Here is a 57,671-nt window from a genome sequence, read left to right on the forward strand (position 1 = left end):
TGAAACAACCACAAACCAGCATCGTACTTATCGACGATCATGAAATGGTCCGCCGGGGGTTGCGAGCTCTGCTTCATCTCGAAGCGGATCTGTCGATCGTGGGCGAGGCGGCAACCGTAGCCAGCGGGGTAGATCTCGTCGAACGATTGACGCCTCAGATGGTCTTGCTTGACGTCAAACTGCCCGATGCCACGGTCACTGAGGCCATCCGCCGCTTGTTGGGCGTTTCCCCAAAACTGCGAATTCTTATCCTCACAAGTTACGCGGAAGATACGACGGTCATGGCGGCCGTCCAGAACGGTGCCCATGGCTATGTGCTAAAAGACGTTCGCATGGATGATCTGATTCGAGCTATTCGGACCGTCGCTTCGGGTCAGGGCTATCTTGATCCTCGAGTGACCCAGCAGGCACTGCATTGGATTCGGACCAGCTCACACTTGGGAGTTACGCCTCACGGGGTCTCCCGTCTCTCTCCGCAAGAGCGCTTAATCCTCCCGCTTCTCGCGGAAGGGAAAACCAACAAAGAAATTGCCGTTCAGCTACGTTTGAGCGACAAGACCGTCAAGAACTACCTGGCAAACATTTTTGACAAACTCCATGTAAAACGACGGACCGAAGCGGTGGCTTGGTTCATGAAAGAATCCCATATACCTGGTGTGGGGCAAAGCCCGAAACTCTGATTGGCCTGCCCCCACACCGATTCTCGGCCTCACCTCTGCTTGCCCGTGTATCCCCCATCCCCTCTGGTTTTGCGGGACTTCCGAGTTCTATACTATCCTCAGATATCTACACTCATCGAGTGATGACTACGCTTGCACCCTAGTATTGGCTGGGCGACACAGAGGCTTCAGTTCATGAATTCACCGCTGGAGACCGACGATTCAACCTGCAGCGCACCGGGCCCACCACGCAACCAAGGACTGGAGCCCCAGCAGACGCCTGTTCAGACGAAGCAAGGCCGTTCCCCCGTGCAACTCTCTACAGTCGGAGCTGTCCATGTGGGGACCTGGGAGTGGAATAGTAGGACAAATCGAGTGAACTGGTCGTCGGAAACCGCACAGATCTTCGACCTTGTTCCTGACAGTCGTGATGGTTCGTACGAAGAGTTCTTTGCTCACGTCCATCCGGATGACGGCCATTATCTCAAAACGTCCACTGCGCAGGCTCTTGAGACTCGTTCCTCATATGAAATCGACTATCGAATTATCACGCCGTCTGGAGTCGTCCGGTGGGTGGCATGCTTCGGTCGCACCATGGTCGATGAGACCGAATCAGTGTCGGGCATGATGGGCACTGTTGAAGATATCACCGCCCGTAAAGAATTTGAGCTCACTCAGCACGCTTTTAGAGAGACCATGGAAGCACTAGTTCGAGAACGAACAGCAGTGTTGGAACAGACTATCCTAGACCTCAAGAACCAAATTGGGCAAAACCGGCAGATTGAAGCTGCACTCAAGTCAAGTGAACAGCGCTACCAATTGCTCTACGAACACAACCCTTTCATATATTTCACACTATTGCCTGACGGAACTGTGGTGTCCGTCAATCGTTTCGGGGCTGATCAACTTGGATACCGAGCAGAAGATCTCGTCGGCCAATCCATTGTGAAGGTATTTGATTCAAGAGAGCACCATACAGTGTTGCAGCAGTTGGCCACTTGCGCCACTCACCCCTACACAGCCTTTCAATGGGAGGCTCAAAAAACCAGACGAGACGGAACTCGGCTATGGGTTAAAGAGCATGCTCAGGCGATTCATGATCACACAGACCAAATTCTTATCCTTGTGACCTGTGAGGATATCACGGGGCGCAAGCGCACAGAAAAGCAGCTCCACGAGACTTCTCGCCTCCTCTCAACCCTCGTCGAAGAGTCCGCGCTACCGATTGTCAGCCTCGATCGCGAGGCGCGCGTGGTCAGCTGGAATCACGCTGCGACTCGTCTGTTCGGGTGGTCTCGGGAGGAAGTATTGGGCCGCGAACTCCCTTATATTCAGGCCGGCGGCGAGCCGGCAGCCGATGCCCTATGGCAAGCAGGACTGCGCAGAGAGTTGACCGGCCCAGTAGAACTACAGCGCCAGCGCAAAGATGGCAAGGTGTTGAACCTGCTCCTCTGGCCAGTGTTCGTCTATGACGAATTCGAAGAGGTTTCGCTGGCAGTCGGTCTCTATGTAGATCAGTCGGACCTCAAACGAGCCGAGGCGGCCAAGGTCCAAAGCGAAGCGCAGTTGGCCCGTCTTATCGAACATTTCCCCGGAGTGATTGCTCGTGTCGACCATGCGCTTCGGTGTACGTACGCCTCCCCTGGATATGAATGGTGGTTTGGCAAGAATCCGGAATCCATCATCAGCCTGACCATTGAGGAGGTCATCGGCAAAGAGGCTTTTCTCCGAACCCTCCCGTTGATCATGAGGGCGCTTGCTGGTGAACGTGTGGTCTTTGAAAATCACATGCCGACCAAGTCCGGCGAGACCTGGCATGGGCTCATCACCCTTGAGCCGGAGTTCGATGATTCCGGAGCATGCAAGGGGTTCTCTGTGTTCGCGATCGATAACACAGAACGTCGCCTGGCTGAAGAGCAGGTCCGGGAAAATGAAGCGAGATGGCGAGCCTTCTATGAACATGCCGGAGTCGGCATCGCCCAACTCAGCCAGGACGGACATTTTCTTCGCGTCAATCCTCATCTCTGCGAACTGCTGGGCTATTCCGCTGGAGCCTTGCTCCAACGGAATTTTCAAGAACTCACACATCCGGACGACCTCCCATCGAATCTGCCGGATCTTCATGAACTACAGATGAAACATCGCCATCCCTTCTCCGTGGAGACACGGTGTCGACGGAGTGACCGAACATGGGTGTGGGTTGATTTGAGGGTATCGTTGGTCCAGGGGATCTCCGGTGACCAAGACTATTTCATAGCGGTCATTCAGAACATCACTGACCGCAAATATTCCTATTCGCTCCTCCAAGCCGCGATCAACTCGGTCGCGGACGGCCTGCTCATCGTTGACCGACATGGCAAGGTCACCAGTATGAACCAACGATTCTTGCATTTCTGGAACATCCCCCAGACACTCGCAGACGGTGGAGACGACGAGGCACTGCTCAGCTTCGTTCTGGACCAGCTCCAAGAACCGGACGCATTTTTACGCAAGGTCCGTGAGCTGTATGCTCATCCAGCGCAGGAAAGTTTCGACGTGGTTGCCTTCAAAGATGGACGAGTGTTTGAGCGATACTCTCGACCACAGGTCCTGGATAACGAAATCGTCGGACGCGTCTGGAGCTTTCGTGATATCACTGAGCACAAGCTCGCCGAGCAGGCATTACGGGAGAGCGAACTGCGGCTGCAGCGTTTCGTGGCCGAAGCCCCCGTTGGGCTCTGCATCCTCGACGAGAATTGGCGCGCCATCATCGCCAACCGCGCGTTGTGCGAGCTGACGGGCTATGAGCAACATGAAATCGTCGGGAGCACCTACGCACTGTACACCCACCCCGAAGATCTTTCAGCACACATTCAATTGACGGATGAATTCTATCGGGGAATCAGATCTGCCTATACCCATGAAAAGCGCTACATCAGAAAGTCGGGTGAAATCATTTGGGTTTCTGTGAAGGCTACGCGTATCGAATTATCGGGCCACCAAGGTCCACTACTCCTTGCTGCAGTGCAGGATATTACCGAGCGTAAACTGGCACTAGCAGAGCGAGAGCAGCTCAGCCGTGACCTACACGACAACCTCCTGCAAACCCTGTACGCGGTCGGACTACAACTCGAAGCCGGCAAGCTGGCAATGGAGCGATCTCCACGCCGGTCAAAAACACATCTCTCTCACGCTATCCGCCAGCTCAATGGTCTCATGGTCGATGTCAGACGGTTTATTGCCCTCTTGACGGAGCGCACTCCCGTGCAGCTGGACTTTGGGCAGGCACTTCGAGCACTGGTGGACTCCACGGCAGACACCGCCTGTCTCGCCGCAGAGCTGGACATTAAGAGCCCTGTGCTTTCTTTCATTACGCCTCAACTCGGGGAGCAGCTGTTGAATATTGCACGCGAGGCTTTGAGCAACAGTGTCCGCCATGCTCGCGCCTCCCGTCGCTGGGTGCATCTGAGTCTAACCCAAAACTCAATCCGGCTACTCATCGGCGACAATGGTATCGGCTTCTCTCCCACCCGCAAACGCCGCGCTGGCCGAGGACTTGCGAATATGGCGGTTCGCGCTCAACACATGGGTGCGTTGTTCTCTCTCGAAAGCCTACCAGGCCATGGAACAACGATTACCGTCGACGTGCCATTGAAAAAAGACGCGCTGTATGCGTAAGTCACCAGCAATTCGACTCGTGATCGTGGATGATCATGAAGTCGTGCGGATCGGTCTCTGTGCGGTCCTCAACCTGACGCCCGGGCTCAAGGTCATTGGGCAGGGAAAGCGGATGGCGGAGGCGAAGAGGATGTGCTTTCGCCTGAAGCCTGACCTTGTGTTGCTTGATATCCGACTGCCGGATGGAAGCGGTGTCGATGCGGCCAGAGAAATCATCGCCCGGTGTCCCAACACCCGGGTCTTGTTCCTCACGAGTTTCGCCGATGACCATACGGTGCTTGAAGCCGTTCGAGCCGGTGCTCATGGATATCTTCTCAAAGACATCGCCTCCCGGACACTTGTGCGTGCCATTCGAACCGTTGCCGCCGGACAGACGCTTATGGACCCCCGCCTGGCTCGACACACGTTAGACTGGTTCAAGCAGGTCCCCATCGAACCAGGACAATCTAAACGTCCCCTCCTCTCCCCTCAAGAACAACGCCTGCTTCCTTTGGTGGCTAAAGGCCTGACCAACAAAGAGATCGCCCAATTCCTTCGTCTCAGCGAGAAAACGGTCAAAAACTACCTCGCCAATATCTATTCCAAGCTCAATATTGGTCGCCGATCGCAGATCGCCGCGTTCTATGCCGGTAGCTTCAAGGGATCTGGTGCCCGTCTCCCTCCTGGACGCCACTAGACACCTCCTGATGCCAGATTCTTGCAAGACTCCCCTTGGGTAAAGAACTGTGCGCGTTGTTCCGATAAGAAAGGAGTCGTTCTAAGCCGAAATACAGGTTTGTAGCACACGCAGGTCGCCAACACCGCACATCACCACATGGCCATAGGAAACATGCCCGCGCAGTCCTCATCGTCACCTGCAATACTTCTGATTGAGCCGGATCAGGACCTTGCCTTGGCATTCCGAGAGCTGATTGCCGTCGCCTATCATGCATCGGTCACGCTCGATGTCGTGTCTTCTCTCTATGAGGGACTCACCTATCTCCAGACCCATCACGTCTCGTTGATTCTCATGAATCTCTCTCTGCCGGACGATACCGGGCAGGAGGCAGTGGCACGGGTCCGCCGGACTGCCTGTTCCAGCGCAGTCATTGGGTTCCATCGAACTGCCGATGCCACGGTGCTGTCTGACGCCATCCGTGCGGGAGCCCATGAAGTGTTACCCATTGTCCCACCCTCAGCTGAAACCCTCCGCCTGTCGATCACCAATGCCTTGATCAGAGCCACCCGCCCTCTGACGGCCACCGAACCAGCACCCTCGATTCCCGCAAGCCCTACCCTATCTCTACCCCTTGCAAAAATTGCACACGATTTAAACAACAGCCTGACATCCATCAAAGGATACACCGATATTCTCCTCGCGCGATTATCAGCGGAGGATCCGGCACACTACTGCGCTGAACAGATCAAACTGGCATGCGGACGAGCCGAAAATTTGATCAAGCTGTTACCACGTACGACCAGTACGTCCCCCGCTCCGCAGCCTTCACGGCCAATCAACAACGCCCCAGCCGCCTGAGATCTTCATCAATCTCCAGAATTGACAGTCCTTCATCCCCTGACTAGGATACGGGCGGCCATTGAGAGAGCCTATTACACATATCGTTCTTTCTTCTGAAAGGAGCCCGTAATGTCCGACTCTGGTTTACCCGATACCCGGGGAACCCACCGTTCATCCAATCCCACTCACACTGCCAGCAATCAGATCGAAGCCTTCTTCGAATCGGCCGTCTTTGCCAGTCGGTGGATTCAGGCGCCGCTCTACGCAGGACTTATCATAGCCGAACTGCTCTACGCGTATAAGTTTCTGGTCGAACTCTGGCACATGGTGATTCACATCAACACCATGGAAGAAACGGTCTTCATGCTGGGCGTCTTAGGCTTGATTGATGTCACCATGGTTGCCAATCTTCTGACCATGGTCGTGATCGGCGGGTACGCGACGTTCGTCAGCAAGCTGGATCTGGAACACCATCCGGATCGTCCTGAATGGCTGACACACGTCGATCCCGGCACCATCAAGATCAAATTGGCCGCATCCTTGATCGGCATCTCTAGCATTCATCTCTTAAAGGGATTCGTCGACGTCGCGCACGAGGACCCGGAGCATTTGAAGTGGAAAATTTTCATCCACATGACGTTTTTAGCCTCAGCCATTCTCTTGGCCTGGACTGACAAGATCATGCAAAAGGACAAGAAGCATTGAACTGTGGCGTGATACGATTCGGCTGGCTATGGAATATCTCGGTGAGAAACCAGACAGGCTTAGCCTGAACGCTCTCAACTCATTAAATCCTCATCGGTTCTCTCGGGGGTACAATAGAGCAGGGTGAGAGACAGACTGACTCTCGCGATAGCTCCGGGAACACACGGCTAGGAAACCGCGTCTCCTATCGCAGCCTTGATGGCTTCGACAGTGAGGGGCTTTTTGAGATATCCATCGACCACGAAGGGAAGATCGGATGGAATCTCGCCGCTCACGATATCGTGAGAGAGACCGAGAATGCGTAGCTGAGAAAACTGCTCTTTCAGTCGTTGCACCTGAATACGTTCTGCTTCTGAGGTCAACAGATTGAATTCCGCCACCAAAAGAGAGGGCGAATGCTCAAGGACGATCTTGCTAAGATCCGCCACGTTCGTGATGATAGAGACCCGGCACCCAAGCTTTTCTAAGGTTCTTCCGAGAATCGCCTGACTGACTGCTTCGTTCACGTACATGAGAGCATTCCGCTGTTTCACGACTTGTGGTGAGCTCGGACTTACCGCAGTAAAAGGAAGATCGAACCAGAAGCGGCTTCCTCTTCCGAGCTCACTCTCGAATTCGATTGTCCCACCCATCAATTCGACAAGCTGCTTTGCAAGGGCCAATCCAAGTCCCATCCCTCCGTATTTCCTTCGATTGGATCCATCTGCCTGGACGAAGGGCTGAAACAATCGATCTGCATCGGCCTTATCAATACCAACTCCCGTGTCAGTAACAGTAAATCGTACCCAGCTTGCGCCACGAGACGACTGAGGCTCCGTGTCCCCAGATGCTCGTGGAGAGGGACCTACGTGCAGGGAGATCTCACCCCGCTCAGTGAACTTGACGGCATTACTCAGGAGTCCAGAGACCAGACGGCCCAGGCGGGCCCGATCGCCACAGAGATTCAAAGGAACCGTTGGATCGATATCATGCCGAAGTAGGATCGCTTTCTCTTTTACTCGCTCCAGCAATGGCGTCAAGTGGTCTTGCACCACCGCATGAATGGCAAACTCTTCCCGACTCAGTATCACATGTCCCGATTCCAACTTGGAGAAATCCAAAATGTCGTTGATGATATCCAACAAGGCCTTTGCAGACGTCTTGATCGTTTCAGCACAATCGCGCTGTTCCGGTGTCAAATCTGTGTCAAGCAGTAAGTCATCCATCCCGATGATGCCATTCATCGGTGTCCGAATCTCGTGACTCACCGTGGCCAGGAACTCTGATTTCAACCGCGCTCCTTCCAGCGCGGCGTCGCGAGCCTGAACCAGTTTCTCCTGGCTGTCACGCAAGTCACGCATGGCTTGACCAGCCCGCAACATGTAGCGCACCCGGTGGGTCAAGAGGAGCCCATTGATCGGCTTGACGATAAAATCGGTCGCCCCAGCATCGTACGCCTGTGTAATGGATTGATAGTCCTCCAGTCCGGTCATCATGAGTACCGGTGTATGGATTCCCTTGGGCAACCGCCTCACCTCGGCACAGACGGCAAAGCCGTCCATCTCCGGCATCATAATGTCCAGGAGTACCAGATCTGGAGCGTGGCGGACGAAGGCTTCGATTCCCAGACGCCCATTCTCTGCCTCTTCCACCGACCACCCAGACTGCTCAAGCACTTCACGCGCTAGCATTCGGGCAATAGTATCGTCATCGATAACCAAGACCGTCGGACGACGTTCGATACTCATGCTGGAACACTTCCTTTGGTCACTTCCCTTCGAAGCGCAACACAGGCCGCCGTATAATGTTGCCCCAGCCGATCAACCACCTCATCGACATGCGTTAGGTCTTGACGCTCTCCCATCTGCTCTAATTCTCGACAATCAGCGGAAACCGCCGTGGCTCCAAGCTGAGCGCTGCTCGACTTAAGGCGGTGCGCGGCAGCGCGCAGTTCCGTGGCATTTTGCAACCGTGCGGCTGAGCGTATTCGGTCGACAATATCCGGCGACGTTTCAAGATATGACGTTACGACGCGTACGACAAGATCGGGCTGTCCCGGACGTTGAAGTACGCGAATCCCCGCCAGAGCTGTTTGATCGATGACCGCCTCAGCAGGCTGCCCAACCGGATCCGTTTCCGGACGAACATCCTCTGTCAGATCACCCACTAGGTTATTCGCACCGAAACCTGATGGACGCGCGGACCGACCCGAATCCCCTCTCGACCAGTGCGGTACCCAACGAACAAGCATCTGCTCAAGAAGAGCGAGGGTAAAGGGCTTAGTGAGATAATCATCCATGCCGACTGAGAGACAGTGCTCCCGGTCGCCTTGCATCGCGTGCGCCGTCAACGCCACAATCGGCAGTCGTCGTTTGGAAACGCTCCCACTACCTTCGCCCGAACCCACTCGTTCCGTCTCGCATGCCCGAATCAGTTTGGTCGCGGTCATTCCATCCATCTCCGGCATCTGGCAGTCCATAAAGACAAGGGCATAATCCGTCTTGGCTATGGCAGCGACGGCCTCTCGTCCATTCTCTGCCGTATCGACCTGGCAACTAAGCATTTCCAGCATGCCACAAGCTACTTCGCGATTGGTTGGATTATCCTCCACTAGGAGAACACGAAACTCGCCCGCGTTCACTGGGAGCTGATCGCTGACCGTTTCATCACATTTCGCCGGCATGATAAGCGATTCTGCCGACCTCGAGACCGGCATATCAGAGCGTTTGCAATACACCGTGAATCGAAAACAGGTCCCTTCTCCCGGACGACTCTGCAATTCAATCGTCCCACCCATGAGAGTCACCAGTTGCTTGACAATCGCAAGGCCCAACCCTGTTCCTCCGTATTTCCTGGTCGTCGATCCATCCGCTTGAGAAAATGCGTCGAAAATATGTGTCTGGGCATCAGGGGAAATTCCGATACCCGTATCCGTCACTGTGACGGACAACCCGTTTCCCCTGTCGCTTGACTCCTTCAGCTCAGCACTTACAGTGATGGCACCCTGCTCAGTGAACTTGACCGCGTTGCTGACCAGATTGACGATGATCTGTCTCAGTCTTGTCGGGTCCCCGACCAGGGACAACGGAAGTTGGGGATCGATTTGACAGGACAACCGCAGCCCTTTCTGCTCTGCGGTAGGGGCTGAAACGGCCACGGCTTCCTCAATCGTCCGATGAACATCAAAGGGGATCCTCTCTAATTGCAATTTTCCAGCCTCAATTTTTGAAAAATCGAGAATGTCATTAATGATCGACAGGAGTACCGATCCGGACTGATGGATTGATTGGGTCAAATGACGCTCTTTCTCGTTGAGAGGATAGCGAAGCAATAACTCCGTTAGGCCGAGCACGCCGTTCATGGGTGTCCTGATTTCGTGGCTCATATTGGCGAGAAATTGGCTTTTGGCTTGATTCGCGGCTTCCGCTGCATCTTTAGCTTGTCGGAGTGCCTCCTCCGCTAATTTCCGATCAGTCACATCGATATTAATACCGACCATTCTGGCTGATAGATCCCCCACATTTTTGATCGATGTCCCACGGGTAAGAATCCACCGGTAGGAGCCGTCCTTGTGGCGAAGACGATGCTCCAGTTCGAACTGTGCGGTATGGGCAAGTAGATAACTCTCGATAGCGCCCCACGTCTGGTCACGATCGTCAGGGTGTAGCCGACTTTTCCACTCTTCAAATGACCCAGCTAATTCGTGATCCTCGTAGCCGAGTTGCCGCTTCCACTCCGGGGATAGGTAGACGTCATTTGTCGACAGATCCCAGTCCCAAATCCCAATATTCGTGCTGTGGACCGTCGTGGTCAAACGCCCTTCACTTGTACGCAGGGCCTGCTCAACTTTTTTCCGGTCGGCCGCCTCAAGAGCCAATGCGAGGGTGTTCGCCACAGAGACGGCAAAATGCTGCTCTTCCAACGTCCAATGGCGTCTGGGACCGATGTGCTCGTGACAAATCACTCCCACCATCCGACCACCCGAACGGATCGGGACATCAAGCATGGAGGTAATCCCCTGAGAGGTTAAATAGCCATCAGCAAACTCCCTCGTACTGGAGTCCCGCAGAGCATCATCCGCCACAATGAGTTGTTCTAACTCCAACGCTTGGAAATAGCGTGGATACGTGGAGGCTGCCAACACAAGACCCTGTGAATGCTCTTGAGTGGCCGATTGATAGAGTTTGGCACATTGAATAGCTGAATGGTGCTCCGTAAAAAACCAGATACTGACCCGTTCGACACACAAAAAGACCGCCGCAACCCGCGTGATGGTTCGAAACGCTTGCTCAAGATTCCCGTCATAAATTTCAGGACTTTCTGCGAGTTCAGACAATCCGCTCTGAATTCGACGGAGCAGATCCTCTGTCTGTTGACGTTCCCGCTCGACCTGTTTCTGATGCGTGATGTCTCTGAAAACCAGTACCGCTCCGACCACAATCCCTTCCAACGACATGGGCGTCACGACCAGGGAAATAGGGAGCAACCGACCGTCGGCTCTAATCAACAGCCCATCATCCGTGCGGTAAGGTTCACCGGACGCGAGCGGAGGAAATGTGGCATCGGTCACGAGACATTCTTCTTGATATTCTTTGGGACCAGGCGAAATCATTCGATAGACAGGCCGATCAAGCAGTACGTCAGCAGGTTCCCCTAACAACACCTCGGCCTGATGGTTGACCATCTGAATCTTCCATTCTGCGCTCACAACACAGAGTCCGTCGCCCAACGAATGCAGCACGGTTTGGAGTTTCTTCCGTTCTTGTGCCAGCTGGGTATCACTGGTCTGTTTGAGTTGAGCGTAGAGCTCCTGCATTTCTGTTGAAGAAAGAGCCAACGACCGCTCCAAGAGCGCATGGCCTTGGTCTGCTTCGACATAACTCTGATCGATCTTCTTCAGCAGCTCGTCCCACACCACCAGAGATGGGGGATGCGCCTCATCAAGCCCCAGGCGTTTCAGTTGTCGAGCCAGCAAGGGATGCATAGGCAATCAGGCAGTCTCACTCAACGTGGTCAACGTCATCGTCTGATTGTGCAAATCACAGGTCCCTGTGGCGTAGGGAGAAATCTCGCCATAGGAGTAGAACCCGATCTGTTGGGTTCCTTTCGGTAACACATCAAGAGTCGCTTCGATCTCCTCCTCCGTCCTTCCTCCCAACACAAGCCGGCGGCCCACACAGCTAATTGCAATCGCGAGCACAGACGAATCTCCATCAACCGATGGGTGCGTCAAGGTGGCAGCTTCTGAGGCACCTTGAACCAATCGGTCAAAATTCGCCTTCATCAGCTGGGCCAGTGCCCCTTCCTGAATATCGCCGGCGAAGGTCAACGACTGATCCGATTCATTCACGGCCAAAATGGTTCGGACGAGGCGCTTCGGATCTGATTCCTCGGCGCGCAGTGCTAGCGGGAATAATAGGCCGGTCGCTGGCAAACCAGAGGCTCGCTCCCCCAAATATTCTTTGTACAGTTGGAGGGCAGGACGGCCATCGAGCTCAAAGAGCACGTTCCCTTTCGACTTGGTCACACGACGTTCCGGCCCAAAGCGATCCCAGCCTCCTTTTGAGCCATGCCCGATCCGAATTCGATCGCCATAGAACCCGACGGCCGTCACAAAACCCGTTTGTGGTCTTTGATCTTTCAAGACCCAGGTCCGACGAAACCGATCCCCATCGCCGGCTAACCCCCCAGTCACCACAACTGATGATGCAACCTGGGTGTTGAGGCCTCGCACCAACTCACTCCCGTTCACCTGAAGACCATCTGAAAGTACAAAAATACCTTTCAGACGAGCATCATTCAGTTGACGCGCGATATCTTGCCCGGCGGCAAATGACTCGTCGGCGGATAGGACTGGGGCGCTGGCCAGTCGAAGATCGGTCTGTTCGAATCGGGCGATGGCTGCACTCACACTCTCGTCGCAAACCTGCGTTCCAAGAATTTCCCCTGCCGTTGAACAGCCAATGGCAAGAGAGTCTGGGTAGTCGTGAAGCAACTCGGCGATAGGACCATCAGCATCGAGAAGACTTGACGATCCAAACAACAACACGAGTGTTCGAGGTGAATCAATTTTTGGTCGATGGCTGACTGACCAGTGCTTTTTCAGATCAAACCCAAGCGTATGGACTTCCATCACACAGCCTCCTTCGTATCTTGCTCGATGCGGCGATTTGACCTGCCCATGAATCGTGACCTGTCACCGACCCGTCTGTTCCCTGTTCAGCAAACTACGCCGTCAAACAAAGTCTCGACTCGCTCCCGGGCGCCGCATCCACTCCACTGCCTCCAGTGACTCACCTCGTGACAAAGCCTCCCAGAGCTGCCTGACACAACCTGAAAAAGGGAAGGCTTTCACGGCCTGTCCCATCACCAAATTTCCTGATACTGCAGAATTTTCGACAAACCAATGCGGTACCTTTTCGGTCTGACGAGCAGAAAACTTGATGGTGTTCAAAATGAGGATGTCGAAAGATACACTCTGCTTGACCGCCTGGCGGATGCTCTAATGCCTAGGCGGTCAGCTCTAGCTGAGATGGAGGGGAGACCAGCGGTGGTTACACAACTGGGCAGAAACGGTACGCGCTAGCCCCAAGCCGGATCGAGACTCCCGTTTGCGCCTCGCCAATGCGGGGCCCAGGCGAGAGCCACCAGCTTCACGGCGATATTGGCCTTGGTGGGTTTTATAGAGATTGTTTCGAGCTTCTCATTGAGTGGGTCGGTGGCCGTGGCCAATGCATCGCTCTCGGACTTGAACTGCGCTTCGAGCTCGGCCAACTGCTGTTGGAGCACCGTGACATTTTCTTCGGCTGCTCCGAGATCTTGAGATTCTTTCATGACTCGACCGGCGCTCCGAATGGCCGTGGTGGCTCGCCCGATATTGGCCGCGCTGATCGTTTTTCGTCCCATAAACGCCCCAAGGATTGACGCACCGACGGAAATGGCCGCCTGCATTTGGCTGGAACGGGACTCCGCCTGTTGCTTCTCCTTCGCCAATTCTGCTCTTCTAATACGATCTTGCAGCGTCGTCATCTTCGAGGCATATTTCTGACGAAGCGCTTCCGCCCCCTTGTCGCGCTGTTCACGCCCGATCTGCTGCAACCGCACACGGAAATCTCGCTCGGATTCACCTGGTTTGGACACGTCCTTCGTGCTGGGGCTCCGGAACAATTCGACCTTTTGTGTCCTGAACAGCCAGCCACTGAAATCCTTGGTCCAGTCGGCATAACTTTTGGCTTTGCCGGCACTGGCCGGCACTGGCCGGAATTGCGCCTTGTCTGACGGCTCCCGCTCAAGATCAGCCACCGCTAGATCCGCCGTAACTGCCTTATCCCAATCGACCGCCACAGCACTGTCGGTAACGGCCGTCACCACGGTCATATCCTGGATGGTATCGATCCCGCTCTTCAAATCAGAGAAACGGAGTTGTGCCGCGCCCAACAACATCGGAGCATAGACCAAATCACTCCCCTCCGGCTTTGAACCGCGCAATGGGATGAAATGCTGAGGCACCTCGGGAGGCAGCATGGGGCGCGAGGCCAGTGCTGAGGACTGAGGGCTGAGTGCCGAGTGAGCAGTTGCTGACGCCTCACCTTTCCCCCCTACCCCCTTACCTCTCAGTGGATCCATGAGTTGTTTGATCTGCGTCCTGGTCAGCGGCCCGCGGAGATAGGACAGGCACCAGCGTGTCTCAAACACGACCGGCTCGTCCTCGTGGACATTGTTCATGAGAAAGATCCGATTGCCCAAGCCGGCGAGTGTCTGCTCCATACGACCACGATCAAACTTCTTCCCGGCACTGGTCGAGGCTCCCTCCAATCCTTCCAGGACGCGGGCCTTATCCCGTTCGGTCTGCAGTCGCCCGATGAACCAGGTCCCCGTGTTAGCCAAGCCTTTATAGTCGAGATCGACGGGGTTCTGCGTGGCTAGCACCACTCCGAGGCCAAACGCTCGCGCCTGCTTGAGGAGGGTCATCAGCGGCAGCTTGGACGGCGGATTCGAAACAGGCGGAAAATAGCCGAAGATCTCATCCATATAGAGGAGCGCCCGCAAGCTAGTCGTCCCAGACTGTGCCCGCATCCACCCCACCATTTGACTGAGCAACAGCGTCACGAAGAACATGCGTTCGGCATCGTTCAAATGTGCGATAGAGAAAATGGCAAGGCGTGGCTTGCCCTGCGGGGTATACATGATCGACTGAATGTCGAGCGCCTCACCTTCGAGCCAGGCTTGAAATCCCGGCGCGGCGAGCAGGTTATTCAGTTTCATCACGAGGGCAAAGCGATCTTTCGAGGGGAAAAATGAGTCGACGTCCATCACGCCGATCTTCGATACCGGCGGGGCTTGAATGGCCTGGATTAAGGCTGCCAAATCGAGATCCTGTCCTTTTCTCCAGGTCTGATCCAGGATCGTAGACAAGAGAATGTGTTCTCGGCTCTGGATGGGGTCGGCTTCAATCCCGAGCAAACCGAGCAGGCTCGTGACCGTCGTACTGATCCGTTCGCGCAACAGTTCTGCATCCTCAAGCACATCAGGAGCCGGCGCCGCAAACGACTTGAGAATAGACACCGGCAGCCCGGCGCTGCTCCCAGGGGTATAGATCGCCATATCCGCGGCATCACGAAGTCGCTGAATGCGCGCGCCATCCTGCTGCCAGCCCGCCAAGCCTTTCGTCCACAACTCTGCTTGTGCCTGGGCATAATCGGCTGACGACAAGCCCTTCTTGCGGGCGTCGTCTTCATTAATCCAAGGCTGGAAATCTTCGCCTTTTAGGTTTGGAAACGTCAGCATCAGGTTCCCCAGGTCACCCTTCGGATCGATGATGATGGCCGGGATATTGTCGATTGCCGCCTCTTCGAGCAGAGCCAAACAGAGACCAGTCTTTCCGCTGCCGGTCATCCCGACGCAAACCGCATGGGTCACGAGATCTTTGGAGTCATAGAGAAGCCATCCCGGCTTCGCCTGCTTTGTTGCCAAGTCATAAGGCCGTCCCATATAAAAAACACCGAGCTTTTCAAAGTCTTCCGATGTCGGAGTCGTTGTCGTCGCAAGCGTTGCCGACATCTTGGTTTCCTTCCCGGCCTTCTCGCTGGACTCTGATTTCTTTGCCTTTGGCATACCGATATCCCCTTTCGCTCGACGATCGAGATAAATTGGGCCGTATTGTAGTGAGCTCATAAATGAGCTGCAAGCGGAAGTGACAAGATGCGAACGGAAAAGAATCGTGACGGTAGGCCTGAGTTGCAGGAGGAAACTGAAGCCTAGGTAGACCTATCGTGGCATGAATCTGCCATCACCACTCCTTGAAAATCACAAACACCGCGCCGACCATCATGCCGAAACCAACCAGATAGTTCCACTTTAGCGGTTCCCTCAAGTACAGAACCGAAAACACACAAAACACGACCAGAGTAATGACTTCCTGGATCGTCTTCAGCTGGGCCGCCGTGAATTCATAGTGCCCGATCCGATTGGCGGGGACTTGGAGACAATATTCAAAAAATGCGATCCCCCAACTGACGACAATCGCCATCCACAAGGGTGAGTCCTTGTATTTCAGATGCCCATACCAGGCGAATGTCATAAAGATGTTGGAGATCGTCAGCAACGCAACAGTCTGCATCGGACACCGTCCTCCTCGTTATTGGAAATTGTCGGGATATTGTCTCTTGGAATCACGCGGCAGGAAAGCAAATGGGCAAATACCGGAAAGACCTAGTAACGTACCTTCGTACAACACCAACCTGGCTGAAGGCCATGAGCGCCATTAGCCACCACTCTTCCCCTTTCCTTACATAGCGGGGATGGGAGAGATGCAGCTTTCTAAAGTCGCCATAGTGGAAGTGGTGAGATGTGGGACGGCTGGTTTGTCCTTCACTGCGCGCATGCAACGAGCACTGCCCACTTCGATCAGAATCTGATCAATCTAGCGTGCGCGTTGCGCGAGCACGAAGGATAATCAGTCGGCCCGCTCACAACCCCGCCTCTTTCAACACCTGCCCCGTATAGGATCGCTTGGCTTTCGCAATCTCTTTCGGTGGGCCTTCGGCGACGATCTCGCCACCGCGATCCCCACCCTCCGGCCCAAGGTCGATAATCCAATCGGCATTCTTGATCATATCAAGATTATGTTCGATCACGAGCACCGTGTTGCCGGCTTCGACCAGCCGGTCCAGCACATCCAGCAACCGCTGCACGTCGGCGAAATGGAGGCCGGTGGTCGGCTCATCAAGGATGTACATCGTCCGTCCAGTCGCGCGTTTCGAAAGTTCACGCGATAGTTTTACCCGCTGAGCTTCGCCACCAGAAAGTGTCGTCGCGGATTGGCCAAGCTTCACATAGTGCAACCCGACATCATGCAAGGTCTGAAGCTTCGTCTTGATCAATGGGATATGTTCGAAGAATTCCAACGCATCGTCCACCGTCATGTTCAGGACATCCGCAATGCTCTTGCCCTTATGCAAAATCTCCAATGTTTCACGGTTGTACCGTTGGCCCTTGCACACCTCGCAGGTTACATAGACATCGGGGAGGAAATGCATTTCGATTTTGATGAGCCCATCACCCTGACAAGCCTCGCATCTCCCGCCTTTCACATTGAAACTATAGCGCCCAGGCTTATAGCCACGGACACGCGACTCTGGCAGATTGGAATAGAGATCACGGATATAGCCAAACAAACCCGTATAGGTGGCTGGGTTCGACCGGGGAGTCCGCCCAATCGGTGATTGATCGATATCAATCACTTTGTCGAGCGCATCAACCCCTCTGAGGTCTTTGCATCCATCGATCTTCGGTTTTTTGTGGTAGAGCAGTTGCGACAGAGAGTGAAACAGGACTTCCAGCACGAGTGTGCTCTTCCCCGATCCAGAGACCCCTGTAATGCAGGTGAAGAGGCCCAGTGGAATTCTAGCCGTTACATTTTTCAGGTTATGCTTCTGCGCTCCCACGACCGAGAGCATCCCCTTCGGCTTCCGCTGCCGCTGCGGGACAGACACCGCCTGCGTCCCGCGTAGATATTGGCCCGTCAGTGAATGAGGATCGCTCATAATCTGCTGCGGCGTCCCCTGCGCCACCACATGCCCTCCGTGTGAGCCGGCCCCAGGCCCCATATCCAGCACATGGTCGGCAGCTATCATGGTTTCCGTGTCATGCTCCACAACCACGACCGTGTTTCCGAGATCCCGTAACCGCAACAAGGTTTGCAACAACCGGCGATTGTCCCGCTGGTGCAAACCGATGGAGGGCTCATCCAGGATGTACAGCACACCCACCAAACCGGACCCAATCTGCGTCGCCAGTCGGATGCGCTGCCCCTCACCGCCGGACAGGGTTGCCGCCGCTCGATCCAGCGTCAAATAGTCCAATCCCACGTTGACCAAGAATCCTAGCCGCTCTCGAATCTCTTTCAGAATTCGATGCGCGATGACCAACTCACGATCGGTAAACTTGAGGGACAAGAAGAAGTCAGCCGCCGTACGGACGGAGAGCCTGGTCACCTCGGCAATCGATTTCTTGGCGAGTTTGATGGACAAGCTTTCTGGCCTAAGCCTCGCACCGTGGCAGGTTTCGCAAGGCTCGAGCAATGTGAAGTCTTCCTCCTCTTCGTTGCCAGGGGACACAGCATAGCCGATCCCATCACAGGCCGGGCAGGCGCCATGTGGACTGTTGAAGGAAAACACTCGCGGTGTGACTTCGGGATAACTCACTCCACACTTAATGCAGGCCAACCGGTCGCTGTAGAGCCTGGTCTGCCCATCCTCCGTCAACACGCCGACCAACCCACCAGTCAGCTTGACTGATGTTTCGACGGAATCCGCCAGCCGACGCATCAAGGCATCGCCCGCTTTCATCACCAAACGATCGACGATGATTTCAATCGTATGTTTCTTCTGTTTATCGAGAGAGATGTCTTCCCCAAGGTCCACGATCTTTTCGTCGATCCTGGCTCGCACATACCCGGCCTTACGCATCTCCAACAACTCTTTCCGATACTCACCCTTCCGCCCACGGACGATCGGCGCCAGGATCTGGAACTTCATGCCTTCCGGCTGTGCTGCAATGGCATCGACCATTTGCTGCACGGTCTGCGCCGTAATCTCTTCACCACATTGGAAACAATAGGGCCGCCCGACACGGGCAAAGAGCAGTCGGAGATAGTCGTAGATCTCCGTCACGGTACCGACCGTCGAGCGGGGATTGTGGCTGGTGCTCTTCTGTTCGATGGAAATCGCGGGAGACAAGCCCTCGATCGAATCAACATCCGGCTTGCCCATCTGCTCGAGGAACTGCCGAGCATAGGCCGAGAGTGACTCGACGTATCGCCGCTGGCCTTCGGCGTAGATCGTATCGAAGGCCAGCGACGACTTCCCCGACCCGCTCAAGCCGGTGATGACGACCAGCTTGTCGCGGGGGATTTCCACATCGATATTCTTGAGATTATGCTCTCGCGCACCCTTGATAATGATGGAGTTGCCCATCGCGTTCTCTATCTCCTACCCGCCTCAGCGCTGAATGTTGAGCCCTTCATTGTCGGCGCGGGATTATAGCATGTAGAAAAACAGGATCGTGGGGTTACAGAGCACTTATGGGCTCTGCACGGGTCCCGTCGAAGGCTTGGTCCCATCGAAGAAGGCGTGACGAACTCATACGCTTCTGCAGGCAGCACAGCCATGTAAGGCTAGCGTCAACGCAACCGCGGAACAAACGGTTTGAGCGCGAGATGGTATGACTGTGTTCTCTCCCACTACTGGAACACGATGAAGCCATGGTCGCCTAAACCTAAGGGCCGCCCTTCCCCCTCACCTTGACAAAGCTTAAAAGCGGATGCTACCAACGTGTCATGGTGGGAACCGAGCGTCATTCTATGACTCACGATCCGCAAACTCCGGCGAAGGTAGTCTCAACCTGGTCGGGCCAGGCCCGAGAGGATGCGGTCCAGCGGATGTTCACCTCGATTGCCGGGGCGTACGACCTGAACAATACGCTCTTGAGCTTCGGCCTCCATTACTATTGGAAGAAGATCACCGCCTCCTTCATTACTCCGGTCGGCCGAGGGACCGCCCTCGATGTCGGATCAGGCACCGCCGACCTTGCACTTCTGATTGAATCTCGCATGGGACCGAAAGGCCGGGTGATCGCCTCAGACCTGAACCATGCGATGCTCGCTGAAGGTCTCAAAAAAATAGCCGACAAAGGCCTCCGCGACAAAATCACTTGCCTGCAGGCCAGCGCGGAACATCTGGGGTTCGGAGACAACACCTTCGATGCAGTCACCACCGGATTCTGCATGCGAAACGTCGGGGATCTGCCTCAAGCTGTACGAGAGATTCGCCGAGTGATGAAGCCCGGGGGGCGTTTCGTATGCCTGGAGTTCTCCCGCCCGGTCTTCGGTTGGTTGCGAACTCTCTATGATTGGTATTCCTTCAAACTCTTACCATTCATCGGCACGATCGTCGCCCGCGACCGAACCGGCGTCTATGAATACCTGCCCGCATCAATCCGGACGTTTCCTGATCAAGAGCGGTTGTGCCAGATCCTCCGCGATGCCGGATTTCGTCAGGTGTCGTATAAGAACCTCAGCGGCGGCATCGTCGCCATCCATATCGCCACAAAGTAGTCTGACACTGTGAACTCCATTCTCTATATTTTCCTCCCCTGCAAGAAGGTGTATCCGGTCGGAATCACCTACTTGGCGGACTTCATCCATCGGCGGAAGCCCGACGTTCGTCAGCGCATCCTTGATCTGTCGTTGTTTCCGGTCAACCAGCGCAGTCAGGCCATTCGGGACGCCGCGACGGAGTTCAAACCGGATCTGGTCTGCTTTTCATGGCGCGATATCCAGATTTTTTCGCCGCATGAAGGGGACTCTTCACTGGAACACGCCTTCAATTTTTATTTTGCGAGCAACCCGATCAAGCGCGTCGTCGCTTCGTTCGCCGGCATCAAACAGCTCTACCGCTACTACAGCCATATCTATACAATTCTGTCGTATCCGGCACTGATTCGCAGAGAATTCCCCAAGGCTCAGATCATGATCGGAGGGGGGGCTTTTACCGCATTCGCCGATCAGTTGATTGAAAAGCTGCCGGAAGGCACTATCGGCATACTGGGCGAGGGAGAGGATGCCATTCTCAAGCTCCTCGAAGGACGGTCGATCGACGACGAACGCTATATCGTCAAAGAAAGCGGACGGATCCGAAAAGGTTCCCATGGTTCACCGGCGCTGCTTGATGCACCGGCCGTCGATCTCCCCTATTTGACCTCCATTTTTCCTCAGTGGCAGGAATACCAAGGCGAGTCGATCGGGGTGCAGTCGAAACGAGGCTGTCCCTATGATTGCGCCTTCTGTCTGTATCCCTACATTGAGGGCAAGCGCGTGCGCTACCGGCCACCGGAGATGGTCGTGAAAGACATCTCCCAACATTATCATCAGTGGGGTGCCCGGCGGTTTTGGTTTACCGATGCTCAATTCATTACGGGCAAGGAAGCCTATCCACAATGTACCGAGATCATGGAGCGCATCATCAGCGAGAAGCTGGAGATCGAATGGTCGGGCTACATCCGCACCTCATTGATCACGCCGGATTTTGCCAAGCTGATGGTCCGTTCTGGAGTCGGCGACTTGGAAGTCGCTATCACCTCCGGCTCGCAAGAAGTCCTGAATAATCTGCACATGGGATTCAAGCTGGAGCGACTGTACGACGGATGTCGGCACCTCGCAGATGCGGGGTTTAAGGGCAAGGTTATCCTCAACTATTCATTGAACAGCCCAAAGGAGACTGAAGAAACTCTGCTCCAGAGCGTCGAATCGTACAAAGTGGTGGCCTCGATTCTCGGGGAAGAACGAGTCTTCCCCTTGATGTTTTTCTTGGGCATCCAGCCCAATACCGATCTTGAACAGCGATTATTGGAAGAAGGGTATCTGTCCGCAGGCTATAATCCCTTGATGTTGACGCCGACCAGCATTCGAAAGCTCCTCTATAACCCAGCACCATTGAATTCATTCATCGCCAAAGCATGCCTGCGTGCCTGGGAGCGAAAGCAAGGAAGCCGTGATCCCCGCAAGTGGACAGGCTCTCTCTCGCAGACTACCGATCAGTCAACCGCCTATGCGGATAAAAGCTTGAGCAAAGGGATTGAAGGCAACTCCGGTCGAGATGCCCTCCTCTCCCTCGAAGAGATTCTTCGTTCCCGCCGACCGGCTTCATCCCCTTCCCAGACAACTGAGCCAAAAACAAGCTCCGTTGGTTAACTTCGTCACTTGGTCCTGAGGCAATGGCCATGAGACATGGCCAGGTGCCGTGCTTGCTCAGGACCAATGACTATTGACCGCTCCGTGTCTTGCATTCCAGTTTAAGCCGATGCTATCATCCCGCTTCTCCAGAGGCTGGGGCAGCGCTTCAATCATCTGGTTTTTCAGGCCATTGCGAGGCTGAACCTCTGTTAACTCGCGCCTTAAGGAGGCGCCTCAATGTATAAGACGATCTATATTCCGGTCGACAATTCCGACCATTCCAATACAGCGGTGGATATGGGTGTCCATCTGGCAAAAACCTTCGGCTCCAAAATTGTGGGAAGCCATGTCTATGCCGCAAAAATGCATGACAAGCGCTTTAAGCAGATGGAAGCCGGATTGCCGGAGGAATACCATGATGAAACGGAGCTCGACCGTCAGCGCCAGATCCATGATTCGCTGATCACGCGTGGCCTCCAAATTATCACCGATTCCTACCTCGATTACGTCGATAAGAAGTGTACCGAGGCCAATCTGCCCATTGAACGGCGCTCGCTTGAAGGGCGAAACTGGAAGGTGTTGGCCGAGGACATTAATACCAACGGGTACGACCTCGTCATCATGGGCGCCTTGGGCGTCGGAGCCGTCAAGGACAGCGTCATCGGAAGCAACACGGAACGCGTCGTGCGCCGTGTTCGCAACTCCGATATGCTGATCATCAAGAACACCCAACCGATCAAGGGTGGCAAGATTGTTGTGGCAGTGGACGGAAGCCCTTATTCGTTCGGCGGATTGATGACCGGGCTCGCACTGGGTAAAGCGCTCGGCATCCCGGTCGAGGCGATTTCAGCCTTCGATCCCTACTTCCACTATGCGGCCTTCCACAGTATTTCCGGTGTGCTCAATGAAGAAGCGGGAAAGGTTTTCCGGTTCAAGGAACAGGAAAAACTCCACGAAGAGATCATCGATAGCGGCTTGGCCAAGATCTATCAATCACATCTGGACATTTCCCGTGAAATTGCGCAAGCCGAACAGACCGACCTCAAAACCACGCTGCTGGACGGTAAGGCCTTTGAAAAAATCATCCAGTATGTCCGCAAGGATGTCCCGGCCTTGCTGATCGTCGGACGCATTGGTGTCCACAGCGACGAGGATATGGACGTCGGCAGCAACACTGAGAACCTGTTGCGGAGTGCACCCTGCAATGTCCTCATCTCGAACCGTAAATATGTTCCCCCGATCGATACGCAGGCAGAGTACACCATCGCCTGGACGGAAGAGGCGTTGCGACGGATGGAAAAAATTCCTGTCTTTGCCCGTGGCGTGGCGAAAACAGCGATTCATCGGTATGCCATTGAGAAGGGTCATACGATTATCAGCAACACGGTCGTCGATGCCGCAGTAGGACACATTCTTCCGAAAGGCGCCATGGACGCAATGCGAGCGCTTGGTGGAAGCTTGGATGCCGCAGGGATCGATCGTGACAGAATGCAAGCGGACGAAGGTGTGACGAAAGACCTCATGGGGCCGACCTTGAGCGGCATCATGACCCAGATCGTGGAGGAAAAGCCGAAGGAAATCAGTGTTTCGACACAGGCCTACCTTGATCGTATGGCACAGACCTATTTCGTGTGTGACGGGTGTGGGTATATCGGAAAAGGTGATACGCCCGTTAAGTGCCCCGTGTGCGGTGCTGATGGCACCAAATTCAAGCAGGTCGATAAGAAGATTTTTGAAGTGGCGGCAACGACGGAAGGCGAACTGGAAACAGATGTCGCCTACGACGATGTGCCGATGCAATGGACTAAAGATGCGAAAGAAGCGATCCGTGCCGTCCCGGCCGGATTCCAACGGAGACGAGCGAAGGCGAGGATCGAAAAGACCGCGCGAAAATTGGGGATGACGACCATCACCCTCGAATACGCGGCCCCGATGATCAAAGAAGCGGCATCCGAGGACTACACACCGATTTTTTCGAACAAGGGCACCGGCACGGCCCCGACAGCGGAAGGGATGCTGGCTGCAGCCAATGAAAATGGAACGAACGGCCATGCTGAAAGCGCATCCCCCTACACCTGGACGAGCGATGCACAAGCCAGGTTGGATCGGGCGCCGGAAGGTTTCATGCGTGACTGCACCAAAGCGTTGATTCTCAAGCATGCTGAGAAAATCGGCGCGACCGTGATCACACTCGAGGTCGCGAACGAAGGCATCGAACAAGCAAAGGGCTATATGGCGGAAGCCATGAAGACCGGCAACCTCAAAGACATGATCGCAGACCTCACCGGAAAGGGACGCGCATAAGTTACGCGTGCTGAGTTTTTGGTGCTGTCCCTCAGCGCCTTCCGCTAACGAGTCTTCAGCCTCAGCACCCCGCGCCATACGTCATGGGCAAATCGCTTCCCATCTTTAACGGTGTTTCAGGAACGCTGGGCTCCTTGCAACAACACGTCGCCCGCTTCTTTCCCCCGACTCCCGACAAGAGCGACGGGCCTTTCGACGGACGAACCGTCGATGACTTCAAGCCCTATCTCGTTGCGCTCAACCTCACTAAGCGCTGTAATCTCAAGTGCGATCACTGCTACCTCGACGCCACGACAAAGGCCGCAGGTGGTGACGACGAACTCACCACCGAGGAATGCTACCGGTTGATTGATCAGATCGCCCAGGTCAACCAAGGGTGTCTCTTGGTGATTACCGGCGGAGAGCCGCTGGTCCGACCCGATATTCTCGACATTGCGCGCTACGCCGTGAAACTCGGCTTCATGGTGGTCTTTGGGACTAACGGCATGCTGATCGATGATCAGATGGCCAAGACTCTGGTGGAGATCGGCGTCATGGGCGTGGGAATCAGCATCGATTCATTGAATGCCGCCAAGCATAACGCATTTCGTGGTGTCCCCGGCGCGTGGGAGGCTGCGGTAGCAGGTATCGAAGCGAGTAAACGAAACGGCCTGCAGTTCCAAATCCATTTCAGTGCACAGCCGATGAATTACAAGGAACTGCCGGAGGTCATCACCTGGGCTCACCAACTTGGAGCCCGTGTGCTCAACGTCTTCTTCATGGTGTGTACAGGCCGCGGGGAAGAACTGACGGATATCACCCCTGCCCAGTATGAAGAGGTGCTTGGCTACCTGATCGACTGCCAAGACGATTACAAAGGGATGCTGGTTCGCGCCCGTTGCGCCCCACACTTTAAACGGCTGGCCTACGAAAAAGACCCCAACTCTCCGATCACGAAGGCAACCGGGTACATGGGAGGCGGATGCCTCGCCGGGACGAATTATGCCCGCGTGACACCGAACGGCGAGCTCACTCCTTGTCCCTATATGCCGCTGTCGGCGGGGAACTTGCGCCAGCACAGTTTCGTCGATCTGTGGGAGCGCTCGGATATCTTCAATTCGTTCCGCTATCCTCAGTTGAAGGGAAAATGCGGCGACTGTGAATACAGCGACATCTGCGGTGGTTGCCGTGCCCGCCCCTATGTCGACCATGGTGACTGGCTCGACGAGGATCAGTGGTGTCTCTACACGCCGAAGGGCGGCGAGAAAATCAAGGTGGCGTTCAACGTCGCAGAAGAAACCGAGGTAGTATGGGACGAAGCCTCCGCACTCAGGTTGAGCCGTATCCCTTACTTTCTCCGCGCCATGGTGAAGAAAGGCGTGGAGAAACATGCGCGTGAGAATAACGTCCAGACGATCACCGTCGAATTGATGGAGGAACTGCGCAAAAAGCGGTTCGGCAACGACGCACCGGTCTTCAAGTTCTAAGCGAGAAGTGAGTAGTTAGCAGTGAAATGTAAAAGATTTCGACTCTTAGATCCTTTCCTTCTCTTTTACCCCTCACCTTTCACCGATTACCTTTCACAGCATTGACCATGGACACCTTTGAAAGTATTGCAACCGATCTCAATATCCTGATTCCAATCATCAATCATTGGTTTCATTTACTCTCTGCAGTCATTTGGATTGGGGGGCTGGCATTTCTCGTGATGGCGGTCACCCCAGGACTGGAGAAAGCTGTGCCCAAAGATCAGATTAAGCCCATCACGGATATTTTTTATCGACACTATAAAAAAGTCGCCGGTATTTTACTCGTTGTCTTGCTGTTTACAGGGGGAGTCAATCTCCACTACGTCAATCAAGTCCTAGTGTCGCAAACGGGTAACGGGGTTCAGCACCACTCCAAGTATCTCATGGTCTTCATGATCAAGTTGCTGCTCGTGCTGGGCCTTCTGACGCTGTTTCTCTACACCGTGATTTTCAAGTCAGATGATGAGGCTGAAGAAGGGGAGTCCTATGAGGCTATTCCCTTCCAGCGAGCAGCCCTCTGGATGGGATTCTTCATCATCCTGTGTGCCGCCGCCATGAAACATCTTCATCAATAGGCCTTCTGCACCGGCCCCTTCCAGTCCGAGACAATTCTCACCGTCTCACATGAGACAGCTATTGTGTCAGTCAGATACAGTCCTGCCTGTCACCCCTAAGGCAGAAATATCCAACACGACGAAGAATCAATCACTTACCATGTAGTCAGTCAGTGTCAGCCTGGGAATGGAGATTGCCTATGTCCTGAAGCAGAAACACAGCGGTTCATCCCTGAACTAATTACTTGAACGGAGCATACTATGATGCCGGCGGTCATTACAGCAGAACCAAAGAAGGCGATCCCCCTTGCAGCCTGTTGCCTCGACTCTAAAATGAGTCATCCATCGTGTGCCGTGTTGAATGCTCAGGAGTTGGTGGACTACACACGCGACAGGAGGGAAGCTCGAACCGTACATTCCGCCTTGGTCATTGAAGATGACCCTGACATCTCATTGGCCCTTCAAGATTTGCTGGAATTCGAAGGATTCCGAGTCGATTGTGCATCGACCTGTCGCCAAGCTTTCGCCTCGATCACACAGAATACCTACGATGTGGTCCTTCTTGATCTCGGCCTACCCGACGGAGACGGCAGCTCGATCTTGGAGGATCTCCGCGTCTCCCGTCCTGCACTTCCCGTGATTGTTTTAACAGCCTCGAATAGAGACCTGGGATCCTTGCCCGCATTTGCCCGTATCACGAAACCCTGGGTGAGAAGAGACCTCTGCAACATCCTCCACCGGGCTCTCGGTACTACGTCAACGCCGGTCGTGTAGTAAATCAGGGAGGGCGATATCGTCACTTGGAGCGGCTGAGCCCCAGCGCCCGCTTGAAAACCGTGGCAAAGCCGAAATAACCAAATGAATCTTTGAGGTTCGAATATAACCGCTTGACGGTCCCCATCTCAGGATTCGTGACATATTCCATCGTCAGGGCAATCCTCTCCTCCCCCTCTCCAAGCGGAGTCACCGCATGCCAAAGCTTGTCCCCGTTGAAAATCACCATATCCCCCGGTTCAGTGATCAACTCAAGATGGCGAGGCTGCTTAGTCGGATGGTCTTTGAAGAGCTCGCAGACGAGCTTGCACTGGGTTGATCGATCCACCAGGCCCATGAGAATGGTATAGCGCGCGCCTTTGTAGTAGGACGTATCGTAATGGAAGCCGATGTGGTCGCCCGGTTCCGTATAGTAGTAAAGAGCACAGGAGTGGGGATCGTTGTCCGGGCAGAACATCAGCTTGGCATTGACAAGACGATCTAAGAATCTTCTGAATGAATCGGCCCGATAGAGATCAAGAAAGCGTGGAGCCTTTTCCTGCACCGTGTAGTAGCTGACGCTCCCGCCTTTCTTATGGCCGGGAATGTAATTACGGTTCAGCTCTGCCTTGACGCCTTGGGCTTGGGGAACAAAGACCTCCTCGACAAAGGTACGGGGCAAGAATTGCTTGATGACGAGGAACTCGTTTTGTTCCCAATACTCCTGGTGGAGACGGTCGAAATCCAACCGCGCCACCGCTTGATCAATCACTTCGGTCACGCAGCTCATGAGATTTGTCACTGGCTACATTCCCCCCTGCTCACGAGTACAAGTCATGAGTCACTGGTCATTCGTCATGCACGCGCATCATTTACGGTCAATGGCCATTGACCAGTAACTCATGCCTGTTTACGGCCCATTCAACACCGGAGCCTTCACCACTTCGGTATCAGGAGGTGTTTTAAAATCAAACACCTCATTTCCTAATCCGAGATTGGGTTTCAGATTCGAAAACTCAAAGATGGCGACGTTCCCGCTGATTTCATAGAGAGACACGGTTCGAATATAATACGTTTTGGGGAACACTTCGACGACGATCTTTTGGAGATTCTGCGTCGATTCATGTTCCTTGGCCTTGGGAATCAGGGTCAGAAGCGGCAATCCAGTTGCCCCACGCTCTCTCCCCTTCGATGGTTCAATGTCAAACGACTCATCCAATTTGGCCGCACCTTGTAAGAGCTCCAGCGGTGCCTTAGAGGCAGCCATGTGTGTCAGTTTCCCAACGAGTACTTGCTTGTGTTCCGGCACATAGACTTTCACATCGTCTTGATTCACATAGATCTGCTCAGTCGCAGGATCAAGATAGTCCCATCTCAACCGACCGGGTTTTTTGATGTAGACCTTGCCGGAGGATGTCACCGGACGTTCAAACCCTTCGATTTTCGTCTTTTGTGAAAAGTCTGCTTGGAGATCGATGGTCTTTTCATATCGCATCTGCAGTTGTTTGACGACATCACGAACTTCTTGCGCAGCTTTCTCATCTTTTGCTCCGTCAGCTGCCAAGACCGGCAGAACGAAGATCACGGAGAGGGTTGCCGCTACCCACCAATGTGTCATGTGTGTCATGCTTCCGCCGCACCGACGGGGCCTCGCCGCCCAAGTACTTCCCGTCGCCCATCACGCCCCGCCGCCCCGACGATCCCCTCTGCTTCCATCTGCTCAATCATGCGGGCCGCCCGAGGATAGCCGACTCGTAGCCGACGTTGGATCAATGAGGCCGACGCTTGCCCACTCGACAGGACCAGTTCTTTCGCTTGCTCATACACTTCGTCTTTGGACTCCTCTTCTGCCGCTTCGTCCAATTTGAGAGACTGTAACTCAGGATTATAAACCGGTAAGGCCTGTTTCTTCACAAACTCTACGACCGAACGAACATCCTCGTCCGAGACAAACGAGCCATGCAGGCGGGCAAGCCGGCCAGTTCCAGAGGCCAGGTAGAGCATGTCACCTCGGCCCAGAAGCGCTTCAGCCCCATTGGCATCCAAAATTGTGCGTGAATCCGTCTTCGAGGATACTTGAAACGCAATCCGAGCCGGAAAATTCGCTTTAATCAGGCCGGTCAATACATCAACTGATGGGCGCTGCGTCGCAAGAACGAGATGAATCCCGGAGGCTCGCGCCATCTGGGCCAGACGGGCGATCTTGTCCTCCACGTCTTTTGGAGCAACCATCATGAGATCCGCCAATTCGTCGATCATGACGACAATAAAGGGGAGGGGTTCCGGTGGTGTGGGCTTCGGCTGCATACACCCCCGCTCCCCTTCGGCAATCGACGTCTCCCCGGCTGAAAGACGCGCCTCTTCTGAGAGAAACGCCATTGGACGTTCTGTCTGTTCCCCAAGGGACGGATCCTGCTCGGCGAACGTCTCATGCAGATCGGCGACCTTTCGATTATAGGCCTCAATATTCCGCACCCCAGCTTCCGCCAAGAGCTTGTACCGTCGTTCCATTTCGGCCACCACCCACCCCAATCCCCTCGCAGCGGACTTAGGATCTGTAATGACTGGTCTCAGGAGATGGGGGATGCCATCGTACGACTGAAACTCCAACATCTTCGGATCTATCAGCAGCAGTTTGACTTCACTGGGCTTGGCAGAAAAGAGAATACTAAGCAACATCGTGTTCAAGCTGACGCTCTTCCCAGCCCCCGTGGCACCAGCCACCAAGAGATGCGGCATCGTCTTGAGGTCCGCCGTAACAGGTGCACCGAAGATGTCTTTCCCCAAGGCCATCGTCAATCTCGATCGGGCACGACGAAACGCGTCGCTCATGATGACTTCTCTCAGCGAGACGGTTTCTCGCGAGCGATTCGGCACCTCGATCCCCACCACCGACTTACCCGGCAACGGCGCAACAATTCGTAGGCTAATCGCCTTCAGCGCCAATGCGAGGTCATCGGCCAAATTCACGATACGGGCCACTTTTGTCCCAGGCGCCGGCTCGAATTCATACATCGTCACAACCGGACCCGGCCTCACCTCCGTCACGGTGCCGTCAACCCCGAAACTCCTCAACGCACGGGACAAGACCTCAGATTGCGCCTTCAACTCCTCCTCTGACATTCGATCCAGAGGTCCCGAGGGATCGCTTAACATCTCCGGATCCGGAAGCCGATAGTCTTCCGACTCCCTCGCCGGCACCACCACCTCCGAGTCAGTGGCCTCTATGTCTCGGGACGAATTTACGACAGGAAAGGGCTGAATGATCGGGACGGGTAGCGCAGAGATCACCTCCGACTCCTGCTCCTTTCCCGCAACCGATTCTTCTTCATAGCTGATGGTTGCCGACCTTGCAGACTTGCCTCGTACCCGTCGATTGCTGACCGTCTTTTCAGTATCCAGTGAACGTTCAGGCAGCAGAGCGACCGTCCCTTCGCGGACAGTGGCCCATGATTGCGGAATGCGGCGTACCGCCTCTCCCAAGGAGAGCGGCGCCGATAAGAGAAGCGATACCAGGAACCCTGCGATAATCACAATGTGCGCACCGGTCCCCGCGAAGACAGACCGGAGTCCCTCCGCAATCGTCTCACCGACGACACCACCAGCCATGCCTTGAGCGATGATCCCGCTGGTCATGGTTGGAATGCCATTCGCTTCAAGATGTACAAATGCGCTAAAAAACACGACGGAAGCCACCGAACTACCGGCAGTTCGCAGCTCAAGACTCATCGGCGCCTGGGAAAAACAGCGAATGCCCCATCGCCCCAGCAGCAGCGGGCAGAGATACGCTGCGCCACCGATCCCATAAAAGAACCCACCGGCCAACAAAGCCCCAAACGAGCCAATGAGGTTTCGTGGCGGATGTGCGACAGGATCTCCACTGGCCACGACCGTCGCCTCTCCTGGGACAAACGACAAAAGGCTCAGGAGCATGAGCAAGCTCAGCGCGATCAGGATCACACCGAAGACTTCCCGCTGAATATGAGAAGAGGGAGAAGGGGCTCGGCGGGCTTCTCCCCGCCTACCCGATGTGGTCGCACCCATAAGGAATCAATGCTAGCACAGGGGGGAGGTCATTTCAAACGAACGCGCATCTGGCTCACTGCTCACTGCACGTGCTGCGTGGGCAACAATCATTCAGGATCAACATCATTCTGGTGAAACCGTCGGGGCTGTATGCCGAATGATCTTGCCTTCCACCAGGTACACAACGAGCTCAGCAATATTCGTCGCATGATCCCCCACTCGCTCGAGAGACTTGGCGATAAAGCTCAACCGGATGGCACGGGAGATCGTATGCGGATTTTCCACCATGAAAGAGAGCAGCTCACGAAACAACTGCTCCATAAGATCATCGACGAAGTCATCATCCATGATCACTTTCCTGGCCAGTTTGGCGTCTTCCTTCACGAAGGCATCGATGCTTTCCTTCACCATCATCCGGGCCAGGTTTCCCATCCGTGGGATGTCGATGTAGGGCTTGAGTTGAGGCTCTTCGTTCAGCTCGATCGCTCGCTCACAGATACTCTCCGCCAGGTCGCTGATGCGTTCGAGCTCGGTGGATAGCTTCATGGCCGTCGTGACTAACCGTAGATCACGCGCCGCTGGTTGATGGAGCGCCAACAACTCGATACAGGCTTCGTCGATCTCCACATCCAACGCGTTCACTTTGTGGTCTCGCTCGATCACACGACAGGCCAGAGCCGAATCCCGGTTGACCAGTGCGGCCAGAGCCTTGTCGATCTGGTCCTCGGCCAACCCGGCCATCCGTACCAGTTTCGTCTTTAACTCAGCAAGTTCCTCGTCGAAATGTCGTTGAATCATGGCTTCACCCGAATCGTCCGGTGATATAGTCTTCGGTCTGTTTGTTCGAGGGATTCGTGAACAGCTGCTTGGTGCGACCGAACTCGATCAGCCGACCGAGATACATGAACGCCGTACTATCGGATACCCGCGCCGCCTGCTGCATGTTGTGCGTCACGATGACGACGGTCAACTCTTTCTTCAGGGAAAAGAGCAATTCTTCGATGATCCCGGTGGCAATTGGATCCAGCGCCGAGCAGGGCTCATCCATCAGGAGGACATCAGGCTTGACGGCGAGGGCCCGTGCGATGCAGAGCCGTTGCTGTTGCCCTCCGGATAGCCCAAGTGCACTCTTGTGAAGCCGGTCCTTCACTTCTTCCCAGAGGCCTGCCCCTCGAAGGCTGCGCTCGACAATCTCGTCCAACACCGCCCGGTTTTTCAAACCTTGCAACCGTGGACCGTATGCGACATTTTCATGGATTGATTTCGGGAAGGGATTAGACTTTTGAAAGACCATCCCCACGCGTTTTCGAAGGTCGGTGATATCGATCATGGGATTGAAAATATCCATGTTATCGATAAGGATATTCCCTTCATGTCGAGCCCCTTCGATGAGATCATTGAGGCGATTCATGCAGCGGAGCAATGTGGATTTCCCGCAACCCGACGGCCCGATAAACGCCGTCACCTGGTGTTCGGGAATCTCCATGTTGATTTTAAACAGGGATTGCACGAGTCCATAATAAAAATTGAAGCCCTGTACCCGGAGCTTCGGCTTTCCCGAAGCTCCGGACTGAGGCTGTAGGGTGGAGTCCATGCTCTCGATCTCCAATGAGGAAATAGCCGAAGGAAGGGTCGTGACACTGGACTTCACGTCATACTGTTGATCCAGCATATTTCCTCCTCATTCGATTTCGCAAGACGATTCCGGTCAAATTCAGCAGCACCACCACGAGAATCAACACCAATGTCGTCACATAGACCATCGGTTTGGCGGCTTCGACGTTCGGTGATTGGAACCCCACGTCATAGATGTGAAACCCCAAATGCATAAACTTCCGGTCTAAATGCAAAAACGGCCAGGTCCAGTCGATCGGCATGGCCGGCGCCAGTTTCACCACGCCGGTCAACATCAAGGGAGCGACCTCTCCGGCCGCACGAGCCATGGCAAGGATCAACCCGGTAAGGATTCCCGGAAGCGCCGTGGGAAGCACGACCTTCCATATAGTTTCCCATTTGGTCGCCCCCAAACCGATCGACCCTTCTCGGTACTCCCGTGGCACGGCTGCTAACCCCTCCTCCGTCGCGACAATGACAACAGGCACGGTTAAAAGCGCCAGCGTGAGCGAAGCCCAGAGGATGCCGCCTGTACCGAATGTCGGGGTCGGCAGCCGATCGGAAAACAACAGAGCATCAATCGTGCCACCGACGCCATACACAAAAAACCCCAACCCGAATACACCGAAGACAATGGAAGGAACCCCGGCTAGATTGTTGACGGCGATGCGGACAGTCCTTACGATAACACCCTGACGTGCATACTCCCTGAGATATAGAGCCCCGATCACACCGAATGGGGTTACGACAAGGCTCATGATCAGCACCATCATCACGGTTCCGAAAATGGCTGGAAAGATTCCGCCCTCCGTGTTGGCCTCTCGTGGTTCCGTGGTCAAGACCATCCAGACGTTGCCGGCGTAGACCCATACCTTCTCCGGCGTCGACAGCGCGTTGGGGCGTAAGACCCGCACAACTTGGCTTAGCCCGATGGGCTGTTCTCTACCATTGGCATCGGCAACGAGCACTGTGTATGGGCTGTCCGCTTCACTCGATTCTGCCTGCCGAAGCAGGGGCGGGAGGGACTGCCAAACCGCTTCCGCCTCCTCAGCTACAGGCTGTTCTTCCTTCGTAAGCGTTCGGAGACGTCCGTAGAAGTTCCCCCATTCACGACGCTCGACCATCACGAGATCGGCTGGCGTGGCTCGTTCGACAATCTGATTGGTATCGATCCACCGATAGTCGAGCCCGTAGAGATCCCGATTGCCGATCTTCATCCGTATTCGTGGGACCCCTTTCGGACTTACTTCTTCCCCCGCCAACTGACCGATCACATGTTTACCGTCCTTGAGGGTCAATTCGACAAGGTCAGCCGGCCAGAAATACCCGAATCCGTTCATAAGGATCAGAACAAGAAGCCCTCCGATCATCAGGAGCGACAGAGACAGCCCCGCCCCACAGCCCCAAATAAAGAGTTCCCCGCTTGCCATGAACTGTCTGATCCACTGTTTCATTGAATCATTCGTCCACCGGCATGGCCGGATCTACGCACGACATCTGGTTTCTTTTGCCCCATCTCGAACCTGGTCCTGTGACCACCCTTGCGTCTAGAACTGACTATACTTCTCCCTGAGCCGCTGTCGAACCAGTTCCGCGACCGTGTTGAGCAGAAAGGTCGCGACAAAGAGGAGCAGCCCCGCCAGAAAGAGCGTGCGATACAGGGTCCCCCCATGCGGTGCTTCAGGGATTTCCACGGCGATATTGGCGGACAGCGTCCGGAAACCGTTGAACGGGCTCCAGTCTATGATGGGTGTATTCCCCGTCGCCATCAGGACGATCATGGTCTCTCCCACAGCCCGACCGAGCCCGATCATCAATGCCGAGAAGATGCCCGGACTGGCCGAGATAAGGACGAGATACACCAGCGTCTGCCAGCGCGTCGCGCCAAGTGCCAGGGACCCAGCAATGAGATTCTTCGGGACGTTAGAAAGCGCCTCTTCTGAAATACTGTAGATGATCGGGATAATGGCAAATCCCATCGCTACCCCCACGACGAGAGCATTGCGTTGGTCATAATTCAGACCCAGGTGGGTCTGAAGCCACGGCTTATAGTGACCATCAAATAGGAAAGACTCCCACCAGGCATTCGTCGCCAAGCATCCCCACACCACGGCGATGATGACGGGCATCATGAGTAGCGCTTCGATCCCAGGCCGGATTCGATGCCGAATAGAGGCGGGCAACAGCAGAAAGAGTCCGGCAGAAACGGCGACGGCGAAGGGGGTCACCAAGACCATTCCCGCCATCGCAGGAACGTTCCGTTCCAGAACCGGGGCGAACCAGAGTCCGGCTAGGAATCCGAGGACCACCGTCGGAAGTGCCGCCATGATTTCAATAGTCGGTTTGATCTTGGTCCGATAATCAGGATGCATGAACATCGAGGTGTAAATCGCGGCTAATACCGCCAACGGAACTGCGAGAAGCACGGCATAGACTGTCCCTTTGATTGTCCCAAAGATGAGCGGCGTTAAACTGAACTTGGCCTCGAAGTCATCCGAGCCGCTTGAGGACTGCCACACCAGCTCAGGTCGCTCATAACCCTCGTACATCACTGGGGAAAATAAGGTCGTCAGGGTAATTTCCGGATAGGGATTCGAGATCTGGTAATGGATCACTCGACTACTCTCAGTCAAGCCGACGAGGCCATCCGCCTTCGGCGAGAAAAACGTATTGCGGAGGGCACCCTGTCGTGGAGTCAGTGCGAGTAGTGTCTGTGCAGACGTCGAATGGTGCAGCCGGATTCCGCCTTCGGCATCGGTCGTGATGAACCCCTTATCACGCTGTGAAATCGTGATGTCGGTCACGGTGCTCTGATGAGGAGCGAACCGATGGACGGCCGTCATCTTGGTCTGATTCGTTCCAGGATGCTCCCTCACTGGCATCCACACAGCCACCTGCCCAGCCGCATCACCAACAATAAGACTGCGGTCCCCCATTAGATAGGCCAGCGCGGTAATTGCCCCGCCTTGTTCAGAAACCTGCATCGTCTCAGCAAGAATAGGCTTGGCCGCATCCCGGAGATCAAAGAGATACACCTTGCCCTCTTCCGTCCCAACGGCAAGCAGCTCCACTCGACTTGCGAACGTGAGCGCGGTCACGCGACCGGTGATGCTGGACGTCAAATCGACCTGTGTAGTCGAAGCAGAGGATGTTCCATCAGGACGAGAGACGGTGCGGCTGGTAGTCAGCCAGAGATGCTGGTCTTCAAGCTGAGCGGCAATCCGCACCTCGGAGTCCGTGCTCTGATAGGCCAATTTGGCAATTGGTTGGGGAGTCGGTGCAGCAGCAATAGAAGTTCCAACCTGGACAGCTGGAACGATCGAACGTTCGCTGTCTTGAAAGACTTGCGTAAACTCAATCGTCACCGGGATAATGCGTCCGTCCTCCGTGCCCAGAGCAAGATTGTGCCCCTTCCCCAAGGCTCTGGCTAACGCGGTGACAGAGCCGTTGGGCAGCAAGCCTTGTGAAGGCACTTTTGATATGGCAGCTGTGCCTTCCCCTAGAAAGACAAACTCAAGAGTGTCGCCGCGCAAGACATAGGCGAGCTCTTGATGTTCGTCAATGCCGACGAGGGCTGCGGCCGTTGGACGCTCATGTTGAGGAAGAGTAATGGGCTCGGTTAGAGTTGCCTGAGGCGGGAGAAAAAGCGGGATGACTTCTTTGACGAGAAAGACACACATCCCCAGAATGCACAAAATAATACTGATCCCGCCCGTCTTGATGATGAAGCGAGTGATCCCATCGGTGATTGATCTGATTTGACGTCGGGTGAACAGTCCCCCCACAAGGGCCGGGGCCGGCGTTGGGCCACGGCCGGGGTAGGGCTCTCCTTGAAACGCTGGTACCGGAGTGAGCGGCGGCACGTTCATGCTCTGACCTTAGCCTGTCCTTCCAACGTCCCAGCCTTGGACAGCGAGAAAAATAGTGCGTGGTCTGATCCTTTGTACGACCACCCCACTCCTACTAACCGAATTCAAACCTCATTCAACCTTCGGCAATTCCTTTTCAATGACGCTCTGGGGCAGCGGGAAAAACCCGTCCTTGATGACGATGGCTTGACCTTCTTTGCTATAAATGAACTTGATAAACTCCTTGACGAGCGGATCGAGTGGCTTATTCGGCGCCTTATTAACATAGACCAACAGATGACGCCAGAGAGGGTAGGACCCATTTATGGCATTTGCTTGTGTGGGGGCCACGAGGGGTGCTCCCTCCTTTTCTGCCAATGGGAGGACTCGAACCCCGGACGTCAAGTACCCGATCCCACTATAGCCGATACCTGCCGGATCTTCTGTAATTCCCTGCACCACGGATGCTGAACCGGGCTGTTCCTTGACTTCATCCTTAAAATCGCCGTTCTTCAGCGCAAACTCTTTGAAAAACCCATAGGTGCCGGATGCGGAGTTTCGGCCGTAGACACTGATCGGAGAGGCAGCCACTTCGCCGGTAATCCCCAGTTGGCCCCACCGCTCAAGGTTCTGCTGCGCTCCAACTCGGCGAGTCTTCGAGAAAATCGCATCCACCTGCGCCATCGTAAGCCCTTGGACAGGGTTATCCTTGTTGACATACACCGCAAGCGCATCGATGGCCACCGGGAAGGCAGTTGGTTTGTACCGAAACTTCCTCTCGAAAGAATCGATCTCGGTGCTTTTCATTGCTCGGGACATTGGCCCCAGCTGAGCCGTTCCTTCGATCAAAGCCGGAGGTGCAGTACTGGAGCCCTTGCCTTCGATTTGAATTTTGACGTTCGGATATTGCTTACGAAAGCCTTCCGCCCAGAGCGTCATGAGATTGTTGAGTGTATCTGAACCGATACTGTTGACATTACCGGCTACCCCGGTGACTTTCACATAGCCTTTTAAAGCCGGGTCGAGCACGATGGCATCATCGGCATAGACCGACGGGGTAACCGAAAGAAGAGCTCCAAGGAGAACACCGCACGATAGACCATGCTTTGCAACCAACAGTTTCATAGGGAGTCCTTTCCTAGTCACGGAGTCCGCCAATTTCATCGAATATTAACGGTGTCGTATTGCTGAGACATTACACGAATGTTACAGCCGTGTTACATATGAGTCATCTCCATTGAATTCTGCTTATACTGGAGAGACAGGTGCTAACCTGCCTCTCCTCCGCTCTAAAAGTTATATTGCAATTGAGTCCGAACAATATCCCCTTCCCGGATGTTATAAGGAGCAGTTTGAGTGTCAGTGCGTCTGCTTCGAGCATAGGCGATTGTGAACTCTAAAGACTTGGTAAACTGCCACTCCATCCCAACTTCCCATTCTCGGACCACATTAAACGGTGCATTGGTCCGATGCTTCTTTCCTCCACTGTACTCCTGATACCGCACATAGGGGATAACGGTCGCCCAGTCGTTCACGTCCCATTTATACATCCCCTGGACATAGCCGCCCTGAACATTACCCTCTTCGACGGCTGTTCGACTCGCGTTCAATTGTGGCCCATGGCCCCAGTTCCACTCCGCTTGAATGCCGATTGGTTGCGGAAACAGGACAAAATGCACTCCCACTCGTTCGTCGAGAATGTTGCCATTATTCGGCCTGGCAATAGCTGGACCACCCGTCGTCAACGGCGCCGTCGCCCCGACATTGAACGTCCCACGGTATGCGTCAGCGCCAAACTGGATAATCTGTCCGTAGGGCAATTCCATAGGATAGGTGGCATGGACGACGACATGTTTATTGTCATTGCGTTCCGAGACATTGAGAGTCTGGCCGTTGTAGACCCCGATGCCTAAGAGACCGTAGTCTCCGGATCCTTTGAGACCGGAATCAATCAGCTTTCGGAATAGCTTTCTTTTCTCATCCGGCGTGTAATAGAGAAAGAAACCAAGGTCTCGCTCCCCATTTGCCGCGCTGTTGAGTCCGTCGCTTCGGTCGAAGGCCAGCCGCTGCTGACTGGACTGGAGATTCTCGAACCCAAAGGGAACCTTGGATTGTCCGGCACGAATTCGTAAATCCTTTTTGTCGAAGAAAAGGAAGGGCACAGGCAGAAAGATATCGGTATAGGCGTCACGAAGTTGGACAAAATGATTACTCTGATCGCCTGTGGTGCCGGGAACACTACCTGCGAATTCAGGCTGGATATAAAAGGATAGCCAATCCGTAATGTCACCTGAAAAGACGATGCGAGCGCGCCGGAATGCGAAGCCTGTATCATCTCGAATGGTATTATCGTACTCACTCCGTATCGATTTATCTCCAGGAAGATAGCTATAGCGAGCTTGTACATAGCCTCGGATACTGATCTTGTCGAACCATTTCTTAATCGTAGACTGTTGTTGAACGATTGCTTCTTCTTTTTCATGGTCCGCTTTCAGCTTGAGCCATTCTTCTTTCGTGATCTGTCCTTTTTCATAGAGAAGATCTTCAATTTGCGCCTGAGCTACATTAGCCGTGAAGATCAGACCCAAACAAATCGCGGATAAGGTGCTTACTAAACCCCACCTCTTCATTCACGTACCTCCCTCGGTTAGCCACAGTTTGAATGGAGAGGGAGGTTAGATGAGGAAGGTTAGGATGATGCTACAGAGTTGTTACGCTCTTGTTAATTCGCTACGATCTAGCCACGCATGGCACACGATTCCCAAAACATACATGACCAGAGCCAGACTGAACCGCCGCTGTGGTCTATCGGACTTGCGATTCTGGTCATCCTGCTCGCACCGCTTATTTTGTACTCATTTGCTCCATCCGGCCCTATTCGAGAAGGCGACACCGTTTTTTCGGACGGCCAACAGCGCGCACAGCTCAGCAAACCGATTGCGTTCCGGTCTTCTCAGACTTACGAGACGTGCCTGCTCGATCCCAATAGTCCCTTAATCGTGCTCGAGAATTCAGCGAGTGAACCTGGTGGTGTGATCAAAGCGGAAGTGCAAGGGAATCCAGCCGCTGAATGGCCGTTTTGCCCGGTACATGTCGAAGTACGGCTCAGTCTGTATCAGGTCTTTCAAAAACCGGCGGTCTTGGGAGTGGTACGAGATACGCTGATGAGATGGTCCGGCAAGTAAGAAATAGAATCGTTGGAGTTAGGCCTTGAGCCTCGCGGTAAACTGCTTGCGGAACTTTGCCACCTTTGGTCCCACTACGAATTGGCAGTACCCCTGTAGCGGATTTCGAGCAAAATACTCCTGATGATAGGCTTCGGCTTCATACCATCGCCTTGCCTCAATGACCTGCGTCACGATAGGAGCCGCATACAGTTTTTCATCTGCCACGGCCTTAATCACCTGCTCAGCCGTTTGTTGCTGGGCAGGACTATGGTAAAAGATCGCTGAACGGTATTGCGTACCGATATCGTTGCCTTGCCGATTGAGCGTGGTGGGATCGTGAATCGCAAAAAATATTTTAAGCAGGTCTTGGTATGAGATCACTGCTGGATTGAACGTGATCCGCACGGCTTCAGCATGGCCTGTCTGCCCCCCACAGACCGCTTCGTAAGTGGGATTGTCTGGGAGTCCACCGATATACCCAGACTCGACCGCTTCCACGCCTCGCACCTGATCATAGACGGCTTCAAGACACCAAAAGCAGCCCCCGGCAAGGATGGCAACATCCTTCCCTGGTACGCTCGTTCGTAATTCGTCCCCCATGGTGTGAGTTGGTCGAGTGACGTGCGGGATTCTTTCAGCAGACGGAGACCGACTAATCCTCTTCTTCCTCTTCGATGTCCTCAATCCCTTCGTAACTCATTTCGGGGAACGAAGCCGACGCCTTCTCACAAGCAGTCTCGACCATTTCCTCAGCATCTTCTGCTGAATCAGCATCGACGAAAAACTTTACGGTGATTGCATACCTCTGTTCCACTCCCGACTCCTTTCTCCAACAACCCGCCTCGATACTCCGTAGTCGAGACGCCACATGACATCGTACTTTCTGACAGTTGTGGTGGCCGTGTCAACCGTTTCGGAATGGGAAAGCGCCAGTCCGTGTCTGGGACTGGCCCGAAGTGGATGTGACTATCGATAAAGAAGGCGGGGTTACTCGTCCGCTTCGAGATCGGCGAGAGCTAATGTCAGTTTGACCAACTCGTCTGGAGCAATACGTGAAAACAAGAGGCCGAAGCTATTCGCCCCAACCCACCGCACAGTCGCTTCGTCGATCCGTAACGGCCAATCAAGACCTGGAATGTGGAGCCGGCACTCGAATTTCGCGCCTTGCTCCACCTTCATCTCACTTTCGATCTTACAGCCACCAGCTGAAATATCTACTGTTCGCCCCTGCCCTTCGTGTTTGCTTCCAGAAAATGTACCGCGAAACTGAGCCGTAAACCGCGGTTGCACTCGGCGTTCGTCCGGATTCGGCCGGTCCTGAACAGTTTCCGCCTGTTCCGATTGGAAGAAGGAACGAAGCTTTTTCACTACTGATGACTCCTCAGTGTGTCGCGGGATCAGGAAGACCCAGATGCGTCTCGACAATCACTTCTAGAAACCGTCCTCACTTCGTCGACAGCAACATGTGTCCCCGTCTATTCTGCTGGTGGCAGGATTCGTTTCGCTCGCTGCAGAACGGTCGCTCCTTCCCATATGACACGATCGCGAGTTGATTGGGGTTGATCCCCGCTTCTCTCAGGTAGTTGCGAGCCGCCTTGGCACGTTTGTCACCGAGCACCATGTTGTAGTCGCTCGTCCCTCGCTCATCACAATGGCCCTCGATCTTGAGCACGGCTCCAGGATGGTCCTTGAGATAAGCGGCATCCTGATTGAGCGCCTCCATACCTGCTTCAGATAATGCCCATTGGTCATAACCGAAGAACACATCCTGCAACCCGGCTTCGACGGCAGCCTGTTCTTCTTTCGTGAGCTCTACCTGTTGCCGCACGATGACGTTTGAGGGGTTCAGACTCGTTGGATGTCCGGCTTGTCCACTCTGTCCGCCTTGCGAAAGACGTTCTTCGTTAGGATTGCGCGAAAATCCATTGAGCTCTCCACTTGGACTTCCGCCGGAAATGGTTGGAGCCTTTGAACTAGTACTCCCTGATCCGCCTTCACTCTCGGACTGCACCCATTTCTTGCTACACCCTTGGTCCGACAAGAAAAGAAGCCCCACGGCCACTATCGCTCCCAACTTCGTGACTACTCTAGTCATAGCCTTTCTCCTCTTATGGCCTCCTAAGCTCACAACTCAGCTCCTCGTGGATTCCTATCCGACGGACATAGGAACGATCGCACGATGTGTCCTCGCTCCACCTACACATATCAACAGCACAAATACTGATAAAGATATGCAGCAACAGAAGTTTAGCCGATTACCAGCAGGATGCCTAACAATTTTTCAGATCTAGCCGGATGACCGGATGGGTAGGGGATGATCGCTCTAGAGAAAGTGGAGATTGAATGAGTTAGAGGGAAAGAAGCGAGGCAATGATCGAAACGCAAACAAATCAGTCGCCGCGATCCATCACGCAGATGAATCACTACCCTGGCTAGCGAGAGCCGTTGCGATCAGACCAACGAACAGGTCGCAATACGGCTCCCATACCGGCGAGCGCACAAATAAATACCAGCATGGCGAGGGCAACCACCAAGAAAAATGCGGCTCTCATGTCGTGCAAAACAGGGATCATCCTACGTCCCTCCTCTTGCTCGAAACATCAACTGCGCCATCCACAGGCACAAACCCATGGACTCATTGGATCGGCTTTCTGAAGAGATCTCCCGCAACAGGGGCATTGCCGAGTCCACACTTGCCTTACAGTCTGGCTAAACACTACTTCCGCGCGCGCCTGCTGATTGCTATATCGGCAAAACCGACCCACAGGATAATCCCGTCTTTCGTTAAGTGTAGATCACGCTCAGCGAGTGGTCCATGCCACGTCCCGTTGGGACTTACCTCGACACACCCCCAACCTATTGCAAAAACTCTAGGCTATTGGATCAGCCTCGTGCACCATCAGAAATTCACGCTGCGACGCATTGGTTCAATGGCAGAACCAACGGCATCAATCCGCTGAAACGCACACCTAGTCTGACGTTACACAGGCAGATGAGAGAAAATCAAGGCAAGATTTCCCCAACTCTCCTGCCTCGATACAATTAGGTACAGACCCTAGACAATCTTGTAGACCCATGCCTTGCGCAAAGATCCGGTTCCACGCCTGGTCAATAATAGAGAGAGGGGAAGTCAGTGGTCGCTGCAAGAAGTTAGGCGTTGCCCTGCCCTTCCCCTAATGCAGTAATTCATACTGAATGGCACGAAGCAATGTTGGAAGATCCAGCGGCTTCGCAAAAGTCTGCCGCGCCCCAAGGAGCCTGGCCGTCTGCAGTTCATCTGAGGAGTGTCCACTCATGGCAATGACTTTCACATTCAGAAACGCGCGAGTCAGTTCCAAGATGAGGTCCAGCCCATTCATTTCAGGCATCTCCAAGTCTGTAATGACCAGATCCATGGGCTGCGCCCGGAACCGTTCAAGCCCCTCTCGGCCATTGGCAGCCTCGTAGGTTTGATACCCCGCATCCTCGAGAATCTGGGCCAGTAATGTTCTCACCGACGCATCGTCTTCAATCACTAGAACCGTGGGAGGCCTCATCACCATGTCCCTTTCGTGCTCCAGCACTCGAACTCCGCACACCAACTTTGCTAGGCGGCCAGCGATTCCACTTCCTCTGATTCCCGATCCAGGTTGAACGTCTCATGAACTGCCATCATCTCCATTATTGGTTTGGTGAACAACTGACGGTGCTGTTTAATAACGGCATCATTCCGATGACCGCAATTGACACAACGCGTACTCATACTCCACATTTCGCCATAACCTGCTTCCATGTCGATCATGTGTTCTTCCAGCATCAACCCCTGGCAACGTGTGCAGCTCATCATCGCTCCCTCCTGTGTGGTGTTCGCATCCTGTCTATGAGAACTGTAGCAGGGAGGCGAATTCCAACTAGATCTGAAGGAGTTACGTCGAAAGGGGGGGAGAGAAGAATGGGTCAGACCCTGCATGTGCGGAATCCTAGATCGCCGTCTGAGGCAACTCTGACCTATGAGATTTTATGGGCAGACCACTCACTAGGGTCAGGACTCATTAAGTTTTAGGATTCCCTCACCAAATAGTAGGTGCTTCACTCTGGCTGGAGATGGCCATGAGTGACATGCTTCTGTTGACCAGACGCAGTTGAACAGGATCAAGCCATATTTTCCGGTCTCGCACGGCGTTCCGCGAGTGGATGATGTGCGGGTAATCAGCGGGATCATCTGTGATCCGGTACGGTCTTCAATGGAAGGATGCGCCGAAGGCCTCTGGTCCGCACAAAACGCTCTACACCCGTTTTGTGCGCTGGAGCCGGGCGGGGATCTTCAACAAGATCTTCCGCGAATTGTCACGACCGCATGGGGCGAGAGAATGCCTGATGATCGATCCCACGCATCTGAAGGCCCACAGAACCGTGGCCAGCCTGCTCACAAAGGGGCAGTACCCCGCTGTATTGGCCGCACGAAAGGCGGTCTGAATTCGAAAATGCACGCCGTATGTGACGACACGGGCAAGCCGGTGCGCCTGTTGCTGACGGAAGGGCAGACGAGCGATGACACAGGCGCGAGACGCTTTCTGTCCAGTCTTCCCAAAGCAAAACATCTGCTCGCCGACCGCGGCTATGACGCTGATTGGCTTATCACCGCCTTGAAGAAGCAGAGCGTCAAACCGTGCATCTCGCCGCGCAAGAACCGAACGACACGGCGCCGCTACAGCAAAACACGCTACAAACAGCGCCACAAAATCGAGTCCTGTTCGGCCGGATCGAGGATCGGCGCCGGATCGCCCTGCGGTACGCTCGCTGTACCCACACCTTCTTCTCCGCGATCTGTCTCGCCGCAACCGTCATCTTCGATCTCAAAGAATGAGTTCTGAGCCTAGTTGGCCAGAGAGCACGATCTGCAACGATCGACGGCGTCCATCATTGATGGTTTGAGAGTACCCGGAGCTCTTCCAATATTGCCGGTCCCATGTTTTGGGCTTCAGCGACGACCAAGAGCACACGACGGCCCGCACCTCGTTCCGGCTCTAAGAAACGCGAGAATTTCTGAAAGGCATCCGTCTCGCTCATGCCTGCAAGTTGTAGGTCAAATGCCGTGCCGATCCACGGCAGGAGTCCTCTAAACCTGGTGTGTGTTGGAGAGAACCCCGATGGTCCAAGGATGACGAGTCTCGTCAAGCAGCCGGTTCAAGAGCGTGGTCTTCCCGGTGCCCGGCTCTCCGGCAATGACGATGAACGCCGCCTCCGTTGGCCAACCCATACTCCAGGAGACTGAGGGCCGCCTTATGTTTCGCACCCAAGTAGAGAATTCCAGGATCCGGCACCAACGCAAACGGCTTCACCTTCAAGTGATAATGTGTCTCGTACCTGGTCCTCAGCCCACATCTGTCCGGAACAAGTCCATTGCTCGTCGTGTAGTCAATTGCTTGCGTCCCGATTTATTGAGTACTCCCCCGAGGATCGGAATACTGCCACCGATGACCGCGAGCGCTTGCTCCACATCTGCTGAGGAGGTTCGGCCTTCTTCAGCCACAAGCAGCAATGCGTCGATATAGGGACTGACCCCCAAGACATCCGGACGGGACAAGATCGGAGGGAGATCGAACACGATCAAACGGGACGGGTAGCGATGTTTGAGTTCTTGCGCAAGGGCGGCCATCTTCGGCGAGGCCAGAGCCTCCGCGGAATTTTTCATCGCACGGCCTCCCGGAAGAAAAACCAATCGCCCGACTCCTGGGTGAATCAGCAGTTGCGTGAGCGGCGCGGCATCGAACAAGAATTCCGTCAACCCCTGGGCCTGCTCTAATCCAAATGCACGATGAACATTCGGGTGCCTCAGATCCGCATCGACCAATAACACCGTATGAGCCAGGTCCAGCGCGAGAGCCAGCGAGAGGTTCACTGCCGTCAAGGTCTTCCCCTCATGCGCAGTGGGACTGGAGACTCCCAGAACGGTCCATCCCTTTTCACTAAACCGACGAATCACTCGAGCCCGCAGCATCTTGTAGGCGTCGACAAATTCTCCTTCCTCGGAACCGGTGATCAATGGGTAGGCCCGCGTCTCATGGTCAGGAAGCGAGATCGTTCTGGTCGAGGAATAGACGATCACCGAAGTCTGACTCAGGGAATTCCCGCCCGAGCGAGGCAGCTCATGATCTGATGAGCCGTTCTGTCGCTTAAATTGCTCCTGCGCTTGATGGAGATATTCCATCACGAGTCCTCCTCTCCGTTTTCTACTTCATCCGAGTTTCCGCCAAATCGCGTACCACAGGACATCCAGCGGCATCCATGCCAGGTGCAGTACCACAGCTCCAAGCGCAACGACACCGAGACTTGCGAACCCGAGGAGCTTACGGCGACGGCCTATGGAGATCATCTCGCCATGGGACGGAAGGTAGGGGATAACGGCCAACGTCAAGCCCTGCAGTGCACGACCGAACTGTTCCGGAGTATGGATGGTGCGATCTACGTTATCCATCGCCACTCCCGAGCCGATTCCTACTCCGACGGCGAGAAAGGCTCCGAGGACCAAGATCGCAAGCCGATTGGGCCGCTCCGGCTTTTCCGGCAACTCCGGGGGATTGATCAACGAAAATCGTTCGCCTTTTCGCTGTACTTCCAGCTCAGCCGATACCTGGGCCTCCATCAACCGAGAGGTAATCTCTTGGTGTTTATGGACGGAGTTCTCTCGATCTCGGACCAAATCTAAATACTCAGGCTCAATGCTTGGTGTCACTTCCAGTCGCTTCGTATACTCTGCCATGCGACGTTTGAGGCTCGACCGAGTCGACTCGAGCGATGTCAATGAGGCATTCGTCGAAGCCAATTGCGACTCAATATTGATATACGCGGGGTTCTCCGGCTTGATGGTCGCCGATGCCGCAACCCGATCGGTCGCCTCCTGCAATTCCCGTTCAAGCGAAGCCACAACTTCTTGAGCACGGATCAGGTCAGGATGCGCATCATGCATACGCCCACGAAGATCATCCAACAGGGCCCGTTCCGCCGTGAGCCGTTTCGACAACTCATCGCGAACGTCCGAGGCGCCGGTTTCCTTTTCAAGGGAACCAAGCTCCTGCTTCAGTTTGACGATATCCGGATGATCAGGTAAGAGATAGCCCGAGACACTGGCAAACTGCGCGCGCAATGCCTTCAAGCGTTCTCCTGAGTCCAACAACCGTTCGCCGCTGGCGCTGATGATCGGAGTATGCGGCTTCAGCGTGGCCAATTCTCCCTCCAGAAAGGTCTTACGCTCGCGAAGGGCTCGGATATCGCGATCGGCATCCATGAGTTCCCGTTCCGCTTGATTCATAAGCTGCATATTGAGTTGGACGAGTTCCGGCAACGCGCCGTTCGCTCGCTGTTTCACAGCCGATATTTTTTCCTCCAGCGCAAGAATGTGCCGGGCCAGATTCTCCGACTCACGTTTCAGGAAGATCGTCGTCTCCTGCGCATGGCGTTCACGTGTCTTCAAATTTTCGTTTAAGAACAGACTCGTCAATTCATTGGCGACTTTCTGTGCCAGTGCGGGACTTTCCCCGTCATAGGCCAAGGTGAAGGCGATCGTGGCCTGCGTCGGATTCTGTGTCCGCTTATCGATGACTTTGACGTTCATGACCTCAATCTGAATATCCTTGGTGAACCGAGTCAGTACTTCTTCCGTCGGGCTCCGTTGGCGAAGACTCTTGTACAGCTCGTACTGTTCGACGATGCGCCAGAGCGTGGCTCGGCTGAGCACCTGTTGCTTGATCGTCTCGATGCGTTGATCCGCATAGGTCGCGATGGCGGAGCGGACAAGATCCGGCGGGATTTCCTGCTCTTCGATCAAAATCGTCGCAGTCGACCGATAAATCGCCGGCAGGAGAAACGCGAGCGCGATGCTGGCGGCCAGTAGTGCTATTCCGACCCCCACAATCAGCGTGCGACGACGACGTAACAAGACCAAGTAGTCAGAGAAGGTCTTGGTACGCACAACCACCCGATTCGGCAACCTTCGCTCTTGGCTCATCGAGACACCGACCATTTGTCCCCCATATATGTCAGCATGATGAAGGTCGAATTGGCACCGTTACGTTGATCGAGACCGTCGACGGCTCGCTCTCCGTAGGTATAGGAGACATCCACCGACCACCATTGAGCGAATTTCCAGGACAGGGTCGGACCGACTGAGAAAAATCGCGTCCGATTCAGAGGAAGGCTCCCCTCCGTCGTTGTGATTCCCGATACGAAATAGAGTGCTCCGTTCAAAGAGGCGGTCAGCGTTTCCGTGAGGTTGTGAGAGAATAACCCACCCACACGATCGGTTTGCAACAGACGGCCGAACCCGCTCGGGTTGATTTCACGGCTCCCCTCGATCTCAACCATCGATCGCTCGAATTGTTTGCGCAAGGAACCTCGGAACACCCACACAATCTCATGGCTGGTGACCGAGCGATTGCTGCTTCTTCCCAAGAGAATCCCAAGAATGCCCGGGATTGCCGGAATATCCTGCGTTGAACTCACGAGTCGACCTCCTCCTGAGATCGACCCAGTCACCTCATGGCCGAAATCGTGGGTCCAACCGCCCTGCGCTCCATAATAGGTCGACTCAAGGCCGGCGAGAGGGATCCGTACCCTGGTAAATTCGCCCGTCATATGAATTTGATCCAATTCCGACACATTATAGGTCGGACCGGCCACCACGCCATGAACCTGATAATCGGCCAGACCGAATTTCCGTCCGTCCTGATACTGAGCATCCATGAACTGATAACTGCTTTGCCATGATAACCGTTCGGTGATCCCGATCGTCCAGGTAGGGACGGCCGTCCACATGCTTCGTTGCGTAAAGCCGAGGACCAAACCGGTCTGCTGCAATTCTCCACGCAGGGTATTGTCTCGCGTAAACCCGCCCGCAAACCCCAGAGTGTGTCGCTCCGATCGATACGACGCCCTGAGCGGGAAGTACACGTTCGTGAACTCCCTGTCTTGGTCGCCAAAATAATGTACAAAATCCGCTCTCGTCTCTCCCTCGATGTCCAGGGTTTCCGTCGCTCCTCTGAACTTGACCGCCGGGGTAATCCAATAGCCGAAGACTTCATTGTGTCCGCTATTCAATAGCAGGTTGCTGTTGTAGGCTCCCTTGACACTCATTGACGGGGCCGCCGACCATTCAGCCGCATCGGCCTGGCGATTCAAGGTTTCTAATGCCGCTGCCATACTGCACAACCCCACCAGCAACATGCTCCAAACTCGGATCGACGTGCGCGCCAGGCTGTGATCGATCGCCGGCAGCTCCATCCCGTCACGGCACCATCACCACATCACCGCGCTGGAGCACGATGTTTTGCTCAAGATCCTTGCCCTTGCGCGCATCGCCGTAGCGGAACGGGAAGACCACCTCATTAGTTCCATTCTGTCGACGGATAATCTTAATGTCATTCTCTGCGGCATAGGGCGTCAAGCCTCCGGCCATACTCAGGGCTTGCAACACGTCCGTATTGTGCCCAGCCTGATACTCCCCCGGCTTAACGACACGCCCAAGTACGTAAATGCGATAGCTTTGCACCTTAACGACGGTTACCGTCACATTCGGCGTCGGCAGATATTTGGTCAGACGTTTCGTGATCTCAAGGCGGATATCCTCGGCCGTCCGCCCCGCGGCCATGACTTCCCCTGCTAAAGGGAAGGTAATCATTCCGTCCGGCCGCACGACCATTTCCTGTGTCAAATGCTCATCCTTCCACACTGCGACTTTCAGCACGTCTTCCGGTCCAAGGAGGTAGGAAGACTCTGTATTCATGGGTTCAGAGGCAACGCCGGTGCCGTGGACGATGAGCGCCATATAAAATGTTCCAACCAGCACGCCGAGACGACCATACCGCCCCCAGACACCACCGCTACTTATGAACTTCATCCTGAAACCTTTCCGAGCAATGATTTGGCCTCGTCCGATCCCTCAAACGCCGTACCGGAGGCGAGGGCTTTCTTGAGATGCGTGAGCGCCTCGGTGCGCTGTCCACCTTTCGCATAGGCCGCACCGAGATGATAATTGAGGATCGGATGATCCGGCACCAACGTCATTGCCTGCTGCAGGATTCGAACGGCATCGGTCTGGTGCCCCATCTTGTGGTGTGTCCAACCCAACGTATCGAGTAAGTAGGCGTTCGGTTTCTGTGACTCGAAGCCACGGCTCAATGTCAGCGCGCGCTCCAGACTCTTGGGATCACCCTTGTGGTCGACCAGCACTGCCGCCAGATTGTTCGCAGCAAGAATCGAGGAGGGCGCCCGCCGCAGCACGGCTTCGTATTGGTTGATGGCGTCATCATAGTGACCCTGCGTCGCCAGGCTCATGGCCAGCAAGAGTCGCAGTTGTTCGCTTTCCGGATTGTTCTCAACTCCTGTTCTCAGCACCGTATCTCCCTCGGCCGCTCGCTTCTGTGCATAGTGAGTGCGCGCCAGATGAATCCACGGAGTGGTCCATTTCGGGTTCAGACGGGTCGCCGTTTCAAAATGAGTTATCGCAGCCGCCGACTCTCCCTTGGTCAGCAACAATTCACCAAGAAGGCCGTTCGCGTAGGGATGATTCGATGACTTGGCCAGTAGGTATTCCAACCGACTCTGTGCCGACGCAAGGCGCCCACGACGCATGTCCATCTGCACGAGAGCTAGGAGCGGTTCTGCGGCAGAAGGCTGCCGTTCTGCCGCCCGACGATAGGCCGCTTCCGCAGTATCCCATCGCTGTTGGACCAGCGCGACATGGCCTTCAGCCAGATCAGCGGCGTTCTCATCGGCCCCAGCCTGGCGCAACTTATGCAAAGTGTCTTGAGTCTTACCCCAATCTTTCTCCTGCAGCTGTACTTGAAACAGCATGCCGAGCAGTGCGACATTGCCGGGGTTCTGGGCGATCAGCGGATCGAGCCGCTGTTTGGCCTCCTTCAGCTGACCCGCCGCGGCGTCGAGTCCTACCAGCATCGTCTGCGCCTCCAACGTCGTTGGATTCAAGGCGAGTGCCCGACCCAGGCTTTCGCGTGCCAATGCCGGTTCGCCGGTCATCAGATGAGCCTTGGCTAACAACACATGACTGTCGGTCGACTCCGGTTGATCCTTCACGACGCTACGGAAGTCGGCGACGGCGTCTGGACCTTTCCCACGCTGGAGGGCGATCCGTCCACGAAGCATCAGCGCTTCCATCGATCGAGGATTTTCCTTCAAGACCGCCTCGACCTGCTGCTCCGCCTCTTCAGTTTTGCCGGCGACCCAATCCATTCCTGCCAGCTTGACCTGAGCCTCCAAGGCCTCCGGCTTACCGGAAAACTTTGTCTGGAGTTCATGGTACACTTCGCGTGCCTTCTCACTCTTCCCCTTCGTTTCGTAAAGATGGCCGAGTGCAAACCATAATTTACCGGCATGCGGAAGCTCCTTCTTCGCTTGTTGGAGCACGGCTTCGGCTGATTCATAACCACGACGCCTGGAGACGTACTCCGCCAGCGCCACTCGCCGTCGCTCATCCTCGGGATTCGCCTGGACCGCCTCCTGCATGATGGCCTGGGCCTTCTCGTACTGCTGCTGTTGATCGTAAAATGACGCCAGTCGAAGACGGTGGGACAAGATCGTCGGTTCCAGCTTCACGATCTGCTTGAGCGTCGATTCGGCATCCTCGGTATGTCCCTGTTTCATTGAGATCGTCGCCAGGGCATCCAGCAATTCAAGATTGGTGGGATTCACCTGAAGCACCTGACGCAGATACGGCAACGCTTCAGCCGGACGCTGCGTCGAGGCGTAGATAGACGAAATCAGCAAGACGGCATCGATCTCCATCGGCGCCCGAGAGACAAGCTGTTCGGCCTGGCCGACAGCGCCCTTCAAGTTTCCCGACAAGGCAACGATGGCGATCTTGATCGCCTGCGCCTGAACATGATCCGAATTTGTAGCCAGTAATCGGTCTGTGATTTGCCCGGCTTGCTCCACGGCACGAATCTCCAGATAATACTTCGCCAATTTGACCAGTGCGCGCTCGTGATTCGGGCTCAGCTCCACAACCTGCTGATACGCCGCGAAAGCATTCCGCCAGTTGCGTTCTTTTTCCTCGACCTGGGCATAGAGCAGATAGGCTTCGACGTCTTTCGGATCGATCTGCAGAACGTTTCTCAACTCGACACGAGCCTTTGAATAGTCCCCTTGTTGAAAATACTCTTGCGCTCGAAGACGATACTTGGCCTTACGCTCCTCCGGCCCTCCGCATCCTACCGTCCCCACTGCCATGACGACGATCAATCCCAAAACCACACAGCGTTTCATCGACACGTCTCCTCCCGCTTTCATGGCCACCACGCTCGCCACATGATTCCGCCAAGCATCGCCAATGAAATCGCTCCAAGGCGAACCACCGCCGACGATCGCATGTACAACAGCAACTCAAAGGCGAAGAACAACACGACGGACTTGGCCGTCAACGGGCCGACCGACACATCGCCGATCGACATCTCCGGAAGAAACGGCATGGCGACGGCCAACAGTGCAATGAGCGAATCAAGCGGCGTCATCTGAAATCTCTGTTCGCCCGCCAACCGAATCGCAAGAATGACTAACACTGCAAGGAAGATGATCGCGATATTGACCTGTGTCAGGGGATTGGTTATGGCCGTACGAGGGAACGCCTCTCCGTAATAGAGCAGGCACATGCTACCGATGTACAGTGCGGCACGCACCACCCACGACAGCGCGTAGCGAGTCAGCAACGAGCCAAGGACGGCGAGCACAAGGCAGCCGGCAAGAATCCCTCCTTCGAAAGGAATCTCGCGCGGGACGGTGATAGCCCACGCCAAAAATGACGGAACGGCGAGATATAATAGGTGCAGAGGCCAATCACTTCTCACCCGGCCTCGCGGGAGAGTCGTTCCCATTGAACTCGAGAGAGAAAGAACGTCTCCGCTGCTCGACCTATCCGTTCCATGCGGACGAACAAATAACATCAGCACGGCGAGTGCGAAGAGCATGTATGTTCCGAAGAGCGCTGCATCGGATTGCCACCGCAACAGGTACGCACAACTCACCATGAGGCCATGCACGACATAAATCACCGTGACCGCTTGTCCGTGAGTCAACCCCAAGGACAACAGTCGGTGATGAATATGATTCCGATCACCGACAAACGGGGACCGCCCTTCCAATAGACGTTGGCTCATCACACCAATCATATCGAGCAACGGAACACCCCAAATGAACAAAGCCAGCAGCGGACTGTATGACGCAGGATGAATACCGATCAGCAGGAGCGCGGCGACAGCCAGGTAATACCCCAGAAACTGGCTGCCGGCATCGCCCATAAACACGCGCGCCGGATAGGTGTTGAACCGAAGGAAACCCAGCAAGCCACCCAGGACGGACACGATCAACAAGAGCAGCAAGGGCTCATTAACCTGATAGGCCAGATAGGCGAGCCCGGTGAAGCTGATCAGCGATAACCCTCCGGCGAGGCCGTCCAGCCCGTCGGAGAGATTGACGGCATTCGTCACCGCAACGATGATGAGCAAGGTCAACGGAAGGGCAACCCAGGACGGAAGCATTGCATCGTCAAAGAAGGGGACCGAAGACAACCGAACCCCGACAACTCCTATGGCAACCGACGCAGCCAGCACTTGTCCGCCGAACTTTATCCGATAGTGCAAATCCACTCGGTCGTCCCAGATGCCGAAGAACATAATGACGGCTCCGCCCAGGAGACTCGACAGGATAAAAGAGTCTTTCGGAGCCCACACCAATACGGCAATGAATGTGGCGAACGCAAAGGCAATCCCCCCCACCTTGGCGATCGGCTCACGATGCACATGCCGCTCACGTGGTGAATCGATGAAATGCAAACGGATCGCAGACGTCGAGAGGACAGGGATGAGTGCCATACAGATGATCAGAGATCCAATAAAACTTAGGAACAACGCCGAGCCCATCTCGGATACACCTCAATCAGGAACGTAACGTCTCAGCAATGGGATCACCAACTCAGCCATTGCCCGCAACCGTCCATCGACGATCGCCTCGCTCTCTTCGGCGGTAACGGTCGAGGTCAAACGTACAAGCGCCCCATCCGCGCGGTGCCTCGTCAAGGAATCCCAGAACAAGAAAAACTTCACGAGATATTCACTCGTGATCCAACGATCCCGCTGTTTGAACCAGTAGTAGACGATTTGCTTGTGGCCGTCTTTTTGCGTCACAACCCGGTTGACACTCCACGAGGAAACCGCTCCGGGGACGGGCGCCATAGGCAGCGACTCAAACGAGGTGATCTCCCATCCGCCGCCGGGAATACACTGTCGAGGAGAGTGGGAGGAACGGCCTTTTTTCGGTGACTGGTAGTAGGCCACATAGACATTCACCGGACGCTGATCGGCAGCCGTGTAATCCGTCATGACATAATCGTCCAATGCCAGGGCATCAAGATAGTGCCGTTCCATCGGTGATGAGACTCCCCTCCACGCCTCAAGTTGCGAAGGAAAATCGACCAACGGTTGGCGAACCGGCGGCGGAGGCAATTCATCCGGAGCCACCGCTGGAGCAACCACCATCGCCAGCAGAAGCAATGTTCCTCCGATCACAAGTGGTATCAGTGCAATCCGATCAGCGGGCAGAGCCGACTGAAACGGCGGAACCGTGACACCCGGCTTCGGAAGGCCGATCAAGTCCCCGAAAGAGCTGCGGGAGTCACTCGATCCGATTCTGGCAAGAATCCACATCTCCGCGCAGAGCAATGCGAGGCTCGCCACAAAGAAAATCCAGCCTTCGAAGAAATGGGTGAATCCTTCTGCTGCGGATTGTCCATAGGCCCCAACCAAGACGCCGATGACACCGATCCGGAACCCATTCAGGAGGATCGAGATAGGAATGCTCGACACGACAAGTACGACTCGTTTCCACAGCGACTCACGATAGAGATAAGCGGCCAGCAACGTGAGTGCCGTGAGCGGGAAGAGGTAGCGCAATCCGCTGCAGGCTTCGACTACTTGCAGTTGAGTAGGCCCCAAGTCGATCACATTGCCCTCTCGATAGGCCGTGATTCCGACGGCGTGCAGGAAACCGACCCCGAGCGCCGATGACCATAGTTGCAGACGATTGGAAAGTTCGCCTTGGAGGAAGGTCGGCCATGGAATGGCAACCAGCAAATAGGCCAGTGGGAACGCCATGATACGAACACCGGATAGGCCGATGGCACAAACAAACAATCCGACGAGGACCAACCATAGGGAGACCTGCACCACCGCATACATGGCTGCAAATTCCCCGACGAGGTATACGAACACACCGGCAGCGAGTAACAACAGCCCCCACCATGCACCTCGATGTTCGACGATTTTCAACTCAGGCCATCGCAGCCAGATCATGTAGAGCGAGATCAAAGGGATAAAGAGCCCATGGCTGTTGTTATCCTCCAGCCAAGCCTCCCCTAAAAACCGGAGACTGTCTGCGTAGAGATAGCCGAGGATGGCCATGACGACGGCAAGAATAGCCCAGAGAGAGGCGGCATTATGGTTCATCGATGACCGGACCACCGACGGCTCGGGGCCTGAGCTCAACGAGGTATCTAGAGTCGTTGGTTGAAGGCTCATCGGGAATAACTCCACAGACTTTGACGAGTCAGCAGTCTAGCGTCTGCCGATTTCCCTAGGGCCACGCCAATCTCAAGTTTGTGTTAACTGACTGTTAAAAAATGAAACTTATGAGAAGTCCGTACCGATCTGAGATAAGAACTTACCAGCCAAATTCGTGGAGATTCCCAGATCCATGTAAATCGTTTGAGCAGCGGAGAGGCCTAGATCCAATGACTTGTAGGATCTGCCCAAGCCGACGCATACAGACCTCCACAGCAGTGTCAGACCGTAGGACCTAAATTCAGGTGGGGCACTTAGAATCCGATTTCACTTCCGAGGCAGAAACAATCCGTTCATCGACCTGAGCTGATTTTTTCTTGGCAACAATAGAGAGCAATCTTCCAAGCGGCCATTTGGCCTGTTGTCGCATGCTCCGCAGACCGTGTTTCCCAAGGAATGGGCCAAGACAGATCCATCCCATGAAACACAATAGGAAGTGGCGGATCCACCGTACCCATCGACGAACGAAGGAACGCTCGAAATTCGTATTGACATGCACAATGGAAAATCCACATGCCTCCAAAAGTCTGACTAATCCGTTCTCACTGAAGACGAACAGGTGTTGTGGCGCGTCATACCATTGGCTATGGCCTGGAAGGAGTTGTTCCCAGGGAGAATGGCCGAGCCCGGTATCACACAGCAAGATGCCCCCCGGTTTGAGGCAACCGTGAATTGCCTGCAGCACGGAAAGTGGGTCCGACAGATGCTCGACGGTCGCCCACAACGTCACCACATCAAACGATTCCTTCCAGGACTCATTCTGTTGGTCCTGTATACGACCGGTCGTCGCTTTCACTCCGAGTGTGTTGACGGCATATTCGATGCCCGATCTCGACAGATCAATCCCCTCCGCTCGAATCTTCTCGTCCAACGCTGCCTTGACGAAAAATCCTTTACCACAACCCACATCCAAGAGGCGGGAGTGTTTCGTTCCAGCATAGGTCAGCGCCAGTCCGACCTTTGTCGGAAAATCGGCTTTCATTCGGTCTTCGACCTCATCGTACACACCTCCGACCTGTTCGCTCTGGTGATAGCGGTCGTAATACGACCGTAGATCCTCAGATGACGGTTGGGGAAGGACCTGAGAGGTAAAGCAATCGGCACATTTCCAATAGGTGTAAGTCGCGAAGCGCACATCCTTCCGGCAGCTTCCTCCACACACGTAACAGGTTTCCTGGCCGAAGGAGGGCAGGGCTGACCACCTCACCACCTCTACCGCTCCGCATCCACGAACGGTCATGTTTGTCTCCATCGAAGCGAGTCTCTGGCCAGCACCACCCTATCGAACCCCCAAGCTCGAGGGGCGATCCGGAGCAACCCTGTTCAGTCGGCTCATAAATCGCTTGGTGACCTGCCACCAAGAAGCTTCTTCATCCCAAGGTTCTGGCCCGTTTCTTCCCCACCCACCCCAGATCACGACACCATCCGCATATTGAGCCGCCGTATTAAGCTGAAGTTCCCAATAGTCGGACTCTACCGGATGGAGTCCAAGTTGTCGGTTTGACTCATGATAGACAGGCATGAGGAACGCATAGACCGGCCTCTCTCCTGCTTTCCGCCTGGCCTCCGTTAGTTGTGCCACGGCATAGTTCACCCAGCCCTGCCGATCCGCATAAAAGGCATAGAGTGACGGGTACAACGCGTCCAGGTGAGTCGCCAACTCATCCAATCGATCGTTATCCTGTTGCCATGCTTGATGCTCCTTGCTTCCCGGACCACGGATCGCCCGCCAATAATCGTTCAACGGCACCGTTCCATAGGCCCCAATTTGAACATTCGGCGCTTCCGCCTTTATCCACGACAAGATTGTTGACAACTTACCGGCATTCGTCTTGACAGTCTGAGCATCTCCCTTAAGCGGCCAGCGCTCGACATCGACAATCACCGGTGTCGCCGCCGCGCTCAACTCTTTTCCGATCGATCGTATAGCGTGCTCCGACGGCATCACCGTTGGCGATTGGTGACCGGAGAACAAGCGTGCTTCATACAGCAGCGTCACCTGCCGAACCGGGAGACCGGCAAAGGAGGGCTTGTTCTTGTAGAGCGTCGCGTCGAATACGATGAAGGGCCGTTGAGCGGTTGTCGTATCGGTCGCTGCCGAATGAGATGGCAGTGGATTACTGAACACTCCAAGACACGCGAGTCCCGCGACCATAAATTTGTGCGCCTTGAGTACCAGCGGGTGCATCATTCTCGCCCTGCGCCTACCGGTTGCTCCGTTCTATCAGGGAGAGCCGATGCCGGAATCCCGTTCGTAGCAGAGGTCAACAGTCGGCTCCAGCTATTGAGAGCGTGAGAACGAGCATACTTGCGATCGAACGCGCGGCGGGCGGAGAGTCCTGCCTCTCTCAGTTCAGGCCCTCTTGAGGTGAGTCGAAGAATGCAGTTCGCCAGCGCATCGACTTCGCCGATGCAAAAACTCCACCCACATTGTTCGCGCTCAAGAATTCTTGCGATTTCTCCGTCAGGGTCCCCGATGTGAATGATGGGGCGACCTGCCGCCGCGATGCCGTAGAACTTGCTCGGCACGATCAAACCCTCCATCGTCGGCCGCAGCGACACGAA

The 57,671-nt window shown here is 54.8% G+C and carries 46 protein-coding genes and 1 pseudogene (1 of these 47 running past the window's edge); 13 read left to right on the forward strand and 34 right to left on the reverse strand.

Annotation, left to right across the window (positions count from 1 at the left end):
* The 5 genes from ACYX34_RS01325 to ACYX34_RS01345 form a co-directional block, all read left to right on the forward strand.
* Window positions 1-680, forward strand: a 680-nt coding sequence (locus ACYX34_RS01325) for a response regulator (protein WP_462074752.1), incomplete at its 5' end; no start/stop codon positions are given.
* A gap of 174 nt (window positions 681-854) precedes the next feature.
* Complete coding sequence (locus ACYX34_RS01330; protein ID WP_462074753.1) at window positions 855-4,316, forward strand: PAS domain S-box protein; 3,462 nt, start codon at window positions 855-857, stop codon at window positions 4,314-4,316.
* Complete coding sequence (locus ACYX34_RS01335; RefSeq protein WP_462074754.1) at window positions 4,309-4,992, forward strand: response regulator transcription factor; 684 nt, start codon at window positions 4,309-4,311, stop codon at window positions 4,990-4,992. The genes ACYX34_RS01330 and ACYX34_RS01335 overlap by 8 nt, the downstream gene beginning before the upstream one ends.
* 138 nt (window positions 4,993-5,130) lie before the next feature.
* On the forward strand, window positions 5,131-5,832 hold the full coding sequence (locus tag ACYX34_RS01340; RefSeq protein WP_462074755.1) for a response regulator: 702 nt from the start codon (window positions 5,131-5,133) through the stop codon (window positions 5,830-5,832).
* Window positions 5,833-5,943: 111 nt separating this feature from the next.
* The gene (locus tag ACYX34_RS01345; protein WP_462074756.1) at window positions 5,944-6,519 is read left to right on the forward strand and encodes a TIGR00645 family protein; all 576 of its coding nucleotides are present in this window, start codon (window positions 5,944-5,946) and stop codon (window positions 6,517-6,519) included.
* A gap of 167 nt (window positions 6,520-6,686) precedes the next feature.
* On the opposite strand, the gene ACYX34_RS01350 is transcribed toward ACYX34_RS01345, so the two are convergent.
* From ACYX34_RS01350 to uvrA, 6 genes are all read right to left on the reverse strand, one after another.
* Window positions 6,687-8,246 carry a response regulator gene (locus ACYX34_RS01350; protein ID WP_462074757.1) on the reverse strand — a complete coding sequence of 520 codons (1,560 nt, stop codon included), beginning with the start codon at window positions 8,244-8,246 and terminating at the stop codon, window positions 6,687-6,689.
* A complete protein-coding gene (locus ACYX34_RS01355) occupies window positions 8,243-11,482 on the reverse strand; it encodes an ATP-binding protein (protein ID WP_462074758.1) in 3,240 nt (1,079 codons plus the stop codon). The genes ACYX34_RS01350 and ACYX34_RS01355 overlap by 4 nt, the downstream gene beginning before the upstream one ends.
* 6 nt (window positions 11,483-11,488) lie before the next feature.
* Window positions 11,489-12,631 (reverse strand): FIST signal transduction protein, encoded by a 1,143-nt coding sequence (locus tag ACYX34_RS01360; protein WP_462074759.1) that lies wholly within the window; start codon window positions 12,629-12,631, stop codon window positions 11,489-11,491.
* 449 nt (window positions 12,632-13,080) lie between these two features.
* On the reverse strand, window positions 13,081-15,558 hold the full coding sequence (locus ACYX34_RS01365; protein WP_462074862.1) for an ATP-binding protein: 2,478 nt from the start codon (window positions 15,556-15,558) through the stop codon (window positions 13,081-13,083).
* Between the two features lie 229 nt (window positions 15,559-15,787).
* The gene (locus tag ACYX34_RS01370; RefSeq protein ID WP_462074760.1) at window positions 15,788-16,117 is read right to left on the reverse strand and encodes a DMT family protein; all 330 of its coding nucleotides are present in this window, start codon (window positions 16,115-16,117) and stop codon (window positions 15,788-15,790) included.
* A gap of 349 nt (window positions 16,118-16,466) precedes the next feature.
* Window positions 16,467-18,974 carry an excinuclease ABC subunit UvrA gene (gene uvrA / locus ACYX34_RS01375; RefSeq protein ID WP_462074761.1) on the reverse strand — a complete coding sequence of 836 codons (2,508 nt, stop codon included), beginning with the start codon at window positions 18,972-18,974 and terminating at the stop codon, window positions 16,467-16,469.
* A gap of 362 nt (window positions 18,975-19,336) precedes the next feature.
* On the opposite strand from uvrA, the gene mpqE reads away from it, so the two are divergent.
* The 6 genes from mpqE to ACYX34_RS01405 all read left to right on the forward strand — a co-directional run bounded on the left by mpqE (window position 19,337) and on the right by ACYX34_RS01405 (window position 26,870).
* Complete coding sequence (gene mpqE, locus ACYX34_RS01380) at window positions 19,337-20,113, forward strand: methyl-plastoquinone biosynthesis methyltransferase MpqE (protein WP_462074863.1); 777 nt, start codon at window positions 19,337-19,339, stop codon at window positions 20,111-20,113.
* 9 nt (window positions 20,114-20,122) lie between these two features.
* Window positions 20,123-21,748: a B12-binding domain-containing radical SAM protein gene (locus ACYX34_RS01385; protein WP_462074762.1), complete on the forward strand. Its 1,626-nt coding sequence runs from the start codon at window positions 20,123-20,125 to the stop codon at window positions 21,746-21,748.
* A 219-nt stretch (window positions 21,749-21,967) separates the two neighbouring features.
* A complete protein-coding gene (locus tag ACYX34_RS01390) occupies window positions 21,968-24,034 on the forward strand; it encodes a universal stress protein (protein WP_462074763.1) in 2,067 nt (688 codons plus the stop codon).
* Between the two features lie 83 nt (window positions 24,035-24,117).
* The gene (locus ACYX34_RS01395) at window positions 24,118-25,500 is read left to right on the forward strand and encodes a radical SAM protein (protein ID WP_462074764.1); all 1,383 of its coding nucleotides are present in this window, start codon (window positions 24,118-24,120) and stop codon (window positions 25,498-25,500) included.
* 107 nt (window positions 25,501-25,607) lie between these two features.
* Window positions 25,608-26,117 carry a hypothetical protein gene (locus tag ACYX34_RS01400; RefSeq protein WP_462074765.1) on the forward strand — a complete coding sequence of 170 codons (510 nt, stop codon included), beginning with the start codon at window positions 25,608-25,610 and terminating at the stop codon, window positions 26,115-26,117.
* 240 nt (window positions 26,118-26,357) lie between these two features.
* Entirely contained in the window at window positions 26,358-26,870 is a 513-nt protein-coding gene (locus tag ACYX34_RS01405) for a response regulator (RefSeq protein ID WP_462074766.1), read from the forward strand.
* Between the two features lie 22 nt (window positions 26,871-26,892).
* Here ACYX34_RS01405 and ACYX34_RS01410 read toward each other — a convergent pair whose 3' ends face one another.
* The 9 genes from ACYX34_RS01410 to ACYX34_RS01450 form a co-directional block, all read right to left on the reverse strand.
* The gene (locus ACYX34_RS01410; protein ID WP_462074767.1) at window positions 26,893-27,639 is read right to left on the reverse strand and encodes a 2OG-Fe(II) oxygenase family protein; all 747 of its coding nucleotides are present in this window, start codon (window positions 27,637-27,639) and stop codon (window positions 26,893-26,895) included.
* Between the two features lie 120 nt (window positions 27,640-27,759).
* On the reverse strand, window positions 27,760-28,467 hold the full coding sequence (locus tag ACYX34_RS01415; RefSeq protein ID WP_462074768.1) for a LolA family protein: 708 nt from the start codon (window positions 28,465-28,467) through the stop codon (window positions 27,760-27,762).
* Window positions 28,468-28,472: 5 nt separating this feature from the next.
* Complete coding sequence (locus tag ACYX34_RS01420) at window positions 28,473-30,893, reverse strand: FtsK/SpoIIIE family DNA translocase (RefSeq protein WP_462074769.1); 2,421 nt, start codon at window positions 30,891-30,893, stop codon at window positions 28,473-28,475.
* 105 nt (window positions 30,894-30,998) lie between these two features.
* The gene (gene phoU, locus ACYX34_RS01425) at window positions 30,999-31,673 is read right to left on the reverse strand and encodes a phosphate signaling complex protein PhoU (RefSeq protein WP_462074770.1); all 675 of its coding nucleotides are present in this window, start codon (window positions 31,671-31,673) and stop codon (window positions 30,999-31,001) included.
* 4 nt (window positions 31,674-31,677) lie between these two features.
* The gene (pstB, locus tag ACYX34_RS01430) at window positions 31,678-32,469 is read right to left on the reverse strand and encodes a phosphate ABC transporter ATP-binding protein PstB (RefSeq protein ID WP_462074864.1); all 792 of its coding nucleotides are present in this window, start codon (window positions 32,467-32,469) and stop codon (window positions 31,678-31,680) included.
* A 58-nt stretch (window positions 32,470-32,527) separates the two neighbouring features.
* Window positions 32,528-33,943 carry a phosphate ABC transporter permease PstA gene (gene pstA, locus ACYX34_RS01435; RefSeq protein WP_462074771.1) on the reverse strand — a complete coding sequence of 472 codons (1,416 nt, stop codon included), beginning with the start codon at window positions 33,941-33,943 and terminating at the stop codon, window positions 32,528-32,530.
* A gap of 93 nt (window positions 33,944-34,036) precedes the next feature.
* Window positions 34,037-36,352 (reverse strand): ABC transporter permease subunit, encoded by a 2,316-nt coding sequence (locus ACYX34_RS01440; RefSeq protein WP_462074772.1) that lies wholly within the window; start codon window positions 36,350-36,352, stop codon window positions 34,037-34,039.
* 117 nt (window positions 36,353-36,469) lie between these two features.
* Complete coding sequence (locus ACYX34_RS01445; protein WP_462074773.1) at window positions 36,470-37,462, reverse strand: PstS family phosphate ABC transporter substrate-binding protein; 993 nt, start codon at window positions 37,460-37,462, stop codon at window positions 36,470-36,472.
* Window positions 37,463-37,626: 164 nt separating this feature from the next.
* Window positions 37,627-38,967 (reverse strand): porin, encoded by a 1,341-nt coding sequence (locus ACYX34_RS01450; protein WP_462074774.1) that lies wholly within the window; start codon window positions 38,965-38,967, stop codon window positions 37,627-37,629.
* 117 nt (window positions 38,968-39,084) lie between these two features.
* Here ACYX34_RS01450 and ACYX34_RS01455 point away from each other — a divergent pair, with 117 nt between their 5' ends.
* Window positions 39,085-39,522: a hypothetical protein gene (locus tag ACYX34_RS01455; RefSeq protein WP_462074775.1), complete on the forward strand. Its 438-nt coding sequence runs from the start codon at window positions 39,085-39,087 to the stop codon at window positions 39,520-39,522.
* An 18-nt stretch (window positions 39,523-39,540) separates the two neighbouring features.
* On the opposite strand, the gene msrA is transcribed toward ACYX34_RS01455, so the two are convergent.
* From msrA to ACYX34_RS01490, 7 genes are all read right to left on the reverse strand, one after another.
* Window positions 39,541-40,104 carry a peptide-methionine (S)-S-oxide reductase MsrA gene (gene msrA / locus ACYX34_RS01460; protein ID WP_462074776.1) on the reverse strand — a complete coding sequence of 188 codons (564 nt, stop codon included), beginning with the start codon at window positions 40,102-40,104 and terminating at the stop codon, window positions 39,541-39,543.
* Window positions 40,105-40,156: 52 nt separating this feature from the next.
* Window positions 40,157-40,318 (reverse strand): hypothetical protein, encoded by a 162-nt coding sequence (locus ACYX34_RS01465; protein WP_462074777.1) that lies wholly within the window; start codon window positions 40,316-40,318, stop codon window positions 40,157-40,159.
* A gap of 173 nt (window positions 40,319-40,491) precedes the next feature.
* Window positions 40,492-40,872 (reverse strand): PilZ domain-containing protein, encoded by a 381-nt coding sequence (locus ACYX34_RS01470; protein ID WP_462074778.1) that lies wholly within the window; start codon window positions 40,870-40,872, stop codon window positions 40,492-40,494.
* 76 nt (window positions 40,873-40,948) lie between these two features.
* Window positions 40,949-41,599 carry an OmpA family protein gene (locus ACYX34_RS01475; protein ID WP_462074779.1) on the reverse strand — a complete coding sequence of 217 codons (651 nt, stop codon included), beginning with the start codon at window positions 41,597-41,599 and terminating at the stop codon, window positions 40,949-40,951.
* 337 nt (window positions 41,600-41,936) lie between these two features.
* The gene (locus ACYX34_RS01480) at window positions 41,937-42,077 is read right to left on the reverse strand and encodes a hypothetical protein (RefSeq protein ID WP_462074780.1); all 141 of its coding nucleotides are present in this window, start codon (window positions 42,075-42,077) and stop codon (window positions 41,937-41,939) included.
* Between the two features lie 600 nt (window positions 42,078-42,677).
* Window positions 42,678-43,040 (reverse strand): response regulator, encoded by a 363-nt coding sequence (locus tag ACYX34_RS01485; RefSeq protein WP_462074781.1) that lies wholly within the window; start codon window positions 43,038-43,040, stop codon window positions 42,678-42,680.
* A gap of 50 nt (window positions 43,041-43,090) precedes the next feature.
* Window positions 43,091-43,330 (reverse strand): hypothetical protein, encoded by a 240-nt coding sequence (locus ACYX34_RS01490; RefSeq protein WP_462074782.1) that lies wholly within the window; start codon window positions 43,328-43,330, stop codon window positions 43,091-43,093.
* Between the two features lie 295 nt (window positions 43,331-43,625).
* On the opposite strand from ACYX34_RS01490, the pseudogene ACYX34_RS01495 reads away from it, so the two are divergent.
* A pseudogene (locus tag ACYX34_RS01495) lies at window positions 43,626-44,350 on the forward strand (IS5 family transposase).
* A gap of 53 nt (window positions 44,351-44,403) precedes the next feature.
* On the opposite strand, the gene ACYX34_RS01500 reads toward ACYX34_RS01495, so the two are convergent.
* From ACYX34_RS01500 to ACYX34_RS01555, 12 genes are all read right to left on the reverse strand, one after another.
* Window positions 44,404-44,553: a hypothetical protein gene (locus ACYX34_RS01500; RefSeq protein ID WP_462074783.1), complete on the reverse strand. Its 150-nt coding sequence runs from the start codon at window positions 44,551-44,553 to the stop codon at window positions 44,404-44,406.
* A gap of 49 nt (window positions 44,554-44,602) precedes the next feature.
* Window positions 44,603-44,743, reverse strand: coding sequence for an AAA family ATPase (locus tag ACYX34_RS01505; protein ID WP_462074784.1), 141 nt, complete (start codon window positions 44,741-44,743; stop codon window positions 44,603-44,605).
* A 114-nt stretch (window positions 44,744-44,857) separates the two neighbouring features.
* Complete coding sequence (locus ACYX34_RS01510) at window positions 44,858-45,694, reverse strand: CpsD/CapB family tyrosine-protein kinase (protein ID WP_462074785.1); 837 nt, start codon at window positions 45,692-45,694, stop codon at window positions 44,858-44,860.
* 27 nt (window positions 45,695-45,721) lie between these two features.
* Entirely contained in the window at window positions 45,722-47,491 is a 1,770-nt protein-coding gene (locus ACYX34_RS01515) for a Wzz/FepE/Etk N-terminal domain-containing protein (protein WP_462074786.1), read from the reverse strand.
* A complete protein-coding gene (locus ACYX34_RS01520) occupies window positions 47,488-48,762 on the reverse strand; it encodes a hypothetical protein (RefSeq protein ID WP_462074787.1) in 1,275 nt (424 codons plus the stop codon). Before ACYX34_RS01520 ends, ACYX34_RS01515 begins: the two co-directional genes overlap by 4 nt.
* 4 nt (window positions 48,763-48,766) lie before the next feature.
* The gene (locus ACYX34_RS01525; protein WP_462074788.1) at window positions 48,767-49,378 is read right to left on the reverse strand and encodes a polysaccharide biosynthesis/export family protein; all 612 of its coding nucleotides are present in this window, start codon (window positions 49,376-49,378) and stop codon (window positions 48,767-48,769) included.
* Window positions 49,375-51,762, reverse strand: coding sequence for a tetratricopeptide repeat protein (locus ACYX34_RS01530; protein ID WP_462074789.1), 2,388 nt, complete (start codon window positions 51,760-51,762; stop codon window positions 49,375-49,377). The genes ACYX34_RS01525 and ACYX34_RS01530 overlap by 4 nt, the downstream gene beginning before the upstream one ends.
* A 20-nt stretch (window positions 51,763-51,782) precedes the next feature.
* Window positions 51,783-53,363 carry an MraY family glycosyltransferase gene (locus tag ACYX34_RS01535; protein ID WP_462074790.1) on the reverse strand — a complete coding sequence of 527 codons (1,581 nt, stop codon included), beginning with the start codon at window positions 53,361-53,363 and terminating at the stop codon, window positions 51,783-51,785.
* Window positions 53,364-53,423: 60 nt separating this feature from the next.
* The gene (gene xrtD, locus ACYX34_RS01540; protein ID WP_462074791.1) at window positions 53,424-54,992 is read right to left on the reverse strand and encodes a VPLPA-CTERM-specific exosortase XrtD; all 1,569 of its coding nucleotides are present in this window, start codon (window positions 54,990-54,992) and stop codon (window positions 53,424-53,426) included.
* 355 nt (window positions 54,993-55,347) lie between these two features.
* Complete coding sequence (locus ACYX34_RS01545) at window positions 55,348-56,346, reverse strand: class I SAM-dependent methyltransferase (RefSeq protein ID WP_462074792.1); 999 nt, start codon at window positions 56,344-56,346, stop codon at window positions 55,348-55,350.
* Window positions 56,347-56,385: 39 nt separating this feature from the next.
* Entirely contained in the window at window positions 56,386-57,297 is a 912-nt protein-coding gene (locus ACYX34_RS01550; protein ID WP_462074793.1) for a hypothetical protein, read from the reverse strand.
* A protein-coding gene (locus tag ACYX34_RS01555) for a glycosyltransferase family 4 protein (RefSeq protein WP_462074794.1) crosses the window boundary here: on the reverse strand, window positions 57,294-57,671 show its final stretch. Its footprint extends 897 nt past the window's final position; the window shows 378 of its 1,275 coding nt (coding positions 898-1,275); its start codon lies beyond the right edge, outside the window; the stop codon is at window positions 57,294-57,296. The genes ACYX34_RS01550 and ACYX34_RS01555 overlap by 4 nt, the downstream gene beginning before the upstream one ends.

This window comes from Nitrospira sp. CMX1, from assembly GCF_054902215.1.

Excerpts from the sequence above, each read along its gene's own strand:
- ACYX34_RS01330 (WP_462074753.1), top strand. The coding sequence starts at position 855 with ATGAATTCACCGCTGGAGACCGACGATTCAACCTGCAGCGCACCGGGC.
- ACYX34_RS01335 (WP_462074754.1), top strand. The coding sequence starts at position 4,309 with ATGCGTAAGTCACCAGCAATTCGACTCGTGATCGTGGATGATCATGAA.
- ACYX34_RS01340 (WP_462074755.1), top strand. The coding sequence starts at position 5,131 with ATGGCCATAGGAAACATGCCCGCGCAGTCCTCATCGTCACCTGCAATA.
- ACYX34_RS01345 (WP_462074756.1), top strand. The coding sequence starts at position 5,944 with ATGTCCGACTCTGGTTTACCCGATACCCGGGGAACCCACCGTTCATCC.
- ACYX34_RS01350 (WP_462074757.1), bottom strand. The coding sequence starts at position 8,246 with ATGAGTATCGAACGTCGTCCGACGGTCTTGGTTATCGATGACGATACT.
- ACYX34_RS01355 (WP_462074758.1), bottom strand. The coding sequence starts at position 11,482 with ATGCATCCCTTGCTGGCTCGACAACTGAAACGCCTGGGGCTTGATGAG.
- ACYX34_RS01360 (WP_462074759.1), bottom strand. The coding sequence starts at position 12,631 with ATGGAAGTCCATACGCTTGGGTTTGATCTGAAAAAGCACTGGTCAGTC.
- ACYX34_RS01365 (WP_462074862.1), bottom strand. The coding sequence starts at position 15,558 with ATGTCGGCAACGCTTGCGACGACAACGACTCCGACATCGGAAGACTTT.
- ACYX34_RS01370 (WP_462074760.1), bottom strand. The coding sequence starts at position 16,117 with ATGCAGACTGTTGCGTTGCTGACGATCTCCAACATCTTTATGACATTC.
- uvrA (WP_462074761.1), bottom strand. The coding sequence starts at position 18,974 with ATGGGCAACTCCATCATTATCAAGGGTGCGCGAGAGCATAATCTCAAG.
- mpqE (WP_462074863.1), top strand. The coding sequence starts at position 19,337 with ATGGTGGGAACCGAGCGTCATTCTATGACTCACGATCCGCAAACTCCG.
- ACYX34_RS01390 (WP_462074763.1), top strand. The coding sequence starts at position 21,968 with ATGTATAAGACGATCTATATTCCGGTCGACAATTCCGACCATTCCAAT.
- ACYX34_RS01395 (WP_462074764.1), top strand. The coding sequence starts at position 24,118 with ATGGGCAAATCGCTTCCCATCTTTAACGGTGTTTCAGGAACGCTGGGC.
- ACYX34_RS01400 (WP_462074765.1), top strand. The coding sequence starts at position 25,608 with ATGGACACCTTTGAAAGTATTGCAACCGATCTCAATATCCTGATTCCA.
- ACYX34_RS01405 (WP_462074766.1), top strand. The coding sequence starts at position 26,358 with ATGATGCCGGCGGTCATTACAGCAGAACCAAAGAAGGCGATCCCCCTT.
- ACYX34_RS01410 (WP_462074767.1), bottom strand. The coding sequence starts at position 27,639 with ATGAGCTGCGTGACCGAAGTGATTGATCAAGCGGTGGCGCGGTTGGAT.
- ACYX34_RS01415 (WP_462074768.1), bottom strand. The coding sequence starts at position 28,467 with ATGACACATTGGTGGGTAGCGGCAACCCTCTCCGTGATCTTCGTTCTG.
- ACYX34_RS01420 (WP_462074769.1), bottom strand. The coding sequence starts at position 30,893 with ATGGGTGCGACCACATCGGGTAGGCGGGGAGAAGCCCGCCGAGCCCCT.
- phoU (WP_462074770.1), bottom strand. The coding sequence starts at position 31,673 with ATGATTCAACGACATTTCGACGAGGAACTTGCTGAGTTAAAGACGAAA.
- pstB (WP_462074864.1), bottom strand. The coding sequence starts at position 32,469 with ATGGACTCCACCCTACAGCCTCAGTCCGGAGCTTCGGGAAAGCCGAAG.
- pstA (WP_462074771.1), bottom strand. The coding sequence starts at position 33,943 with ATGAAACAGTGGATCAGACAGTTCATGGCAAGCGGGGAACTCTTTATT.
- ACYX34_RS01445 (WP_462074773.1), bottom strand. The coding sequence starts at position 37,462 with ATGAAACTGTTGGTTGCAAAGCATGGTCTATCGTGCGGTGTTCTCCTT.
- ACYX34_RS01450 (WP_462074774.1), bottom strand. The coding sequence starts at position 38,967 with ATGAAGAGGTGGGGTTTAGTAAGCACCTTATCCGCGATTTGTTTGGGT.
- ACYX34_RS01455 (WP_462074775.1), top strand. The coding sequence starts at position 39,085 with ATGGCACACGATTCCCAAAACATACATGACCAGAGCCAGACTGAACCG.
- msrA (WP_462074776.1), bottom strand. The coding sequence starts at position 40,104 with ATGGGGGACGAATTACGAACGAGCGTACCAGGGAAGGATGTTGCCATC.
- ACYX34_RS01475 (WP_462074779.1), bottom strand. The coding sequence starts at position 41,599 with ATGACTAGAGTAGTCACGAAGTTGGGAGCGATAGTGGCCGTGGGGCTT.
- ACYX34_RS01480 (WP_462074780.1), bottom strand. The coding sequence starts at position 42,077 with ATGATCCCTGTTTTGCACGACATGAGAGCCGCATTTTTCTTGGTGGTT.
- ACYX34_RS01485 (WP_462074781.1), bottom strand. The coding sequence starts at position 43,040 with ATGAGGCCTCCCACGGTTCTAGTGATTGAAGACGATGCGTCGGTGAGA.
- ACYX34_RS01490 (WP_462074782.1), bottom strand. The coding sequence starts at position 43,330 with ATGATGAGCTGCACACGTTGCCAGGGGTTGATGCTGGAAGAACACATG.
- ACYX34_RS01500 (WP_462074783.1), bottom strand. The coding sequence starts at position 44,553 with ATGAGCGAGACGGATGCCTTTCAGAAATTCTCGCGTTTCTTAGAGCCG.
- ACYX34_RS01505 (WP_462074784.1), bottom strand. The coding sequence starts at position 44,743 with ATGGGTTGGCCAACGGAGGCGGCGTTCATCGTCATTGCCGGAGAGCCG.
- ACYX34_RS01510 (WP_462074785.1), bottom strand. The coding sequence starts at position 45,694 with ATGGAATATCTCCATCAAGCGCAGGAGCAATTTAAGCGACAGAACGGC.
- ACYX34_RS01515 (WP_462074786.1), bottom strand. The coding sequence starts at position 47,491 with ATGAGCCAAGAGCGAAGGTTGCCGAATCGGGTGGTTGTGCGTACCAAG.
- ACYX34_RS01520 (WP_462074787.1), bottom strand. The coding sequence starts at position 48,762 with ATGGAGCTGCCGGCGATCGATCACAGCCTGGCGCGCACGTCGATCCGA.
- ACYX34_RS01525 (WP_462074788.1), bottom strand. The coding sequence starts at position 49,378 with ATGAAGTTCATAAGTAGCGGTGGTGTCTGGGGGCGGTATGGTCGTCTC.
- ACYX34_RS01530 (WP_462074789.1), bottom strand. The coding sequence starts at position 51,762 with ATGAAACGCTGTGTGGTTTTGGGATTGATCGTCGTCATGGCAGTGGGG.
- ACYX34_RS01535 (WP_462074790.1), bottom strand. The coding sequence starts at position 53,363 with ATGGCACTCATCCCTGTCCTCTCGACGTCTGCGATCCGTTTGCATTTC.
- xrtD (WP_462074791.1), bottom strand. The coding sequence starts at position 54,992 with ATGAACCATAATGCCGCCTCTCTCTGGGCTATTCTTGCCGTCGTCATG.
- ACYX34_RS01545 (WP_462074792.1), bottom strand. The coding sequence starts at position 56,346 with ATGACCGTTCGTGGATGCGGAGCGGTAGAGGTGGTGAGGTGGTCAGCC.
- ACYX34_RS01550 (WP_462074793.1), bottom strand. The coding sequence starts at position 57,297 with ATGATGCACCCGCTGGTACTCAAGGCGCACAAATTTATGGTCGCGGGA.